Below are 56,995 nucleotides of genomic sequence, written 5' to 3' on the forward strand. Positions count from 1 at the left end.
ACGATTTCGAGACCCCGTCCGGCGCGAGCCGGGCGGGGTTTTCTTTTGTACCGCGACGACGGCTTGGGCGAGGGGCAGGAGGCTGGATGGGAGCGGCCGGTCGGATGGAGCCCGCCTTATCGAGACGGTTGTGTCGATCACTCCGCTCACGATGCAGCGCGGGGCCCCTCTCCCGTGCGGGCTACGATGTTCACACATCGTTGCTGAATCAGGCGGACGGCCAGACGCACGCGCGTGTCCCTCCCCCGCAGAGGGGGGAGGGAAGGCGCGCGGTAGTTCTGGAGTTGCCATACCCGTCGATCGGACGGTGATCCCAAACGCGAAGTGTGAATCTGGTAGCCCGCACGGGAGAGGGGACGCGTCGTGGCCTGCACAAGCTGACAAGTGAACATCGTAGCCCGCGCGGGTGGGGGGCTTCGCTTCGCGAACTCAGCAGCACCGCCAAAGCAATCGTTTGCGCCGCGACCGAGCCTGTTGAGAAGCCGCAAGCCATTGTCGGAAAACATCATTCCGGCCCGGTCCACGCGAAGTCCCGCATCGCGAAACATAATCCCGCCCGCCTCGTGTTGCAGCGCACACCCGGTTCGGCACCGCCGCGCTACATCACGCTCATGGCAATGAAATCCTTCTCGTACCTGATGATCGGTGTGTTCGCCTCCGGTCTCGTCATGACCCTTCTGGGCTCCGTCGGCCTCTTCGCCGGGAGCTGAACCTAGGCGCCGGCGTGACCTCCGTCATGCCGGCGCTGCTGCATCGACCCAGGCGCCACCGTCCCACAGCCGGACCCGGACGGTGGCGCAGCCCTCCGCGATGGTGATGCGGTTGTAGGCGTTGGGCTCGTTGCCCCGCAGCCGCGTCGAGGTCGCCGAGCCGGCCTGGACCGCCAGAAGACGCCCGGGACGAGACCGGATCGAGCCCCGGTCCAGCGTCTCGGGGATTGATCCTTCCGCTTCCGCATAGCGCGCGTAGTGCCGATGCAGGTGGCCGGCGAGCGTCAGGCCGACACCGCACCGGGCAAACGCCGCCAGGGCCCGGTCGGCGCGCCCGACCAGGCGCGCCTCCTCATCCCAGGGCGGCGGCAGGAACGGGTGGTGGCCGACCACGATCTTGAACAGGTGGGCCGGCATCGCCGAGAGCCGCGCCTCGGCCCGCTCGATCTGGCTGCGGCGGATCACGCCGTGCGACCAGTCCGGCTCCGGCGCCCAGCGCCGCACCGTGTTGAGGCAGACGATCCCGATCTCGGCATCCTGGAAGCACGGCTCGGTCTCGGCCGCGATGGCGCGCCGGTAGCGGGTGAACGGGTGCACGAATCGCTGAACTAGCCGGAACGGCGAGATGTCGTGGTTGCCCGGCACGCCGATCCAGGGGGGCGCCAGGCGGTCGAGGAAGGCCCGGGCCTGCGCGAATTCCGAAGGCCGCGCCGCCATGGTGAAATCCCCCGAGGCGACGATCAGGTCCGGCGCATCCGCGTTCAACTCGTGGACCAGGGCCTCCACCACGGCCGGATCGGTGCGGCCGAAATGCAGGTCGGAGATATGGCTGATCCGTCTCACGTGTGCTGGCTCGACCGAGGCACGATCACCGTCAGCGCCTGCCGGTGGATCCGGTAGCGCAGGGGCGCGGGGATCAGCGCCACCTCGCCGTCGTTCATGACCCGCAGCGCCCGGGTCTCCGACGCGATGGTCAGGTTGGCCACCGGCAGCCGCTCGATGTCCGGCAGGCGCCGCCAGTCGCCCAGGGCGAAGCCGAGGGCGAGGCGCAGGGTCCGCCACGGGGAGAGATGCGCCAGGACGTAGAGCGTCAGCTGCCCGGCATCGACCGGCGCCCGCACCAGCATGCGGCCCGGCCGCTCGACATAATCACCGATCACTACCGCCAGCAGCCGGAACCGCCAGGTCCGCGCCGCGCCGTCGATCGTGCCGGTCACGGTCAGGCGCGGATACCGGCCGAGATGGCGCAGCACCCCCAGGATCCAGCGCAGCAGCGTGCGCAGGCCGAGATGCCGGCGATGCGCCTCCCGGTGCCGCGTCACCCGGGCCGGCAGGCCGAGCACGGAGTTGATCAGGAACGTGCGGCCATTGACCTCACCGACATCGATCTGGCGCCGGGCTCCGGAGGCCAGAGTCGCGACCGCGCCGTCGATATCGAGCGGCACGCCGAGATCCCGCGCCAGGAAGTTCATGGTGCCCAGCGGCAGGATGCCGAGGGGCGTGGCCTTGCCGATGAGCGCTGCGGCCGCGCAGGCGATGGTGCCGTCGCCGCCCGCCACCACCAGGGCGTCGATATCGGGCTCCGACGCGGCGGCGGCGATCCGCACCGGCAGGGGCGCCCCCCGGTCGGCCTCGCCCAGGGGCTCGATCCCGGCCGCGACCAGCTTCTCCCGGATCGCCTCCGGCGTCGTGCCCGACGCCACCGCCCCGGAGGCGCCGTTGATGACCAGAGCGATGCGCATGGATTCGGGCATCCATCCCGATGACGAGCCTAGCTCCTCTGCCAAAGCTGCACGTCGATCGCATGTCGGTGGCGAATCGTCCCCGCGATCCCCGCCCGGATCGGCGCCCGCCCCTCGACGTCGCTCCCGCGGCTGACGTAGAAGCCTCGCGGGTTCGGGTGATGCGGTATGGAGCCGGAGATCAAGATGCCGGAAGCGACGCCGTTTCGCCGTATCCTCCTCAAGCTGTCGGGCGAGGCTCTGGCCGCCCCGGACGGCTACTGGCTCCATCCGCCGACCCTGGCGGCGCTCGCCGAGGACATCGCCCGCACCATCGAGTCCGGGGCCGAGATCGCCATCGTGGTCGGCGGCGGCAACATGATCCGCGGCGCCCGCATCTCGGCGGCCGGCTGGATCGACCGCGCCACCGGTGATTCCCTGGGCATGATGGCCACCGTGATGAACTCGCTGGCGATCGAGACCGCGCTCAACGCCGCGGGCGTCCCGGCCAGGACCATGTCGGCGGTGTCGATGCCGACGATCTGCGAGACCTATGCCCGCCAGCCGGCCCTGCACCATCTCGACAAGGGCCAGGTGGTGGTTCTGGCCGGCGGCACCGGCAACCCGTTCTTCACCACCGACACCGCCGCGGTGCTGCGCGCCGCCGAGCTGCGCTGCGACGCCGTGCTCAAGGCCACGCAGGTGGACGGCGTCTATTCGGCCGATCCCAAGACGAATCCGAGCGCCACCCGCTACGACCGGCTGACCCATGACGAGGCGATCGCCCGCGACCTCAAGGTGATGGACACCGCCGCCTTCGCGCTCGCCCGCGAGAGCCGACTGTCGATCGTCGTCGGCTCCCTGCATCAGCCGAGCTCGATCGCCAAGATCCTGTCCGGCGAGGCGCCCTCGACCCTCGTGGCGCCGTAACCGCACGCTGCGCGCGCCTCTCGATTCGCATCGTCTTCTTCCGAAAGCCGGCGGCCACCTTTCGGGACGATGCTCCAGAGGTTTGCGGCACCGGCAAAATTCGGCCATTGAGGCCGCGACTGCCCCTGCCGGGCGAGAAGACAACGTCAGACGTGTCGGGACGACCACCATGGCCACACCGGAATTCGACCTCAACGACATCAAGCGCCGCATGCAGGGCGCGGTCGCGTCGCTCTCCAAGGATCTCGGATCCCTGCGGACCGGGCGGGCCACCCCCTCGCTGGTCGATCCGATCCAGGTCGATGCCTACGGCTCGTCGATGCCGATGGCGCAGGTCGCCACCGTGAGCGTGCCCGAGCCCCGGCTCCTGTCGATCTCGGTCTGGGACCGCAGCATGGTCACCGCCGTCGAGAAGGCGATCCGCGAATCCGATCTCGGCCTCAACCCGCAGACCGAGGGCCAGACCATCCGGCTGCGCATCCCCGAGATGAACGAGCAGCGCCGCAAGGAGATGGTCAAGGTCGCCCACAAGTACACCGAGGAGGCGCGCGTGGCCGTGCGCCACGTCCGCCGGGACGGGCTCGACCACCTCAAGAAGCTCCTCAAGGACAGCGCCATCTCGGAGGACGACGAGAAGCGCCAGGCCGCCGACGTGCAGAAGGCGACCGACCAGTTCATCGCCGAGATCGACGGCGTGCTGGCCTCGAAGGAGAAGGAGATCATGCACGTCTGAGGCACCGGCTGAGACGCGCGTGACCTCCGCTGCCACACCGGCCGCGCGCCCCTCCGGGCGGCGCGAGCTCTGGCTGCGCGTCGCCTCGGGCGTCGTGCTCGCCCCCGCGATCCTCGCGGCCCTGGTCACTGGCGGTTGGCCCTTCGCCGGGATCTGGCTCGCCGCCGGGATCATCGGCTTCGCCGAATGGATGGTGATGAGCCGGACCGAGCCGCGCGAGGTGCTGATCGCGCTGGGCGCGGCGACGCTTGGCGCTCTGCTGCTCTGCCAGCGTGGGGGCGCCCCGGCGCTCGCCTGCCTCGCCGTGCTGCTCCTCGGGGCCGCGGCCTGCGCCACGGTGGCGCGCACCGGCTCCGGCCGGGTGCGGGCATTCGCCGGCGTGCTCGGGGCGGCGGCCATCGCCTCGGTGCCGGTGGCCCTGCGCGACGATCCCGGGATCGGCCTGGTCGGCCCGGCCTGGATGTTCGCCGTGGTCTGGTCCACCGACATCGCTGCCTACTTCGCCGGCCGCAAGATCGGCGGCCCGAAGCTGATGCCCCGGGTCTCGCCCAACAAGACCTGGTCGGGGGCCATCGGCGGCCTGATCGGGGCGGTCGCGGCGGGCTCGCTGGTGGCGGTGGCCGCCGACCTCGCCGGGATGGATCTGCCGAGCGCCGCCTCCCTGCCGGTGGTGGCAGGCGTCAGCGCCCTGGCCTCCGTGCTGAGCCAGGCCGGCGACCTCGTCGAATCCGGCCTGAAGCGCCGCTACGGGGTGAAGGATTCGGGCAAGATCATCCCCGGCCATGGCGGCGTCATGGATCGGCTCGATGGATTTTTCGCGGTGGCCGTGTTGGCCGGGCTCTATCTCGCCCTGCGCGGAAGCGGTCTGATCCCATGACTCTGACCCCATGACGATGAGGGAGTTTCACCCGTGACCCAGATCGTCACCGTCTTCGGCGCCACCGGCTCGATCGGCCGCTCCACCGCCGACCTGCTGGCCCAGCACCCGGACCGCTTCCGCACCGGCGCCGTGGTCGGCGGGCGCGATGCGGTCGCGTTGGCCAAGGTCGCCCGTGAGCTCGGCGCCACCTTCGCGGCGCTCGCCGACGAGACCGCCGGCCCGGCCCTCGCCGAGGCGCTCTCGGGCAGCGGTATCGCCAACGGGGCCGGGGAGGGCGCCGTCATGGAGGCGGTGGCCCGCGACGCCGACATCGTGGTCGCCGCGGTGAGCGGCGCGGCCGGGCTGAAATCCACCCACGCTGCGCTCCGGCTCGGCCGCAGGGTGGCGCTCGCCAACAAGGAGAGCCTGGTTTGCGCCGGCGACGCCTTCATGCGCGACGCCGCCCGCTACGGTGCCACGATCCTGCCAATGGATTCCGAGCACGACGCGCTCAGCCAGGCGCTCGCCGGCCGGCCGCTCGCCGATGTCCGCACCCTGATGATCACGGCCTCGGGCGGCCCGTTCCGGACCTGGACCCGCGAGCGGATCGCCGCCGCCTCCGCGGCCGAGGCCGCAGCCCATCCGACCTGGTCGATGGGCATGAAGATCAACATCGATTCGGCCAGCCTGATGAACAAGGGGCTTGAGCTGATCGAGGCGCACCACCTGTTCGGCATCGAGCCCGAGCGCCTGGACGTGGTCGTGCACCCGCAATCGGTGATCCACGGTCTGGTCTACTGGCTCGACGGCGCCGTGACCGCGGAGCTGGCGCTTCCCGACATGCGCGTGCCGATCTCGCATTGCCTCGGCCTCGGCGACCGCCTGACCATCGCCCGGGGCCGGCCGCTGGACCTGGTGAAGCTCGGTGCGCTGACCTTCGAGGCGGCGGACGAGGAACGCTTCCCGTGCCTGCGGATCGGCCGGGCGGCCCTCGCCGCCGGCGGCGCGGCGCCCACCGTGATGAACGCGGCCAACGAGGTGGCGGTGGCCGCCTTCATCGCCGGCCGCATCGGCTTCTACGGGATCAGCGACCTGGTCGAGCGCGCATGCGAGCACTTCGCCGGACAGTACCGGACCGCCCCGGCTGACGTCGACGAGGCGCTGGCCATCGACGCCCATGTCCGGGTCTGGAGCGCCGAGGCCCTGCCGGAGCTGCGCGCGGCCGGCTGAGGATTCAGCTCTCCGGTCCGTACCCGGCCAAGAACACCCGCACCGCGTTGCCGACCAGATAGCGTATCTCGGCGTCGCTCGCGCCGTCGCCTGCCGCGAACAGCAGGCGCGTCATCTGGCCCGCCTGGCAGAGATGCAGGAAGTGCCGGGCCGCCAGTTCGATGTCGGCGATCCGCAGGCGTCCGCCCTGCACCTGGGCGTCGAGATAGGCCGACAGCCGCGCTACGCCGCTGGCCGGACCGGCCTCGTAGAAGGCCTGCCCGAAGCGCGGAAACTTTTCGCAGGCGCCGATCACCATGCGGACCACCGCGACGTGCTCCGGCCGGCCCATCTCGGTCAGGAAGCGCGTGCCGAGCTGCGTCAGCACCGCCGGCACGTCGAGATCCTCCGCGTCGAGGGTGAACAGGGCCTCGGCCAGCCCGCGCTTCTCCTGAATGATCAGCGCCTCGAACAGATCTTCCTTGCTGTCGAAATAGACGTAGAGCGTGCCCTTGGAGACGCCCGCCGCCCGGGCGATCTCGCCCATGCTGGCCCCGTCGAACCCCGCGGACAGGAACACGGTCCGCGCGCCGTCGAGGATCTGCCGCCGCTTGTCGCCCTCGATCGGCGACGGCTCCCGCTCCAGCACCGCGCCTTGATCCATCACCCGACTCCGCGTCCGAGACGCCGCTTTGCTTGACCGAACCGTTCGGTCAATCTAATCTGAGACCTCTCCCGACGCGCGTCAAGGCGCGTCCCAGCCGTTGACCGAACGGTTCGGTCATTAGGTCAGAGGCGCTGTGATGTCCCTTCGCGAGGATGACGACCGGTCCGCTTCCGGCATCGAACGCAGGGATGAGGAGCGGGCCGAGGGTCCGGCTCCGGCCCCGGTCCAACCGAGTGGCGCCGAGATACCTCCCGCTGCGGTGCCGGAAGCCGGCCCGGCCCGAAAACGCCCGCTCAGGCGGATGCTGCTGCTCGGCTTCCTGGCGACGGCTCTCGGCGGCTGCGTCTATGAGGGCTGGCACTGGTGGAGCGTCGGGCGGTTCTTCGTCTCGACCGACGACGCCTACGTGCAGGCCGACATCTCGATCCTGGCCGCCAAGGTCTCCGGCTACCTGGAATCCGTGCCGGTGGTGAACGGCATCTCGGTCAAGAAGGGCGACGTGATCGCCAAGCTCGACGACGGCGATTACCGCCTCGCGCTCCAGGCCGCGCAGGACAAGCTCGCCACGCAGGAGAGCACGATCGTGCGGATCGCCCGGCAGGTCGAGGCCGCGCAGGCGCAGGTCGCCCAGGCCGCCGCGCAGATCGACGCCGCCCGCGCCGATGCCGTGCGCGCGCAGGCGGATTTCGCCCGGGCGACCCAGATGCAGGCGGATTATGTCGCCAAATCGCGGATCGACCAGGCCCGCGCCGACCGGGACCGCACCGAGGCCTCGGTGAAGGGCATGGAGGCCGGACTCCTGGCGGCCCGCGCCAATGTCGACGTACTCCAGGCCCAGAAGCGCGAGGCCGAGCGCCTCTCGGCCGAGCTGCGCACCGCCGTCGACCGCGCCCGGCGCGACCTCGATTTCACGGTGATCCGCGCGCCCTTCGATGGCGTGATCGGCAACAAGGCGGTCGAGGCCGGGGCCTACGTGGCGCCGGGCACCCGGGTCGCCGCCCTGGTGCCGCTCCAGAGTGTGCGCATCGATGCGAACTTCAAGGAGACGCAGGTCCAGCGCATGCGCCCGGGCCAGCCGGTGCTCGTGACCGTGGACGCCTATCCCGATCGCGAGATCGAGGGCGTCGTCGAATCGTTCTCGCCGGCCTCGGGCTCGGTGTTCAGCCTGCTGCCGCCGGACAACGCCACCGGCAACTTCACCAAGATCGTGCAGCGCCTGCCGGTGCGGGTGCGGGTGCCCGAGGCCGTCGCCCGCGAGGGCCTGCTGCGGCCCGGCCTCTCGGTGGAAGTGCGGGTGGATACCCGGGCGGGCACTGATCGTTCGGTCCTCGACCACGCCGAGGACGGGCGCTTCAACGCCGCGAGCCGCTGAGCCCGCCCGTGGCCGCCACCGCCGCCATCTCGGCCGGAGCCCCGGCCGCCGAGCCGCCGATGGACCGCCGCCGCATGGTGGCGTTCTTCTGCATGGTGTTCGGGATGTTCATGGCGATCCTGGATATCCAGATCGTCTCGGCCTCCCTCAACGAGATCCAGGCCGGCCTCTCGGCCTCCGGGGACGAGATCCCCTGGGTCCAGACCAGCTACCTGATCGCCGAGGTCATCTCGATCCCGCTGTCGGGCACCCTTTCGCGGGTGCTCTCGACCCGCTGGATGTTCGCGATCTCGGCGGGCGGCTTCACGCTGATGAGCGTGATGTGCGCGACCTCCTCGTCGATCTCCGAGATGATCGTCTGGCGGGCCGCGCAGGGTTTTATCGGCGGCGGCATGATCCCGACGGTGTTCGCCGCGGCGTTCACGATCTTCCCGCCATCGAAGCGCACCATCGTGTCGCCGGTGATCGGCCTCGTGGCGACGCTCGCGCCGACCATCGGCCCGACGATCGGCGGCTACCTCACCGACCTGATGTCGTGGCACTGGCTGTTCCTGATCAACGTCGTGCCTGGCATCGCGGTGACGATCTCGACTTGGATCCTGATCGACTTCGACAAGCCCAATTACGACCTGCTGAAGTCGTTCGACTGGGCCGGCCTAGCCTTCATGGCAGGGTTCCTAGGCTGCCTCGAATACGTCCTCGAGGAGGGGCCGAACCACGACTGGCTGCAGGACGAAGCGGTCTTCACCTGCGCGATCATCGGCGGGGTCTCGGGGCTGCTGTTCTTCTGGCGCGTCTTCACGGCGAAGCAGCCGATCGTCGACCTGCGGGCCTTCTCCGACCGCAACTTCGCCAGCGGCTGCGTCGCGAGCTTCGTGCTCGGCATCGGGCTTTACGGCCTGACCTACATCTACCCGGTCTATCTCGCCCGGGTGCGCGGCTACTCGGCGCTGATGATCGGCGAGACCATGTTCGTCTCAGGGTTGTGCATGTTCGCCACCGCCCCGATCGCCGGCCGGCTCTCCGGCAAGGTCGATCCCCGGATCATGATGGGCGTGGGCTTCGTCGGCTTCGCCTGCGGCACCTGGATCGTCACCGGGCTCACCAAGGATTGGGATTTCTGGGAGCTGCTCTGGCCTCAGATCTTGCGCGGCTGCTCGCTGATGCTTTGCATGATCCCGATCAACAACATCGCCCTCGGCACCCTGTCGCCGGCCCGGATGAAGAACGCCTCCGGCCTCTACAACCTCACCCGCAACCTCGGCGGCGCCGTCGGCCTGGCGCTGATCAACACCGTGCTCAACGCCCGCTGGGACCTGCACCTCGCCCGGCTGCACGAGCGCTTCACCTGGGCCAACAGCACCGCGCTCGAACGCCTTGACACGATGCAGCGCGGCTTCGACTCCTACGGCAGCGCCGCTTCCGGCATGGCGCTCAAGGCTATGACCAACACGGTGCGGATCCAGGGGCTGGTCATGGCCTTCGAGGACGTGTTCTTGGCGCTCACCGTGCTGTTCCTGGCGATGGCCTGCGCCGTGCCGCTGATCCGCCGCCCCCGCGCGGCCGCCGGTGGGGGCGGGGGGCACTGACGGTTTCCAGGGTGGTGATGGGCTTCGCAGAGTGAGGATAGCGGGGATCGTTTTTTTAGGGAGCGACAGCCTAAGCTTTAGCTGTGGCGTGCGAGCGGGGAACCCCTCGCCCCGCTTGCGGGGAGAGGGCTCCGGCGACCTTGTCGTCGCCGGAGCAAGGCGGCAGCCGAGGGTGAGGGGGTGGTTCGGGATGAGCCACTTCCTGACCCGCCCCCCTCACCGCCGCTCCGGCTTCGCCTGCGCTTCCCGCACGGACGACGAGGTCCGTGCGGGCCTCTCCCCGCGCGCAGGGAGAGGGGACCCACGCGAACACCCGCGCCAGCCGCGGCGGATTGCGTTGGCGGTAAGCCGCATCGATCTGCTAAACCGGCCCGATGGCCGGCCTGAGAAGCCGGCGCAGAGACGGCCAGGGATCGGCTCATGGACTTCCTCAACGCGATGGGCGGGACCGCCGGCGGCTTCTTCGGGGCCGTGATCCCGTTCCTGTTCGTGCTCACGGTCGTGGTCTTCGTCCACGAGATGGGCCACTTCCTGGTCGGGCGCTGGTGCGGGGTCGGCGTGCACGCCTTCTCCCTCGGCTTCGGCCCGGAGCTGTTCGGCTTCAACGACCGCCGCGGCACCCGCTGGAAGCTCTGCGCCATCCCGCTCGGCGGCTACGTCAAGTTCCACGGCGACGTGAACGGCGCGAGCGTCCCGGATCCTGAGGCGATCGCCCGGATGTCCCCGCAGGAGCGGGCGATCAGCTTCCCGACCCAGCCCGTGGCCAAGCGCGCCGCGATCGTCGCTGCCGGGCCGGTGGCGAACTTCCTGCTGGCGATCCTGCTGTTCGCCGGCGCGATCTGGCTCGCCGGCCGCTACGAGCTGCCGGCCCGGGTCTCCTCGGTGGAGCCCGGCAGCGTCGCCGCCCAGGCCGGCTTCCAGCCGGGCGACGTGATCACCGCCATCGACGGCGAGAAGATCGGCGACTTCAACGCCATGTACCGCACCGTGACCGGCAGCGCCGGCACGCCCCTGACCTTCACGGTGGAGCGGGCTGAGCAGCCGATTACCATTCAGGCGACCCCGGCCACCTACGAGGAGAAGACGCCCTTCGGCCGCCACCGGATCGGCCGGCTCGGCATCCGCTCGCCTGCGGGCTCGGAGGCGCGGCTCGTTCGGTACGGCGCTTTCGACTCCCTCGATCTCGGCGTGCGCGAAACCTATTTCGTGGTCGAGCGGACCTTCTCCTACCTGAGCAAGCTCGCTACGGGGCGCGAATCCGCCGACCAGCTCTCGGGTCCGATCGGCATCGCCCGGGTCTCGGGCGAGGTCGCCAAGAACGGCGGGGTTGGCGGGCTGGTCGGCCTGATCGCGCTGCTCTCGGTCTCGATCGGTCTCTTGAACCTGTTCCCGGTGCCGCTGCTCGATGGCGGGCACCTGCTGTTCTACGCCTTCGAGGTCGTCCGCGGCCGCCCGCTCAGCGAGCGCGCCCAGGAGATCGGCTTCCGCATCGGCCTCGCCCTGGTGCTGATGCTGATGCTGTTCGCCGCCTGGAACGACATCCTCAACCTCGGCGCGTCCTGGCGGAACACCTGATCCCCGGATCCCGCGCGGGTACCGGTTCCGGTCTCCACCGGAATCGGTGCCCCAATCCCGCCGCGATACCGCCAGGAGAGCGCCCAGAAGGCGCCGCGCCGGCGACCCGGCGGAGGCTTAAAACAGGGTTAACGTTCGTATCGACGTTTGCGAAAACAGTCGTGCTCGCAAAGATTTACAAGCCATTCACCACGATTGGCGCTTTGCCGACTCGGTGCCCGTGCCGTTAAGTGGCGCGAAGGCCACGACCCCCCAAAATCCCCTGACGATGGCCTCCCGCGCGTTTGCTTGGCAGGGGAATCCCGCTAAGAGCTACGCTTGGACCTGAAGCCACGCTTGGACCAGGGTGACAGGACGACCGGTCAACGGCCGCCTGTGACGGGCTAACCCCCGCGACCAGAACAGAAACGGGCGATTGCATGATGTCGTTGACGGGGAAGCCCCGACGTAAGTCGGTGCGGAAGACCATCGTCCTAGTCGCTGCCGGTGCGGGCCTGGTCCTGAGCGGTGCCGCCCAGGCGCAGCAGATCGTCGTCCAGGGCAACCAGCGCGTCGATGCCGACACCATCCGCTCCTACGTGACGGGAACCGCCTCCGGCTCCTCCGAGGAGGCCCGGCGCAACCTGCTCGCCAGCGGCATGTTCTCGGACGTGAAGGTCGCCCAGTCCGGCGGCCGCACGGTGGTCACCGTCCGCGAGAACAACCTGATCAACCGGGTCGTCTTCGAGGGCAACAAGAAGATCGAAAAGGCCACGCTCGAGGGCGTGGTCGAGGCGAAGGCCCGCGGCCCCTACAGCGAGGCCATCGTCAACGCCGACCTCGCCCGCATCCGCGACGTCTACAAGCGCTTCGGCCGCGGCACCGCCAAGGTCACCTACCGGACCGTCGACCTGCCGAACGGCCGGGTCGACGTGATCTACCAGGTCGACGAGGGCGACAAGACCGGCATCATCTCGATCAACTTCGTCGGCAACAACGCCTATTCGGAGCGGACCCTGAAGGGGCTGATGAGCTCCTCCGAGATGAACTTCCTGTCGTTCATCAAGACCTCCGACGTTTACGATCCCGACCGCATCACCACCGACCTGGACCAGGTGCGCCGCTACTACCTGAAGAACGGCTACGCTGACTTCCAGGTGGTCAGCGCCGACGCCCGCTACGTCGAGGGCGACAGCTCGGGCTACGTCATCACCGTCACGGTGAACGAGGGCGAGCAGTACAAGGTCGGCGCGGTGGCGGTGGATTCCCGCCTGCCCGGCATCGACACCGCCAAGCTCGACGGCAACATCACTGCCGCGGTGGGCGACGTCTACAACGCCGACGACGTGGAGCGGACGCTCAACAACGTCACCCGCGAGGTCAACCGCGCCGGCTACCCGTTCGCGCAGGTCCGCCCGACCGGCCAGCGTGATCCGGCGACCCACCAGGTCTCCCTGGGCTTCGTGGTCGAGGACGGCCCGCACGTCTACGTCGAGCGCATCAACATCCGCGGCAACACCCGCACCCGCGACTACGTCATCCGCCGCGAGCTCGATATCGCGGAAGGCGACGCCTACAACCGCGTGCTGACCGACCGGGCCGAGCGGCGCCTGAACGGCCTCGGCTTCTTCAAGAAGGTCCGGTTCTCCAACGAGCCCGGTTCAGCGGCCGACCGCGTGGTCATCAACATCGATGTCGAGGATCAGCCCACGGGTTCGTTCTCGGTGGCGGGCGGCTACTCCACCCAGGACGGCATCATCGGCGAGGTCTCGGTCTCCGAGTCGAACTTCCTCGGCCGCGGCCAGTATGTCCGCCTCGCCGGCACCGGCGGCCAGTACTCGCGCGGCGTCGACTTCTCGTTCACCGAGCCGTACTTCCTCGGCTACCGGCTCGCCGCCGGCTTCGACGCCTTCTACAAGTACTCCGACCTGACCCGGTACTCGCGCTACGAGACCACGGTGTATGGCGGCCAGCTGCGCCTCGGCCTGCCGATCACCGAGGAGTTCGGCATCACCCTGCGCTACTCGCTGTACAACACCGAGCTGAAGGTCCCGAACACCCTCAAGCGGCCGTACAACGACTGCTCGACGCCGATCCCGGGCTACACAGCCCGTTACCAGCCCGGAACGATCGATCCGAACAGCGGCCGCGACATCGGTGGCCAGGCGCTCTACCCGAACTGCGCGTATGACGGCGAAGCTTCGATCGCCATCAAGGGCTCGCAGGGCAACACGCTGACCTCGCTGGCCGGCCTGACGCTCGCCTACTCGACCCTCGACGTGGTCGGGGCGCCGCGCAACGGCCTCTACGCCGAGCTGAAGCCCGACGTGGCCGGCCTGGGCGGCGACTCGAAGTTCTTCCGCGTCACCGCGGATGCGCGCTACTACAAGGAGCTGTTCGAGGACGTGATCGGCTTCGTCCGGTTCCAGGGCGGCCACATCAACGCCATCGACGGCAAGCCGCTGCGCGTCACCGACGAGTTCTTCCTCGGCCCGTCGCTGGTCCGCGGCTTCGCGCCCAACGGCATCGGCCCCCGCGACGTCGGCATCGCCGACGCCCGCTCCAACGCCATCGGCGGCTCCACCTATATCGGCGGCACCCTCGAAGTGCAGTTCCCGCTGCCCCTCATCCCACGGGATCTGGGCCTGAAGGGCGCGGTCTTCGCCGATGCCGGTACGCTGTTTGGCTATAACGGCCGGCGGTCGTTCAACGTGAACGGCGACGGCTTCATCAACGGCATCTCGCCGCAGACCGGGAAGTGCAACTTCTCCGCGTTCAACATCGGCGTCGAGCCGGAATGCGTGAACGTCCGCGACACGGCCGCGATCCGCTCCTCGATCGGCGCGTCCATCCTGTGGAACTCGCCGCTCGGCCCGATCCGCTTCGACTACGCCTACGCCCTGACCAAGGACGAGGGCCAGTCGGTCTACGTGCCGCTGCTCGGCAAGGTCGGCCATATCGGCAAGGATCAGACCCAGGCGTTCCGCTTCTCGGGCGGCTCGCGGTTCTGATAAAATCCAGGCGCGCCGGCCGGATTTCTCCGGCCGGCGCGTTGTCACGCATGTCAGATCTCGATTTTTTCGCTGCGACCGGCTCCCTTACCCTGGCCGACGTCGCCGCCGCCGCTGGCGTAGCCCTGCCCGAGGGCGCGGACCCGGAATACCGGCTCACCGGCGCCGCGCCCCTCGAGAGTGCCGGGCCGCACCACCTCGCCTACATGGATAATGCCCGTTACGGCGAGGCGCTGACCCTGACCCGGGCCGGGGCCTGCCTGGTGAGCCCGCGCTTCGCGGCGCGCTGCCCGGCCGGCACCGTCGCGCTGGTGACCCGCGACCCGTACCGGGCCTACGCCGCCCTGCTCGGGCGCCTGCACCCGGATGCCATGCGGCCGGGCTCGCAGTTCGGCGGCCGCAGCATCGCCCCCGGCGCCCATATCCACCCGGATGCGCGGCTGGAGGAGGGGGTCACGGTCGATCCCGGCGCGGTGATCGGCCCCGGCGTCGAGATCGGGTCCGGCAGCGTCATCGGCCCGAACGCGGTGATCGGCCCGGGCGTCCGGATCGGGCGCGACTGCTCCATCGGCGCCGGCACGACCTTGAGCCACGCGCTCGTCGGCAACCGGGTGATCCTGCATCCGGGTGCCCGCCTCGGCCAGGACGGCTTCGGCTTCGCTATGGGCGCGACCCATCTCAAGGTGCCGCAGATCGGCCGGGTGATCGTCCAGGACGATGTCGAGATCGGCGCCAACACGACGATCGACCGGGGTGCCTCGCGCGATACGGTGATCGGCGAGGGCACCAAGATCGATAACCTCGTTCAGATCGCCCACAATGTCGTCATCGGCCGCCATTGCGTGATCGTCTCCGGGGTCGGCATCTCGGGCTCGACCACGCTGGAAGACTACGTGGTGCTCGGCGGCCAGGTCGGCGTGGTCGGCCACCTGCGCATCGGCCGCGGCGCGCAGATCGCCGGCTCGTCCAACGTCAACCGCGACGTCCCGCCGGGCAGCCGCTGGGGCGGCACGCCGGCCAAGCCGGTGCGGGCGTGGTTCCGCGAGCTGACGACGCTGGCGCGGCTGGCCGAGCGCTCAGGCAAGGATCCGGAGAAGGATCCGGCTCCCGACGCCGGGTGATATCGGCCGGCCATCCCGGAAACCCTTGCATCTCCGCCGATTTCTTCCGAAGAGGGCGTCCGCCCGTCATGGGGGGCGGATATCGGTCCGCCCGATGGCGGTGACTCGAGGTACGGGATTCGATGAGCGAGGCGGCACGCGAAACCAACGAGGAACTGGGCACAGCCGACATCCAGACGCTGCTGGAACTGCTGCCGCACCGCTACCCGTTCCTGATGATCGACCGCATCGTCGAGATCGATCGCGATGAATCCTGCGTCGGCATCAAGAACGTCACCGCCAACGAGCCGCAATTCATGGGGCATTTCCCCGGGATGCCGGTCTTCCCCGGGGTGCTGCTGATCGAGGGCATGGCCCAGACCGCCGGCGCGATCTGCTGCCGTCACATCCGGACGGACGAGCTGCGCACCAAGCAGGTGTTCTTCATGACCATCGACAAGTGCAAGTTCCGCAAGCCGGTCACCCCCGGCGACCAGGTGCGCTTCCACATGAAGAAGATGAACCACCGCCGGACCATGTGGTGGTTCCGCGGCGAGGCCCGGGTCGACGGCGTGCTGGTGGCGGAGGCCGAGATCGGCGCCATGCTGGTGACGGAGTGAGCGACGCCCTGATCCACCCGAGCGCCGTGATCGAATCCGGCGCCGCGATCGGCGAGGGCGTGCGGATCGGCCCGTTCTGCCATGTCGGGCCTGAGGTCGTGCTGGGCGAGGGCTGCGAGCTCCTCAGCCACGTGGTCCTGGCTGGCCGCACCACGATCGGCCCCCGCACCCGGATCTTCCCCTTCGCCTCCATCGGCCACCAGCCGCAGGATCTGAAATACCGGGGCGAGGCCTCGACGCTGACGATCGGGTCCGATTGCCTGATCCGCGAGGGCGTGACCATGAACCCCGGCACCAGCGGGGGCGGCCTCGAGACGACGGTCGGCGATCACTGCACCTTCCTGGCGAACTCCCATGTCGGCCACGATTGTCGGGTCGGCGACCACGTCATCTTCTCCAACAACGTGATGCTGGCCGGCCATTGCAGCGTCGGCGATTACGCGATCCTGGGCGGCGGCGCCGCGGTGATCCAGTTCGCCCGGGTCGGGGCGCACGCCTTCGTCGGCGGCCTGTCGGGGCTGGAGAACGACTGCATCCCCTACGGCATGGTGCTCGGCAACCGTGCGTATCTTTCGGGGCTCAACATCATCGGCCTGCAGCGCCGGGGCTTTGCCCGAGAGGACATCCACGCCCTCCGGCGGGCCTACCGCCTGCTGTTCGCCCCCGAGGGCACGCTGATGGAGCGGGTCGAGGACGTGGCCGCGACCTTCGAGTCCCACACCGCCGTGGCCGAGATCCTCGCCTTCATCCGCGCCGGCGGCAAGCGCTCGATCTGCACGCCGCGCGAGCTTCCGGTCCCGATCGGGGCGGCCTGAGCCTGCCCGCATGGCCGAGGCCGCTCCGCTGCCCGAGGGCACGCTCGTCCTGATCGCCGGCGCCGGCCGGCTGCCGGAGCTCGTCGCCGAGTCGCTGACCCGGACGCACCGGCCGTTCCGGCTGATTGCGCTCCGCGGCTTCACCGATCGGTCCCTGCGTGCCCGGGCCGATGCCACCGTCGACCTACTCGACCTCGCCGCGATCCTCAAGCTGCTCCGCGCCTGGGGCCCGGCCGTGATGGTGCCGGCCGGCGGGGTCTCCCGGCCGAGCCCGGCTGCGCTGCTCAATGCCGGCGCGGCTTTGCGCAACCGCGAGACCCTGCGGGCGATCGCCGGCGGCGGCGACGACCGGCTGCTGCGCGCCGCCCTCGCCCTTGTCGAGGAGGAGGGGCATCGGGTGCTGGGCGTCCACGAGGCCGCCCCGGACCTGCTCTGCGCGGAGGGCCGGCTCGGCCGCCTCGGTCCCGATGCGGACGCCGATACATCGATCCGCACCGGGCGCGGGGTGCTCGATGCGCTCTCGCCCTACGATCTCGGGCAGGCGGTGGCGGTCTCGGGGGAGCGGGTGATCGCCGTCGAGGGGCCTGAGGGCACCGACCGCATGCTCGCCCGCGCCCGGGCGCTCGGGCGCAAGCCGTTCGGGCGGGGGCGGGCGCTGCCCGCGACCGTGCTGGTGAAGGCACCGAAGGTCGGCCAGGATCTGCGCATCGACCTGCCGGCCATCGGCCCCCGGACGGTGCGCAACGCCGCCGCCGCGGGCTGCGTCGGCCTGGCGCTGGAGGCCGGCGGCACCCTGGTGATCGATCGCGTCGCCACCGCCACCGAGGCCGATCGCCTGGGGCTGTTTCTGGTCGGCTACGGAGCCGAGCCGTGAGCGCCGCCTCCGTGTCCCCATCCAAGACAATCTGGCTGGTGGCCGGCGAGGATTCTGGGGATCAGCTCGGGGCCAAGCTGATGCGGGCGCTGCGCGCGACCGCGCCCGGGACCGTGTTCGGCGGGGTGGGCGGCGAGGCTATGGCCGAGGAGGGCTTTTCCTCCCTGTTCCCCCTCGATGACGTTGCCGTCATGGGCTACCTGCCGGTGCTCGCCCGTGCCCGGACCCTGCTGCGCCGGATCCGCGAGACCGCCGCTGCCGTGGTGCGCGCCCGGCCCGACGTGCTGGTGATCATCGACAGCCCGGGCTTCACCCACGCCGTGGCTCAGCGGGTCCGGAAGGCGGCGCCCGGCATCCCGATCGTCGATTACGTGTCGCCGAGCGTCTGGGCCTGGCGGCCGTGGCGGGCCAAGGGCATGCGCGGCTTCATCGACCACGTGATGGCGCTGCTGCCGTTCGAGCCGGACGCGCATCTGCGCCTCGGCGGGCCGCCCTGCACCTATGTCGGCCACCCGCTGATCGAGCGCTTTTCGGAGCTGCGGCCCTCCACGGCCGAGAGCCGGCGGCGGGAGGCGGTGCCCTACAGCCTCGTCATCCTGCCGGGCTCGCGCCGGGCCGAGATCGACCGGCTGATGCCGGTGTTCGGGCGGGTGCTGGAGCAGGTCTCCCGAATTCTCGAGGTCGAGGCGGTTCTGCCCGCGGTGACCCGCCACCGGGCGCTGATCGAGCGGATGGCCCTCGACTGGCCCGTGCCGGTGCGGGTGCTCACCGGCGGGGAGTCGAAATACGCCGCCTTCCGGGGCGCCCGGGCGGCGCTCGCGGCCTCCGGCACGGTCACGCTGGAACTGGCGCTCGCCGGGGTCCCGATGGTGGTGGCCTACAAGGTCTCGCGGGCGGAGGAGTTCATCGCTCGGCGGCTGATCCAAGTCCCCAGCATCGTGCTGCCGAACCTGATCCTGGCCGACAACGCCATGCCGGAATTCGTCCAGGCCGAGTGCACCCCCGAGCGTCTCACCCGGGCGCTGCTGCCCCTACTGGTCGGCGGGGCGGAGCGCGACGCGCAATGCGACGCGCTCGCCCGCATCGACGGAGCGATGCGGCTCTCGGGGGACGACACCCCGAGCCGGGCCGCGGCGCGGATTGTTTTGAACGCCGCCGCCGCCGGGGGGCGGATGATCGGGATCGCCTGACGCATCGAGGATGACCGGACCCGAAACAGACGTTCCGGTGAACGGCATGGCGAAGTTCTCACCGTCATTGCGAGCGCAGCGAAGCAACCTAGGGAAACGCCACGGTTTGAGATCGCGCGCTGCTATGGGTTGCTTCGCTCCGCTCGCAATGACGGAGTGGGTATCCTTGATTGAGAAGCCCCGCCGTGGACCCTATGCGCCCCAGTCGCCCCTCACCCCCCGCGCCGGCCACAGCGGATATAGGCCGCGGTGCCGCGCGCGCTCGACCAGGTGAGGCGGTCGCCGGCGACCATGAGGCGGACCTGGGAGGACCAGTGCCGGCCGCGGTCGCTGCATTCGGCGCCCATCACCCAGGCGTTGCCGACCCGCCGGCTGTCGTGGAAATTGCAGATCGTCCGTCCGGCCCGGGCGCGCTCCTGCGTGATCGTGGCCGGGATGAAGCCCCGGCGGCGGGAGCGGGCGCCGCAGGCCTCTGCGGTCGGACCCCAGATCCCGACGAACTCGGCGCTGCCGGAGGTCTGAGGCTTAGCGGAAGCGGCCGCCACCGGGGCGGAGGCGGCCGCCCGCGTGTTCGGCTGCGCCTGGCTTGGGGACGCTTCCGTCGCGGCCTGCAGCGACGCGTCGGGGCGCTGCACGTCTGGGATGGCCTCATCCGGCATGTCGAGCATCACGACCCGGCGGCCGGGGGGCTTCGGCGCCGGCCGGGTCTCGGCCGGCTGGGACCGGAACGGCAGGTCCTCGGTCAGATAGGCGGCGCTGTAGGCGAACAGCCCGGCCCAGCCGAGCACGAGGAGGGCGGGCACGATGAAGCGACGCTTGGAACCGGCTCGGGTTTCCTCACCCGGATCGGCCAGCACGACCGCGCCCATTCGATCCCCCTGGTCCAGGCATCCTGCGCCGATTCGGTCACCGGCTGACCGGTGAAAAGCATGCCCCAACAAGAGTCTGGGTGAAACCGTCGTGGTGCTCAGCGTCCGAAAATCCCTTTCAGGAACTGCGCCGTGCGGTTGCGCTTGCGCTTGCGTTCCAGCTCGGCCGCATCCTTCAGCCAGGCGACCTGCACCACGCGCCGCTCGCCCTCGAACGGCTCGTGGCCGTGCCAGGAATTGTCGGCCCGCAGGAAGGCGAACATCGTGCCCATGGTTGGCGGCACCTCGACCGCGAAGGGCGCGTAGTTGCGGCCGTCGTAGAGCACCCGCAGGCGGCCGGCGGCCGGGGCGTCCCAGGCGTCGTTCATGTAGACCAGCAGCGTCAGCACCTTCGACGGGCCGTCGGTGTGGATCGAGCCGTATTTGAGCTGGCTCTTCCGCATGATCGTGGTCAGCCGCGGGCAGGAGACGAGGTCGATGCCGAACTTCTCGCCGAGGATCTCCGAGAACGCGTCGCTCTCCAGCTCGTCGATCAGCGCCTTGAACCGGCCCTTGAGGGCGACCTCGTCCACCGTCAGGTAGCCGGGCTTGGCGATGTCCGGGAAGTCGCGCCGGATCGCGTCGATCGCGTCCGGGTTCAGGACGTTGGTGCCGAGCGTGTACGGGTAGGGCTCGCGGGCCACCGGGGCGGCGCGCACGGCTGAAACATCGAGGATCGAGAGGGCGGACATCTGCGGGTCCCTGGGCTCCAGCGCACGTCGGCCGGCACGCCGGGCGCCGGAGGCGCGTGCCGGAGGATCAGCCGGGAGGCTCGGGCCGGGGCCGCCCGTCGGGCGTCCGCGGTCGCACAGTTTCGAGCGCTCTCCGTGGTCCGGGAATCCCATAATCCGGTGATTGCGGCGGTCCAACGGCGAAAGCGGCGTGGTGGCGCATTCCGGTGACAGTCTCGGGCCGCTCGGCCGTGCAGGATGGCGCGATGCCCGAGGACTTTCTTCTCGGGTGCGTCGTGTTTCTGGAACCCATTCGCGATGAGGCCGCTGGTCCTCGCCTTGCTGTGCATTCACCTGGTCGCCGCGACGATCGGGGCGGCCGCGCTCGCCCAGCCTTCGCGCTCGCCGCGTCCAGCCGGCACGGTGCGGATGACCTGCGCGGAGGCGATGGCGCTGGTCAAGAACGAGGGCGACGTGGTGATCGCCGGCGGCACGGCGGCGGAGCGCTTCGTCAGCGGCCCCGGCCAGTGCAGCGGCGCCGAGATCGCCGAACTGCGCTTCGTGCCAACCCGCGACAATCCGCAATGCCCGATCGGTTATCGCTGCCGCGAGCCCGGTTTCGAGGAGTGGAACTGGTAGCGCGGAAAGCGGCCTGACGTCGCGATTGCCGGATCCTGACCAAACTTTCACGTGACAGCGCACGCGAAGTGCCACGTTGTCGCCACGACCCAGGGCCAAGGCCGCCGGGTTGCGTACCCTCAAGGGCGCTCACGTTAGGCGGGAGACACGCGTGGCTTCACTCAGGACCGGGCTCGGGATCCAGGCCGTGCTCACGGCCGTGGCCGCGCTGATCCTGCTGGCGCTCCCGGGGATCCCCAGCCCGCCGCTCTACGTCTCGCTCGCCGGCTTCGTGATGGCCGGCATCCTGGTCGCGGCGAACGGCATCTCGGCCTACCTGAAGGTCTTCGTCTCGGTCTACGGCCTGGGCTACCTGCTGCTCGCCGGCATGAAGACCATCGCGGCCATGGGCCTGCTGCCCCCGGTGATCGCCGCCCTGCTGCCGCCGGATTTCGCCGCCACCGGCGCCGTGGTGTTCGGCGCCATCGTGCTCGCCGTCTCGCATCTCGAGCCGATCCGGGCGATCACCGACATCGCCGACCCGTATTTCGCCAACCGCGACAAGCCGACCAAGGAGATCGGCCTGTTCCGCTGGTTCGGCAGCACCGAGGGCCGGATCGGGCGCAACCTCGTCGCCCTGTCGATCTTCGTGAACTTCGCCGACGTGGCGCTGACCCTGCGGTTCAATTTCTTCTACCGCGACATCTACAACTCGCTGCAGGAATACGACGCGGCGGCGTTCTGGTACCAGCTGCTCTGGATCTTCATCCCGCTGGCGACGCTCAACATCGCCATCGGCATGTTCGACCTGTTCGTCGATTCCTCGCTGCACATCCGCTGGCGCACCTGGCTGACCCACAGCCTGTACGAGCGCTGGCTCGGCAAGGGCACCCATTACCGCATCCCGTTCACCGACGAGGAGGCGGACAACCCGGACCAGCGTATCCAGGCCGACGTCAACCTGTTCATCCAGCAGACCGCGAGCCTGTCGATCCGGCTGCTCAGCCAGGCGGCGCAGCTCGTCTCGTTCATCGTGATCCTCTGGACCCTGTCGCGCGACTTCGTCGTGCCGTTCACCGACACGGTGATCCCGGGCTTCCTGGTCTGGCTGGTGATCGCCTACGCGGTGGTCGGCACCTGGCTGACCCACCTGATCGGCCGGCCCCTGATCGGGCTGAACTTCCGGCAGGAGCAGGTCGAGGCCGATTTCCGCTTCTCGCTGGCCCGCAACCGGATCTACTCGGAGCAGATCGCGCTGCTGCGCGGCGAGCGCGCCGAGGCGACCCGGCTGGGCACGCTGTTCCATAGCATCATCGACAATTACGTTGGCATCATCTTCCGCCGGATTAAGCTGATCGCCTTCACGTTCAGCTACCGGCAGGCGAGCGTGATCTTCCCGATGGTGCTCGCCGCGCCGTCGTTCTTCGCCAAGAAGATCACCCTGGGCGCGCTTCAGCAGACCTCGCAGGCCTTCGGGCAGGTGCAGAGCTCCCTGTCGTTCTTCGTGGATTCCTACACCACGCTCGCCTCCTACAAGGCCAACACCATCCGTCTCGGCTCCTTCCGCCGGGCGATGAGCAAGGCCGAGGCGCTGGAATCGGCGGGCTACGGGCTGGTCCGGGGCAACGAGACCGCCAATGGCGTCACCGCCCGCGGGCTGGTGCTCGCTTTGCCGGATGGCCGCGAGATCGTGTCGGCGCCGGAGCTGACCCTGCCCAAGGGCGGCGCGACCCTGGTCACCGGACCCTCGGGCTCCGGCAAGTCGACGCTGTTCCGGGCGATCGCCGGGATCTGGCCGTTCGGCAAGGGCCGGGTCGACGTGCCAGCCGGGCAATCGGCGCTGCTGCTGCCGCAGCGGCCCTACATCCCGCAGGGGACCCTGCGCGGCGCCGTCGTCTACCCGAACACCACCGACCAGTTCTCGGACGACACGATCCGCGAGGCCCTGACGGCGGCGCAGCTGCCGCATCTCATCGACCGCCTCGACGAGACCGATACCTGGGAGCGGCGCCTGTCCGGCGGCGAGCAGCAGCGCCTCGCCATCGCCCGGGCGATCCTGGCCAAGCCCGCCTGGCTCTTCCTCGATGAATCCACCGCTTCGCTCGACGAGCCGTCCGAGGCGAAGATCTACGCGATGCTGCGCGAGCGGCTGCCCGACACCACCATCGTCTCCATCGGCCACCGCTCGACGCTGGACGCGTTCCACGACAGGCGGATCGTCCTGGAGCCGCAAGGCAGTGTCTTCACCCCCCGGGAGCGCCGCGAGCCGCAACCGGCGGAATAAGTGGACTCTGTCACGACATCCCGGGAAAAATGCCCCGCAGAAGTTGCGAGATGGAAATATTAAGGAACCTGGGACTGCGGGGTCCGTTTGTCATGCGCTGAATAAATCGGAGGAACGCATGACCAAGATCAAGACCCTTGCGGGCGCCGGCGCTCTCATCCTGATGTCGACCGCCGCCTTCGCGGCGCCGTGCGCGACCGGGACGACCGTGACGCGCGACAAGGAAGCCAGCAAGGCCTCGAACGTCGATCCGAGCGTGAAGACCCCGACCACCCCCGGCGCCAAGGCCGAGTCCCCCGGCACCGTCGGTGCCATGACCAATGCCGGCACTGCCACCTCGCCGTCGGACGTGCAGGCCCAGTCGCAGGGCAAGCCCACCGCCGCGCAGGCCGGCAAGGGCGGCGACGACTGCTGATCGTCGCCAACCAAGTTATCGGATGATGGAACGCCCGCCCGGCTCAGCCTCGGCGGGCGTTCTCGTTTCCGGGGACGGTCAGGCGGCCTTGCGCAGGCCGGACGCGGCCCGGGCCGCGCGCTCGATGGCTTCGCGGTCCGGTGCGCCGGGCTTCACCACCCAGCTGCCGCCGACGCAGAGCACCGACGGGATGGCGAGCCAATCCGGTGCGGTCGCCTCGGTGATCCCCCCGGTCGGGCAGAACTTCACCTGGCCGAACACGGCGGTGAGGGCCTTGAGCGCCTTGATCCCGCCCGCCGCCTCGGCCGGGAAGAACTTGAACCGGTCGAGCCCGTAATCGAGCCCGCGCATGATGTCGGCCGCCGTGGCGATGCCCGGCAGGTAGGGCACGCCGTTGGCCTTGGCGGCGTCGGTCAGCGGTGCCGTGAGCCCCGGCGAGACGATGAACTCGGCCCCGGCCGCCAGGGCGCCTTCGAGGTCGCCCGGGTTCAGGACCGTGCCGGCCCCGACCACCGCGCCCTCGACCTGGGTCATCTCGCGGATCACGTCCAGGGCGGCCGGCGTGCGCAGGGTGACCTCCAGGGCGGTCAGCCCGCCCGCGACCAGGGCCTCGGCGATCGGCCGGGCCTGGGCGACATCCTCGATCACCAGGACCGGGATGACGGGCACGGAGCGCATCAGCGCGTCGATGCTGGTCAGATCGTTCATGATCGGCTTCTCCCGTTCGACGTTCAGAGGCCGGCGGCCGCGAGCATGGCCGAGGCGCCCCGCTCGGCGGTGTCGGCCCCGTGGCGCATGAAAGCGAACAGCTCCCGCCCGGTTCCCGCCTCAGGCACCGGCTGAACCGCCTCCTCGCGGGCGGCGAGTTCCGCATCGTCGACCAGCACCTCCAGCAGCCCCTCGGCGGCGCTGAGGCGGACGATGTCGCCGTCGCGGATCCGCCCGATGGCACCGCCGCCGAGCGCTTCCGGGCTCAGATGGATCGCCGCCGGCACCTTGCCGGAGGCGCCGGACATGCGCCCATCCGTGACCAGCGCGACCTTGTGGCCGCGGTCCTGCAACACCCCGAGCGGGGGCGTAAGCTTGTGCAACTCGGGCATGCCGTTGGCCCGCGGACCCTGGAACCGCACCACCACGACCACGTCCCGCTCCAGCTCGCCGGCCTTGAAGGCTTTCAGCACGTCATCCTGGTCCGAGAACACCCGGGCCGGAGCCTCAATGGTCCGGCGGCTCTCCTCCACGGCGCTGGTCTTGAACGTCGCCCGGCCGAGATTGCCCGTCACCAGCCGCATGCCGCCATCGGCCTGGAACGGGTTGTCCGGCCGCCGGATCATGGTGTCGTCCAGGCTCTCCGGCACCGCATCCGCGAAGGCGAGCTCGTCGCCGTCGAGCTTCGGGTCGCGGGCGTGGTCGCGCAGGGACTGGCCGGCGACGGTGAGGATGTCGTCGTGCAGCAGCCCGGCATCGAGGAGGGCAGCCATGACGAAGCTCATGCCGCCGGCGGCGTGGAAGTGGTTCACGTCGCCCGCGCCGTTCGGATAGACCCGGGCGATCAACGGCACGGCGTTGGACAGCCGGTCGATATCCTCCCAGTCGATCACGATGCCGGCGGCGCGGGCGATGGCCGGCAGGTGGATCGCGTGGTTGGTCGAACCGCCCGTGGCGAGCAGGCCGACCGCCGCGTTCACGATCGCCTTCTCGTCCACGCACAGGCCGAGGGGCCGGTAATCGTTGCCGGCGGCGCCGATCTCGGTGAGCCGGTGGATCGCCGCCCGGGTCACGGCCTGGCGCAGCTTCGTGCCGGGATTGATGAACGAGGCGCCCGGCATGTGCAGGCCCATCATGTCCATCATCATCTGGTTCGAGTTGGCGGTGCCGTAGAACGTGCAGGTGCCGGCCCCGTGATAGGAGGCGGACTCGGATTCGAGCAGCTCCGCGCGGCCGACCTTGCCCTCGGCGTAGAGCTGGCGGATCCGCTGCTTCTCCTTGTTGGCGAGCCCCGAGGGCATCGGCCCGGCCGGGATCAGGATCGTCGGCAGGTGGCCGAAGCGCAGCGCGCCGATCAGCAGGCCGGGCACGATCTTGTCGCAGATTCCGAGCAGCGCGGCGCCATCGAACATGCCGTGGCTCAGGCCGACCGCGGTGGAGAGTGCGATCGTGTCCCGGGAGAACAGCGACAGCTCCATGCCGCGCTGGCCTTGGGTGACCCCGTCGCACATCGCCGGCGTACCGCCCGCCACCTGGGCGGTGGCGCCGCGCTCCCGGGCGAACACCTTGATCTGGTCGGGATAGCGCCCGTAGGGCTGATGCGCCGACAGCATGTCGTTGTAGGCGGTGACAATCCCGATATTCATCACCGTCCGGCCGTCGCGCAGCGCCGGCTTGTCCTCGCCGGAGGCGGCGAAGCCGTGGGCGAGGTTGCCGCAGGCGAGCGTCGGACGGTGCACGCCCGAATCGCGCTCCCGGGCGATCAGGTCGAGATAGGTCCGCCGGGACTCGCGGGAGCGCGCGACCACGCGCTCGGTGACCGCCGCGACCTCGGGATGAAGCTCGGTCATGCTCGTTCCTCCGTCCAGGATGCCGACGGATCGCCGACTCGGAGCCATGTCCAGCTCCGGCGGCGCAACCGCCTCGCGCGCCGGTATCTAAGGGGTGCGCCGCGGGAAGTAACCCAGTCGCCGCGCGGGGATCTGGAGCGTCGGGCGCACGACCGAGGGTATCGCACGCCTTCGGATCTCCAAATCTTCCCCCTCATCCTGAGGTGCGAGCGTAGCGAGCCTCGAAGGAGGGCTCCAGTGCGCGCGCGGCCGGCTGGAGGGCTCCTTCGAGGGCGACGCGACGCGCCGCCACCTCAGGATGAGGTCGAGGGTTGGAAACGCGAGTCGAAGAAGCTCTCAATACTCCCAAAAAATCCGCTGCAGCTCCTTGGTGTCCTGAGTCTTGGTCAGCGCCACCGCGGCCAGGATCTTGGCCTTGGCCGGGTTCAGGTCGTGGGCGACCACCCAGTCGTAGGTGTCGTCGGGCTGCTCGGCGTTGCGCAGGACGAGACCGTCCGGCACCCGCGAGGAGCGGATGACGATCGTGCCCTTGGAGCGGATGTCCTTGAGCTTGTCCACGAGGTAGCCCGGCACCGAGCCGTTGCCCGTGCCGGCGTTGACGATCGCCTTGGCGCCGGCCTGGACCTCGGCATCGTAGACCCCGGGGATCATGGTGCCCGAACCGTAGACGATGCCGACCAGCGGCAGGCTGTCGATCGTATCGATATCGAACTCGGAGCTGGTGTTGTGGCGCTTCGCCAGGGAGCGGACGAAGTAGGTCTTGCCCTCGATCACCATGCCGAGCGGCCCCCACTGGCTGTAGAAGGCGCTGGGCACCACGTTGGTCCGCTTGTTCACGTCGCGGCCCGACTGGATCGTGTCGTTCATGGTCACGGTGACGCCCTTGCCGATCGCCTCCTTGCTGGCCGCCACCGTCACGGCGTCGAGCAGGTTGAGGGCGCCGTCGGCGGAGATCGCCGTGCCCGGGCGCATCGACCCGACGACCACGATCGGCTTGTCGCTCTTCACCACGAGGTCTAGGAAGAACGAGGTCTCCTCCAGAGTGTCGGTGCCGTGGGTGACGACCACGCCGTCAACATCGTCCTGCTTGAGCAGGGCCGAGACCCGCTTGGCGAGCTGCACCAGCTGCGTGTCTGTGAAGCTCTCCGAGGCGATCTGGAAGACTTGCTCGCCGCGCACATTGGCGATGGTGCTGACCTGCGGCACGGCCGCGAGCAGCTTGTCCACCGGCACCTTGGCGGCTGTGTAGGTCGCGCTGTTGGCCGCGTCGGCGCCAGCGCCCGCGATCGTGCCGCCGGTGGCCAGGATGACGACGTTCGGCTTCTTCACCGCCGCCGCCGTGCTGGCATCGGTCATCTCGCGGGCGCGGAGCGGGGTCGCCCCGAGCGTGCCGGCCAGCACCAGGGCCAGGGTCGCTCCGCGCAGGGCATGGGCCGCGCCGCTTCGGCAGGAAAGCATCGGGGATCCTTGAGATCTAAAAGTGGGTCGCGAGTCGGGCTCGCGGGTGGGGATCGTAGACCCCACTGGGCGCGAGGCAAGTTTCGTGCAGGGACTCCGCTGGCGGGCGGATCCTTTTCGTAAGCTTAGGCGTTACCCTATGTCGCTGTACGTTCGGAGGTAGACCCCCATGCTGCATCTCGCCGGCCTGCTCGACGAACTCGAGCGGAGCGAGCCCGCACGGGCCGCCATGGCGATCCTCGAATCGGCCCTGGCCCGCCGGTCGGTCGACGAGCAGACCGCGTTCTGGCGGGCGGTCGATCTCTACTACGTCTCCCGCAAGGCCCCGCCGGAGGAAACCGCTGCCGGCGTGCTCGGCGCCGCGTCGCAGATGGCTGCGGCCGTTTAGGGGACTGTCGGGTTCAGACAGCGTGTTCTATCGAGATCTTGAGCTTTGTGCGGACGGCTCAAGATCCGCCCTGTCATTTCGCGACGCCGAAGGTGAACCCAGCGTCCAGAACCGCCGACGGTGCAATATCTGGAACTGACAGGGGATCTGGATTCCGGGCTCCGCTGCGCGGCCCCGGAATGACGGGATTGGTAGGCAGGCTTCCCGGCCGTCCGTCACCCTCCACCCATCTCTCGGGTCCCTCAGGATGTCGCGAAGGACTTCACCGCGGTGCCGCCCCGGCCCGCCGCGCGGTCGAACAGGCGGTTGAGGTAGTCCCGCATCGGCCGCTCGATCAGCAGCAGGCTGGCCATGCCGAGCGCGATCGCCGGCAGGACGAGGGCCGCGCTGACCCAGTCGCCCATCGCGTCGTGCAGCACGTAGAACGGCTGCTGCCACAGGTAGATCGCGTAGGACCACGCCCCGAACAGCAGGAGCGGCGTCGACGTCAGGCCGTCGCGCAAGGCGGCCGGTGCCCTCGGGAGTGACGCCACCGCGCCAGCGAGCAGGGCGGTGCCGAAGCTGTACTTGATCGGGTCTGGCACGGCGTTGACGTTCAGCGCCAGGCCGGCCAGCAGCAGGAACGCCGGCTGCCAGGACGGCCTATCGCTTGTCGGGTCGCTGCGGCCGAACTTCAGATGGGCGACAGCTCCGAGCAGGATCGACGCGCTCCGGACATCGCTGCGCCAGTACACCTGCGTGTAAGTGCCGCCGATCAGCGTCGAGACCAACCCGTCCAGGCAGGCCAAGGCCGCCAGCACGGCGAGGACCGAAAGCAGCGGGAAACCGAATCTGTGCCAGAGAAGCGCGATGACGCCCAGCAGGATGTAGCTGTGCTCCTCGACGCAGAGCGACCAGATGTGGTCGACATTGGGTACCTCGTCAAACCACAGGTGGTAGTAGTTGTAGGTCAGCGTCACGGCCGCGAGGCAGCCATAGAGCTGCCGATAATGGCCGGTGACGAGGGCCAGAATGCTCATCGCCAGCACGAAGCAGATCAGCGCCGGATAGATCCGCGACGCCCGGCGGACGAAGAACGTCGTCAGCGGCGTGGCGCGCACGAACAGGATCTCGGCCATCAGGCGGCCGCTCAGGACGAAGAAGAACTCCACCCCGAAGCGGCCGAGATTGATCCCGCGGCTCGTCGCGAAATGACCGACGAGCACGAGCAGGATCGCGCAGCCGCGCCAACCATCGAGCACGGGCAGGTGACGCGAGGGCATGGGGCGCCTCTCGAACTCATTTTTAGTGAGATTCTAGAGAGGCGAGTTCCCTGCGCGGCGCCGAGATGGTCTTAAGCGGTAGGCGGCGCGGACAGCCCAGTCCGACGCCTCGAAAGGCGTAACGGGTCCCGCGCGGTTCGGCTGTCGGTCAAAACACCGAGATCAGCACGATCCCGCCCGCCATCAGCAGGCCGCCGATCAGCCGGCCGATTCCGGCGCGGACGCGCTTCATCCCGAGCCAGCCGAAATGGTCGATGGCGATCGAGGTGAACAGGTTCGCGGTGATCAAGAGGCCGTTGAAGGCGCCGGCGCCGACCTTGTCGACGAACAGCAGGCCGGCAAACACCGCCACCGCCCCGGCGATCCCGCCCAGCGCACCCCACCACGGCACCCGGGCCACGTCCGCCCGGGTCGGCAGCGGCGTCGGGCGGATGAGGAACACGAACAGGAACACCAGGGCCACCGGGATGAACGACACGGTGGCGGCGAGCCAGGGGTTCACCAGGGCGCCGCGCAGCTGCGCGTTGAGCACCACGCCGACCGCCTGGAGCGAGCCGGCGACCAGGATGAACGGGTAGAGCAGCTTGGCCATCAGGCCGCCCTCGCTGCCCTCGGCCTTCTCGTCTTCCGATTTCGGGCCGGTGGCGCGGGCGATGAACACGATGCCGATGACCATCAGCAGGCCGCCGAGCCACGGCATCGGCTTGAAGCCGCCGGCCTTGAGGCCGAACAGGCCGAGGCTGTCGAGCGCCAGCGAGGTCAGGATGTTGGCCGTGATGGTCAGGCCGTTGAACGGACCGGCCCCGACCTTGTCGACGAAGGCGAGGCCGCCGAACACCGCCACCGCGCCGGCGACGCCGCCGAGCGGCGCGTACCAGGGCATCGAGCCCAGGGTCTGCAGCGTCGGCAGCGGCGTCGGCATGGTGAAGAACAGGATCGCGAACACGATCACGATCGGCATGAACGAGTAGGTCGCGGCGAGCCACGGATTGACCAGCGCGTCGCGCAGGCGCGCGTTCATGGAGTTGCCGAGCGCCTGCAGGGCGCCCGCGACCAGGATGAAGGGATACAGCAGGGCGGCGTTCAAGGATGGGGTCTCCGGGCGTGGGAGGGCGAGGCGATCGGGGCAGGCACCGTCCTGGGAACCGGAGACCGGGTTCTCAGACGAGGAGGAGGGCGGCCAGCGCCAGAACCAGGGCGGGTGGCATCACCAGCAGGCCGAGCTTGAGGAACTGCCAGGCCGACACGTCCTCACCCTCCCGGCGGATCGCGGTGAGCCACAGGATCGTGGCGAGCGAGCCGGTGACCGACAGGTTCGGCCCGAGATCGACGCCGATGAGGATCGCGCCCGCGACCTTGTGCGAGACCTCCGCGGCCTGGACCGCGGCACCGGCGAGCAGCCCGGCCGGCAGGTTGTTCACGAGGTTGGTGCCGAAGGCGATCAGCGCGCCGCCGGCCCAGGCGGTGGCGGCGGGGTCGGCCTGCGCGTAGCCCTTCAGCGTGTCGGCCAGCAGGGTGAGCACGCCGGTCTTCTCCAGCGCCTCGACCAGCACGAACAGGCCGGCCACCAGTGGCAGCACCGCCCAGGACACGTCCTTGACCACCTCGACCAGGCCGCCGCGGTTGAGCGCCACCACCAGCAGGGTGGTGGCGAGGCCGGCCACGAAGGTCGGCAGGCCGAGCTCGATGCCGGCGGCCGAGGCCCCGATCAGCGCCCCCGCGGTGGCGATGATGCCGAGCCCCGCGACCTTGCCGCCGAGGCCGAGGCTCACGGTCTCGACGTCGGTCTTGATGGTCTGACCCTTCAGTCGAGCGTTCTGGGTCAGCCGCAGCACCACGTAGGTGGCGACGATCGCCAGCACCGAGGGCAGCGCGAAGGTAGCGAGCCACTGGCCGAGGGGCGGCATGTCGGTGGCGAACACCACCAGGTTGGCCGGGTTCGAGATCGGCAGCACGAAGCTCGCCGCGTTGGCGATGAAGGCGCAGATGAACAGGTAGGGCAGGGGCTCGGCATCGGCGGCCTTGGCGGCGGCGTAGACAGCGGGCGTCAGCACCACCGCGCAGGCGTCGTTGGAGAGGAACACCGTCACCACGGTGCCGACGATGTAGATCAGCAGGAACAGCCGGGTCGGCGAGCCCTTGGCGGCGCGCACGGCGAGGCCCGCCAGCCAGTCGAACAGGCCCTCCTTCCGGGCGATCTCGGCGAGCAGCATCATGCCGACCAGGAACAGGTAGACGTCGGTGCCCTTGGAGACGCCGTCGAGGGCGATCTGCCAGGGCAGCAGGCCGAGCACGACCAGCAGGGCGGCGCCGAGCACCGCCCAGATCGCCTCCGGCCACGAGAACGGGCGCACGATCACGCCCAGGGTGGCGAGGGCGGCGATGCCCCAGGTCGCCAGGTTCGGTGTCAGGGTCAATCCAGCGAACACGTCTAACAATCTCCCCCCGGAGGCTTGGTGAGGATCACCACTTGCGGCCGTAGCGGTTAGGCCCGAGCTGGTCGCCGCGCACGCCCTTTCGGACCCAGGACAGGATCCGGCCCGCGTCGCTACCCGGTTTTTCCGGCATCGCCGGCAAGGCCGCGCTGTCCGAGAAGGCGATCACCGGCTCGATCACGTCGGTGTCGACGTAGTCCGGGCCGTGGCCGGGCCAGCGCCCGTCCACCGCCTCGACTTGGATGCTGCGCCCGGACCCGTCCCAGGGCAGCGCAGCCGTGTAGCAGCGCGAAGCCGGATCCCGCTCCATCAGGAGCCAGGGGCCGGTATCGACCCGGCAATGGACGTAATCCGGCGCCGCATCGGACAGCACCACCGCCCGGACGGCGATCCGCCCCTCGGCGTCGAGATCCATGCCGCAGCTCGGGGGCGTGGTCGGCAGCGTCGCGACCCGCCGGTCCGCCGGACTGGTGATCAGCACGAACGGCGCCGTCCGGTCCAGCGCGCGGAAGCGCCAGCTCGTCACCGGCCCGTCGATGGCCGCGACCGCGTAGCCGACCGAGCCGTCCTCGTTCTGCCCCACCGAGCGGGCGGCGGCGTAGAGGGTCCGGCCGTCGGGGGCGAGCTCGTTGTAATGGGTGTGGCCCATCTCCACGAGGCGGACACGGGTCGCCCAGAACAGGCCGCCGATGTCGAGGCGGTCGTCCGGCTCGCGCAGGTCGTCCGGGTAGGCGTGCATGAACACGGCGCAGGGCTTTTTTTCCGCTGCCGCCTGCGTGAGCTGCTCGCTCAGCCATTGAGTCTGCGGCCGGCCGAGCCGGAAATCGAGCCCGATGCCTTTCCGGCCGAAGCCCGGGCTGACCATGTCGACGAACAGGCAGCGCACGCCCTGGATATCCGCGCTCGTGCAGTAATGCGGGATCGGCCGGACCGGCCAGGTCTCCGGGCAGCCGGAGGGCGGCTGCTCCAGGTCCCAGACCACCGGCTCCGGCAGGCGGTCGCCCAGGCTCGCCGCGAAGGCGTGGAAATCGTCCATCCGGCCGTGCTGGCGGTCGTGGTCGCCGGGGATCAGGCGAACCGGCAAGCCGGGGTGCCGATCCAGCGCATCCTTCAGGATGCGATATTCCGAGGCGTAGCCGTTCTCCGCCAGATCGCCCGGCAGGTACACGAAATCGAACAGGTCCCGCGGGGCGATCGTCGCGATCTGGTCGAGGATCGCGTTCAGGTCGATGGCATTCTGGGCCGCTGCATCCTGCAGGTGCAGGTCGCCGACATGCAGGAAGACGAGCGGATCGCGCCTCGGCACGGAGCCGGGATCGGGGGCGGACATGGGGTGATCCTGCTAGCCGATCAGGCGCTCGCCGGCACGGCCGGGGGCAGGCCGGCGCTGCTATCCGGGGTGCCGCTCGCGGCTTCCCCGTCGCGGGTCTCGGGCATCATCGTCAGGTAGAGGACGAAGCCGAGCCCGGCGATCGCCGCCAGGGCCAGGAACGCGGTCGAATACCCGGCCGACACGATGATCAGCCCGGCCAGCGTCGCGCTCACCGAGGCACCGACCCCTTGGGCGGTGGCCACCGCACCCTGCGCCGCGTTGAATCGCCCGCCGCCCCGGGTCAGGTCGGCGACGACGATCGGGAACAGCGCGCCGTAGACGCCGGCCCCGACCCCGTCGAGGAGCTGGACGCCCACCAGCCAGAACGGGTTGTCCGAGAGGGTGTAGAGCACGCCGCGCAGCGCCAGCACGCCGAACGCCGCCAGAAAGATCGGCTTGCGCCCGATGATGTCGGCCCGGGCGCCGACGAAGATCGCCACCGGCACCATCACGCATTGCGCGGCGACGATGCACACGGCGATCAGCGAGGTCGCGTGATCCTTGCCGGAGAGATGCGTGAGCAACTGTCCGACCGAGGTCAGCATCGCGGCGTTGGACAGGTGGAAGATCGCGCAGAGCACGGCGAACAGCATCAGCGGCTTGTTCTGGAGCAAGGTCGCCAAGCCGGAGGGCTGCTCATCCGCCTTGGCCTCCGCCTCGGTCATGCCCCGGGCGAGGTCGTCGTCGATGGCATCGGCCGGGACCAGCAGCATCGCGCCGATCGACAGGGCGGCCAGCACGCCCATCAGCCAGAACACCACGATCGGCCCAAAGAAATAGGCCAGGCCCCCGGCGATGGCCGCGGACGCCGCGTTACCGGCGTGGTTGAAGCCCTCGTTGCGGCCGATCCGCTTGGCGAACATTTTTGGGCCGACCACCCCGAGGGTGATGGCGGCGAGCGCCGGCGGGAAGATCGTGCCGGCCACGTGGGCGATCGATTGCGTCGCGGTGACGAGGTAAAAGTTCGAGATGAACGGCAGGATCAGGCAGCTCGCCGTTACCGCGATGGCGCCGCCGATCACGACGGCGCGCTTGTGGTTGGTGGCGTCGATCAATGCGCCGGCCGGCGTCTGCGCGATCAGGCCGAGGATGCCGGCGACGGTCATCACCAAACCGGTGGTGGCCTCGTTCCAGCCCTGGTCCGGCCCCCGCACGGCGATCAGGTAGATCGCCAGATACGGCCCGAGGCCGTCGCGCACGTCGGCCAGGAAGAAGTTGAGGGCGTCGAGGCCGCGCAGGGCCTTGGTGGAGGGAGCCCGGACGGTCGCGCCATGCGCCGCCGCTCCGGTATCGGTCCTGTCCATCCTGCCCTAACCCCCGCTCGAATGCCGCCGCGGCCGAGCCCGATCCGGGCCGGCACGTGACGAGCTTGACGCCGGCTTAATCCATCCGTTCCCTGGACTTTTTCAAGAACGCTTGTTCCGGCGCAATACCGAGGCGGATGAGTGGTTTACCCACCCTCTGGATCGACCGATGCGTCGGGATTTACGACATCGACCGTCGCTTCTGCGGACAGATCCGTCCCGGGGACGGCCAAGCCGTAGCGCTCGATCTTGGCGTAGAGGAGCTGGCGCTGGATCCCGAGGCGTCGGGCGGCCCGAGCGCGGTTGCCGTCGGCCTCACGGAGCGCGGCGGCGATCATGGTCCGCTCCAGCCGGGCGACGGCGCCGGGTAGGTCGCCCGCCAACCAATCCACCGGCAGGTCGATCGTGACGCCGCCCTCGTCGAGCCGTGAGGCCGGCCGCTCGGTCGGCAGGTCGATGGCATCGGGCGCGATCACCCCGCAGCGGACCAGCACGGCGGCGCGTTCGACGACGTTGCGCAACTCGCGGACATTGCCGGGCCAGCCATAGGCCAGCAGCCGTGAGGCCGCGCCCGCGCTCAGGCGCTTGCCCGAGGGGCCGAGGAAATGCTCGGCCAAGGGCACGATGTCGGCCAGGCGCTCGCGCAGGGGCGGCAGCAGGATCGGCACGACGTTGAGCCGGTAATACAGGTCGGCGCGAAACAGGCCGCCGGCCACCAGGGCCGGCAGGTCGCGGTGGGTCGCGGCGACCAGGCGGACATCGACCCGGGCCGACCGGCCGCCGAGCGGCGTCACCACGCGGTCCTGGATCACCCGCAGGATCTTCGCCTGCATCGGCGGGGGCATGTCGCCGATCTCGTCGAGGAACAGCGTGCCCCCTTCGGCCTGGTGAAACGCGCCGGCCCGATCGCCGACAGACCCCGTGAAGGCGCCGCGGACATGGCCGAACAGCTCGCTCTCCAGAAGGTCGGGCGGGATCGCCGCGCAGTTGACCGGCACGAACGGCCGCGCCCGGCGGGCGGAATAGGCGTGCAGCGCCCGGGCCACCTCCTCCTTGCCGGTGCCGGTCTCGCCCTGGATCAGCACGGTGGAGTCGGTGTCGGCCACGAGCCCGATGGTCTTCTGGACCCGGCGCATGCCGACGCTCGAGCCGATCAGGCCGCTTTCGGGATCTCGGTCCCCGGGATCCGGCTTCGCGGTCGACAGCATCGCGTCGAGGACCGCGGCGAGGTCGGCGCGGCCGACCGGCTTGGTCAGGTGGTCATGGGCCCCGAGGCGCATCGCCTCGATCGTGTTGGCCGGGCTCGCATAGGCGGTGAGCACCGTCACGGGCGGCCGGTCCGGCAGGGCGCAGATCCGCGCCAGGGTCGCCATGCCGTCGAGGTCGCCGGGCATGCGCAGGTCGAGCAGGACCGCGGCGACCGGGGTCTCGTGCAGGCGCGCCAGGGCCTCCGCCCCGGAGGCGGCCGGCAGTGGCGTATGGCCGAGATCGGCCACGGTCTCGGCCAGCCCCTCGCGCAGGGCGGAATCGTCGTCGACGATCAGGATGGTCGCCATGGCAGGTCCAGTACGAACGTGGTCTCGGGCGCATCGTCGATCAGCCCGACCGTACCGCGATGCGCCAGCGCGATCTCGCGCACAATCGCGAGGCCGAGCCCGGTCCCGTCCGGCCGGCCGGTCACGAACGGCTCGAACAGGCCGGGGCGGACCGCCGGGTCGATCCCGGGGCCGGTGTCGGCCACCTGCAGGTGCAGGCGCACCGCGCCGTCGACGGTCACCCGCGCGGCGCCGAGACGGACCCGGCCCCCCGCTTGCGTGTGCTGGAGGGCGTTGAGCAGCAGGTTGTCGAGGGCCCGGGCGATCTGGGCGCCGTCGATCTGTGGGCGGTCCGCCCCGGGCAGCGCGTCGGCTTCGATCGCGATCCGCACGCCGCGGGCGCTCGCCAGATCCTCGTGCAGGCGCGCGCAATCGGCGAGCAGCGCGGCGATGTCGGTGGGGGTGCGGGTGAGCGTGCGGGCCTGCGTGAGATTGAGGAGGTCGCGCAGCAGGTGATCGACCCGGGCGATCTGGCCGAGCATGCTCTCCAGCGCCACCGTGGCGCGGCCCGGATCGCCGCTGACCAGGGCGTTCTCGGCCTTGAGCCGCATCGCCGCGATCGGGTTGCGGATCTCGTGGGCGATGCTGGCCGCGAGCCGGCCGACGGCGGCCAGGCGCTCGGCGGCCACGACGCGGGCCCGGGCCTCCCGCAGGCGCCCGCCCGCGGCGTTGAGGGCGTCGACCAGGCGGTCGAGTTCGCGCTCCCCGGTCGGGGCGAGGCGGGGCAGGTCCTCGCCATCCGGCCGCGGTGCCGCGAGGGCGGCCTCGACCCGGGCGATCCGGCCCGAGAACCCGTACAGGAACCAGCCCAGGAACGCCGCCGAGCCGAGCACGGTCACGGCCAGGAAGCCGAGGCCCGCCAGGAAGCGGGTATAGGCCGGGCCGTCGTTGACGTGGGCGCGGCCCATGGTCCAGGCGGTCAGCCCGGCTTCCGGACCATGCAGCGGGCAGCCCTGGACCAGCAGCACCTGCGTCCGGCTCGGCCGGCGGACCGCAACGGCGTGGTCGACCCGCAGGGCCTGGGCATTCACCGCGGCGATGCTGTCGCGCTCGGCCTCGGGGAGGTCGGTCTTCGGCCCGGTGCCCTCGTAGGTGGGATAGGCGTAGGCGAGCGGCCCCTCGGCGGCGCTCCAGACCCCGCCCTCGATGCCCGGATAGAGGTCGAGGGCCGCCCCGACGGTGGGGCCGAGCTCGGCTCGTGCGATGCTGCGGGTCCGGCGGGTCAGCGCGGCGTAGCGGTCGATGATCTCCCGGCAGGCGCGCCCGACCGAGACCTCGGCCTGGGCGACCTGGACCGCGGTCGACTGGCTATAGAACCCGAACATCAGGTAGGCGGTGGCCACTGCCGAGGCCAGCAGCAGGACCCACAGGGCGAGCAGCCGGGCGCGCAGGCTGTAGGCCGTCACGGGTCAGGTTCCTCCGGGGGCCGAGCGCCCCGGACTAAGCGGATATCCGGGTGGGCAGGCTGTGGAAACGGTGGCAGAGTCCATCGGGATCGGAATCGGCCGCTGGACCGCGCGGCGATTGCGCGCTTCAGTCGGATCGTTCTGCAAATCCGCTGCCGGAGACGGATGGTGTCACAGTCCCTCGTCGATCGTGCGGCGCTCGACGAACTTGAAGGTGTCATCGGCACCGAGAAGCTCGCCCGCCTGCTCGACCGCTTCACCACCAGCCTCGCCACGGCCTTTGACGGCGCGGACCGGGCGGAGGCCGACTACGCACGGGAGGCGCATACCCTGGTGTCGATGTCGGGCATGCTGGGCTGCGCAGATCTGTCGCAGGCCTGTCGGGACTTCGAACAATCCGCGAAGCTCGGCGGCGACGTCACGGCGCGGCTGGCGGATCTTCGAAGTCTGCGCGACCAGACCGTCGCAGCCCTGCGCGATCTGCGCGAAGACACGCAAGCCGCCCGGTAGACCTCAGCCGGCCGTCACGGCGGCGAGCGGCGCCTCGAAGGTCAGCACCGCACCGGTGGGCGGGTAGTTCAGCTGCGCGGTCCCGCCGAAGCTGTGGGCGAGGCTGCGGGCGATCAGGCGCGTCCCGAACCCGGTGCGGGTCGGCGGGCTGACCGGCGGGCCGCCGATCTCCTCCCAGCGGAACCGCAGGGTGGCGCCGTCGGCGGATTCCGCGACGGTCCAGGTGATCACCACCTGCCCCGAGGGCACCGAGAGCGCGCCGTACTTGGCGGCGTTGGTGCCGAGCTCGTGCAGCATCAGCGCCAGGACCATGCCGTGGCGCGGGCCGAGCGTGAGGTCGGCGCCCTCTACCCGGAACCGACCCGACACCCCGTCGCCGTGGAGCGAGACCGCGCCTTCCACCAGCCCGACCAGGGAGGCCGCCGCGAACGAGCCCTGCAGCAGCACGTCATGGGCCTGGGCCAGCGCCAGCAGCCGGGCGGCGAGCGCCTCGCCGGCGGCCTCCAGCGAGCCGGCGTTGCGCAGGGTCTGCGCGGCCACCGCCTGGACCATGGCCAGGGTGTTCTTCATCCGATGGGACAGTTCCTGCATCAGCAGGGTCTGGCGGGCCTCGGTGAGCTTCAGCTCGGTGATGTCCCGGGACGCCGCCAGGATCCGCTCGGGATGGCCGTGCCGGCCGCCGACCGGCGTCACCGCGATATCCCACCACGTCACCGACCGGCCGGTCTCGATCTTGGCCTGGAAGCGACTCGCCCCGCCCAGCCGCGCCTTGCCGAGCGCTGCTGCGACCGCATCCCGGTCCTCTGCGCGGGTCCAGACGTCGATCCACGGGCGCCCGATCGTGTCCGCGGGGTTCCGGCCGCTGAGGCTGGCCGGGCCGTTCTCGCCCGCGGTGATCAGATGTCCGTCGCGATCGAGCACCTCCAGCACGTCGGCGGCGACCTGAAGCATTCCTGGCGCGGTCAGCTCACCGGCCCAGGACGGCGCGGACCACGTCTCGACGCGGCCCGATTCGTGCCGATCCAGCGCGTGCGGTCCCGTCGCTTGAAAGGGCTCGCGGCCGAGGCGCCCGGCCTCCACGCGGCTCGCGGCCTCGATGATGCGACCGAGCCGTCGGCTGCGCTGCCGTTCCGAATCCGCCTGACCGGTCGCCTGCATCAGCAGGGCCCGCAGCCGTATGTTCTCCGCTTCGAGCGCGACGAGGCGTCGGTCCGTCCCGTCCGCGCGCGGCAACACGAGGTCCGCATCCATCGCTCGCCCCCCTCCTCACCGTCCACATTCCGCACCGCTCGCCCCAGGCGCGCAGTGCGGAAGACCCACCGTAGACGCGGTGCGGCGACGTGATGTCGAAGCGCGAAGACGCCGGCGGATCGAACCGCTTCTGGTGGCGCCCCCGCGCTCGCGACCGCGCGAATCGAAGGGTTCCCGAAGCTAACATGATCGCGGCGATAATCAAACGAAGTGTGTATTCGTCACCGCTTCGCAACTAGAGGTGCGGGTCGCCCCGGTGCCGAAACCGGTTACTTGTTCCGCATCAGCAGCACCAGCCACCCGACGCCGAGGATGAAGATCACCAGGCCGATCGAGACGAAGACCGGCGTGCCGAGATCGATCAGGCGGGGCGCCAGCTGGGTGGCGAAGGCCGCCACCACCAGGGCGACCGCGACCCGGGCGGCGGCCCGCTCGATGCCGCGGGTGACCTTGTCGAGGCCCTTGATCTCGATCTCGACGGTGACGCGGCCCTGCTTGAGCCGCACCAGCATCAGGTGGATCAGGGTCGGCAGCTCGGAGGCGGCGCCGTAGAGGCCGACGCCCAAAGCCTCGGCCTTCTGCTTGAGGGCGCCCAGCGAGAACTGCGTCTGCATGCTCGCCTTGACCGTGGGGCCGGCCGCCGCGAACAGGTCGAAATCCGGATCGAGGTGGCGCATCACGCCGTCGGCGGTGACCAAGCCCTTGAACAGGATCGCCAGGTCGGTGGGCATCGCGAGGTCGTTCTCGCGGGCCATGTTCATGAAGTCGGTGAGCACCAGCCCGAGATTCAGCGGGATCGAGGAATGGCTCTCCACGAAGGACGTGGCCGAGACCTGAAGCTTGGTCAGGTCCGGGTTGCTGGTGCCGGTCCAGTCGAGCAGCACGGCCATCAGGCCGTCCGCATCCTGCTTGAGCATGGCGCCGATCAGCACCAGCAGCTGCGAGCGCCGCCGCTGCGACAGCCGGCCGATGATGCCGAAATCGATGAAGCCGATCTTGTTGCCCGGGAGCGCCAGCATGTTGCCCGGGTGCGGATCGGCGTGGAACACGCCCTCGATCAGCGCCATCTGCAGGAAGGCGTCGGTGCCCTTCTGGGCGAGCAGCTTCTTGTCGAGCCCGGCCGCGCGCAGCGCCGCCTCGTCGTTCGGCGGGATGCCGTGGATGAAGTCCTGCACCAGCACCCGCTCGGAGCAGTATTCCCAGTGGATCTTCGGGAACACGATGTCGTCGCGGTCCTCGAAGATCTGCGCCAGCAGCTCGCAGTTGCGCGCCTCGTTGAGCAGGTCGAGCTCGCCGTTCAGGCCATCGGCCAAGTGGCGCATCTGCTCCCGCGGCTGGTAGCGGGCCATGTCCGGCCACTCGTTCTCGACGATGCGGGCGCCGTGCGCCATCAGGCGCAGATCCGCCTCGATGATCTTGCGCAGGTTCGGCCGCAGCACCTTGACGATGACGTCCTCGCCGGAGTGCAGCCGCGCCCGGTAGACCTGCGCGATCGACGCGGAGGCGATCGGGTTCATGTCGAATTCGGCGAACACCTGGTTGGGCGGGGCGCCGATATCCTCTTCCAATTGCGGGCCGATCTGCTCCCACGGCACCGGGACGACCTGGCTGTGGAGCTTCTGCAGCTCCTCGGTCCAGGTCGGCGACAGCAGGTCCGGCCGGCTCGCGAGCACCTGCCCGAACTTGATGAAGGTCGGGCCCAGAGCCTCGATCGCCCGGCGCAGGCGCTCGGGCTCGGACAGCCGGGTGACGTCGACCCGGGGACGGCGGCGCGGCAGCAGCGGCAGGTAGCGCAGCCCGAGGCGGTCCACGACGCGCGTCACGCCGAAGCCGATCAGGATCGACGCGATCTCCGACAGCCTCTGACGGTCGCGGGCGGCAACGAAGGCTGTCTTCAGCATGAAGGGGGCGATCCGTTCGGACACGATTGGGCGTCCGGACAGCACGAGCATAAGGACTTTTTTGCGGTCGCGAAGCCCACGACACCCGCGACGGCGACAATAGGGCCGCCGAGGGCGTCAGCGTACGGATGTTACGTTCGCGGCGCCGCCGCCGGCAGGGTCGCGACGACCGCCGGCCGCCGCGCGTCGCCGAAGCGGGCATTGACCACCAGCAGCGTCACCACCACGGCCGAGAGCGCGAGCGCGGCCAGGAAGTACAGGCCGGCCTCGAAGCTGCCGGTGGTCTCGCGGATCCAGCCGACCATCGAGGGGGCGACGAAGCCGCCGAGATTGCCGATGCAGTTGATCAGCGCGATCCCGCCCGCCGCCGCGCTCCCGCTCAGGAACACCGAGGGCAGCGCCCAGAACGGCGCCTTGGCGCCGTAGAGGCCGGCGGCGGCGAGCGCCATGAACGCCACGGCCCAGAGCGAGCCGGTGGCGAGACCCGCGAGCGCCAGCCCGGTCGCGGTGAGGCCGAGGGCGGTCGCCAGGGTGATCCGGCGGTCGTCGTAGCGATCGGAGATCCAGCCGACCGTGAGGCCGCCGACCACGCCGAAGACGTAGGGCACGGCGGTCATCAGGCCGGTCTGCATGTCCGACAGGCCGGTGCTCTTCAGGATCTGCGGCAGGAAGAACGCCAGGCCGAGATTGGCGCCGGTGTTGGCGAAGTAGATGAACGACAGGGCGATCAGCCGCGGATCCGAGAGGGCCGCCCGCAAGCTGGTCCCGTGGGCGCCGGCGACGCTGCTCTGCTCGGAATCGATCAGGGTCTGCAGGGCGGTGCGGTCGGCCGGGGCGAGCCAGAGGGCGTCCTTGGGCCGGTCCGGGATCAGCGCCAGGAACACGAAGCCGAAGAGGGTGGTCGGAATCCCCTCCAGCAGGAACAGCCATTGCCAGCCCTTGAGGCCCAAGGTGCCGTCGAGCTGCATGATCGTGGTCGAGAGCGGGGCGCCGATCGCGAGCGAGACCGGGATGCCCACCGCGAAGGCGCCGAAGATGCGGGCGCGATACGCCTTGGGGAACCAGTAGGTCAGGTACAGGATCACCCCCGGGTAGAACCCGGCCTCGGCCGCACCGAGCAGAAAGCGCAGGATCAGGAAGCTGGTCGCGCCCTGGACGAACATCATGGCGGCCGAGAGCAGGCCCCAGGTGATCATGATCCGGGCGATCCAGCGCCGGGCGCCGACCTTCTCCAGGATCAGGTTGCTCGGCACCTCGAAGATGAAATAGCCGATGAAGAAGATCCCGGCGCCGAGCCCGAACACGGCCGGGCCGATCCCGAGATCCGCATTCATCCGCAGGGCGGCGAAACCGACGTTGATCCGGTCGATATAGGCCATGACGTAGCCGACGAAGAGCAGCGGCATCAGCCTGAAGAACACCTGCCGGACGATCCGGTCCTGTTCGCTGGCGATCATGGTGTCCTCGTTGTTTTTTGGGTTGTTTTTTCTGGCCGTCATTGCCAGCGGGGCGACCCGGTGCAGCGCGCGATCCCCGAACGATGCGTGTCCCGGGTTTGCTTCGCTGCGCTCGCAATGACGGTGGAGGCGTCTCGCGCCCTTTTTAGAAAGCCGGCTCAAGACCGCTGGCGCGGTAGGCCTCCGCCGCCTCCGGCGTGGTCAGCCCGGCGAGGAAGCGCAGGGCGCCGTCCCGGTCGGTGGCGCCGCGCAGGATCGCGGCCGAGAAGGTCGTGACCTCCTGCACTGGCTCCGGGAACGGCCCGACCACCGCGATGCCCGGCACGACCATCAGCTCGCTGATCTGCTGGACCGCGATATCGGCCTCGCCCGACACCAGCTTCTCCGCCGTAAAACCCTGCGGGATGATCGTCGCCCGGGCGTTCACCGCATCGGCCAAACCGAGCCGCGGCAGCAGTCCGGCGAAGTAGATGCCGCTGGCGCCGGTGCGCGAATAGGCGACGGAGCGCGCCTCGACGAGCGTGCGCTTGAGCGCCTCGACGCTGCCGATATCCGGATGCGCCGCCCCGGCCTTCACGGCGATGCCGTAGCGGGAGCGCACCGCGTCGACCCGGCTCTCCGGCTCGACCTTTCCGGCGGCGATCAGCCGGTCCATGGCGTCGGAGAGCACGAACACCGCGTCGGCGGTCTCGCCGGCCTCCAGCGCTTTCATGATCACCGCGGTGGGCGCCCAGTCGATCGCCGCCTTGCCGCCCGCCGCCTCGAAGGCGGGGACGACATGGGCGTCGAAGGCGCCCCGCACCACCAGGGCGCATTTCAGCCGCGTCGCTCGCTGGTCGTCCGCCATGCCGGTTCCCATCGTCTCGGGTTCTGTGCTCACCGGGCCGGCGGCTCGGCACGGGAATAGTCGAGGGCGGTGAAGCCGCCGCCCTGGTAGCGCTCGATCACCGGGTTGCCGCTGGTCTTGGATTCGAGCGCCAGCTCGTAGGAATCGGCGCTGTCCTGCGGCGCCCAGCCGATTACGTCGCGGCCGTCCCGGCGCCACCAGGTCATGCGGCTGTTGTTCGAGGCGCCCCAGATCACCACCGATCCCTTCGGCCCGAGGCTCGGGGCCAGGGTGGCGCGGGTGATCAGCCGGGTCAGGTCGGCGTAGGACAGCCAGGTCGCCAGCATTCGGGCGTCGATGGGCTCCGGGAAGCAGGAGCCGATACGCAGGAACACGCTCTCGACCCCGTGCTTGTCCCGGTACAGGCCGCCCATCAGCTCGCCATAGGCCTTGGACAGGCCGTAATAGCCGTCGGGCGCGAGGGCGCAGTCGTCGTCCAGCACCTCGCTGCGTTCGTGGAAGCCGATCGCGTGGTTCGAGGAGGCGAACACCATCCGGGCGCCTTCGCGGCGGGCCGCCTCGTAGGCGTGGTAGAGCCCGCGGATGTTCGGGCCGATCACGGTCTCGAACGGGTGCTCCACCGAGATCCCGCCGAAATGCAGGATCGTGCCGCAGCCCTCCGCCAGCCGCAGGATCGCCGGGCCGTCCTCCAGGTCGGCAAGCTGGAAGCGCGCGCCCTCGGGCAGCGGATCGGGGAAGGGCACCCGGTCGGTCAGGCGCAGCGCCCAGCCCTGCGCACCCAGCGCCTTCGTCAGCACCCGCCCGAGGGCGCCGGAGGCCCCGGTGAGCAGGACGGGTTTTTGCGGGATCGTGTCGGTGGGTTGGCTCATCGGATTCGCTCCTGGATCAGGCGGTTTTCACCGCGTTGAGGGGCGGGGCCGCCTGCGGGCTGTGCGGGCGCCTGACGAAGATCGCCATCGCGATGACGCCGGCGGCCGCGATCACGGCGGCGATGACGAAGGCGCTGGCGTAGCCGCCGAGATACTGCACGGCGAATCCCGTGGCGGTCGGCCCGATAATGCCCGAAATGTTGCTCAGCAGGTGGATGAAGCCGCTGACGCCACCGACCCGCGCCTCCGGCACCAGCTCGTGGATGGTGGCCCAGCAGGATTGCACCGAGCTCGTCAGCATCAGCACCGCCAGCGCGATCAGCGAGACCGCCACCGCGGCGTTCGGCGCGGCGTTGACGGTGATCAGCGCGACGCCCGCGATGGCGAGCGGCACGATCGTGGTGATCTTCCGCGCCGCCAGCTTGTCGTCCATGCGCTTGTACAGCAGGTCGGCGACGATGCCGCCGCCGACATAGCCGACGAAGCCGCAGGCCCAGGGGATCGACGCCACGAACGCCATCTGCTGCACCGGCATGTGCAGGGCGTCGGTGAGGTAGCTCGGGAGCCAGGAGAGGAAGATGTACAGCGTGTAGTTCACCGCGAACATGCCGAGCCCGAGCGACAGCGTGCTCGGCAGGAACAGGTAGCCGCGCAACGACCGCTCGTGGTCGGAGGCCGCGAGGTGGGACACGGCCCGGCTGCGCTCGACGAGATCGATCTCCTCCGCGGAGACCCGGGGATTGTCCCGGGGCCGGTCGGTCATGAGCATTCGCCACGCCACCACCCAGAGCAGGCCGACGGCCCCGATGGCGACGAAGGCCACCCGCCAGCCGTACTGGATCGCCAGCAGGCCGACGACGGGCGCCGCGATGGCGCTGCCCACGGTCTGGCCCGAGAAGGTGAAGCCGATGGTCCGCGCCGTCTCCTCGCGGGGAAACCACGTGGTTATGGTCCGGTTCGTGGTCGAGTTCATCGGCCCCTCGGCGAAGCCGAACAGGGCGCGGACCACGAACATCTGGGCGAAGCCGGTCACCGCGCCGGTGAGCATGCACAGGACCGACCAGGCAGTCGCCGCCCAGGTGTAGACGCTGCGCGGGCCGTAGCGGTCGGCGAGCTGGCCGCCCACGAAGGCGAACAGGGCGTAGCCGAAGAAGAACGTGCTGAAGATCACCCCCAGCTCGGAGGGCGACAGGTTGAGGTCCTGCTTGACGAAGGGCGCTGCCACGCCGAGCGCGGCGCGGTCCATGTAGTTGATGATCCCGGCGATGAAGAGCAGCGTCGCGATCAGGAACCTGTATCGTTTGGCGAACATGGGGCTTCCTCCGGGATCGTCATGTTTTTGTTGTGTATTTTTATAGGAACGCGATCGTGCAGGGGCTCGGGCTCTGGCGTGAGCCCGTCGGCGTGAGGTCGCCGCTGCCCGGGTCGATGGCGAACGCGGCCAGGCTGTCGCCCTGCTCGTTGGCGACCAGCAGGTGGCCTCCGTCCGGAGTCAGCGTCATGAAGCGCGGGTCCCGGCCGCCCGACGGCGTCCAGCCGGCCGGTTCAAGGTGGGCGCCGTCCACCCGGAAGCGCGCGATCCCGTCCTGGCCGCGATTCGAGGCATAGACGAAGCGCCCGCAGGGCGTGACCACGATCGCCGCCGCGGTGCTGGCGCCGAAGAAGTCCGGCGGCAGCGTCGGGGCGAGGTGCAGCGGTGTGAGCGTCCCGGATCCCGCATCCCAACGGCAGGTCGCGACGGTGGAATCCAGCTCGTTGACGAGGAAGGCGAGGGCGCCGCCGGGGTGGAACGCGATGTGGCGCGGGCCGGCGCCCGGACGCAGCACGGCCTCGGAGACAATCTTAAGGTGGTCGCCGTCGAACTTCAGGACGAAGACCCGGTCGAGACCCTTGTCGGGCACGAGCACGTGGCCTCGGTCCGGCGAGAGGACGACGTGGTGCGGATGGGCGCTCGCCTGCTCGGTCCGGTGAGGGCCTGGCTCGCCCGGCATCGGCAGGACCTGCGCGGCCGGTTCCAGCCCGCCATCGGGGCGCAGCGGCATCAGCGCGACCGAGCCGCTGGCGTAGTTGGCGACGATCAGGAACCGCCCGCCCGGGTCGAGCGCTTGGTGGACGCTGTTGGTGCCGCCGGTCCCGGCGCTGCCGAGGCTCCGCAGGGTGCCGTCGGGCGCGGCCGCGAAGGCGGTGGCCGACGTGCCGTCGCCCTGGACGGTGTAGAGCACCGAGCGGGCCGGATCGGCGACCAGGAAGGACGGGTTCTCCAGCCCGTCGACCCGGCCGAGATGGGTCCAGTCGTCGAGCCCGGCCCCGACGCGGTAGATGTCGATGCCCCGGCCCCGCGCCCGGCGGCGCGCGGTGGTGAAGCAGCCGACGAAGGCGAGGCCGAGGGGCGGGTGGGGCGCGTCGTCGGTCATGCCGGTCTCCGGGTCAGCTCCGCCGCGGGACGCGGCGCAGGAAATCCGGGTTGAGCTCGGACAGGCGGTTGACCCCGATCAGCGCCATGTCGCGGTTGAGCTCCTCCTTGAGGATCCGCATGGCGTGCTCGACGCCCGCCGCCCCGCCGAGCGCGGCGCCGAACATGAACGGCCGGCCGAGCAGGACGAAGTCGGCGCCGAGCGCCAGCGCCTTCATCACGTCGGTGCCGCGGCGGATGCCGCTGTCGACGATGATCTTCAGGCTGCCTTTCTTGGCGGCGATCTCCGGCAGCACGTCGAGGGGCGCGATGGCGTGGTCGAGCTGGCGGCCGCCATGGGTCGACAGGATGACGCCGTCGGCGCCGCAGCCTTTCGCGATCTCGACATCCTCCGGGGCGAGAAGACCCTTCACCACCAGGTTGCCGGACCAGCGCTTGCGGATCGCCTCCAGGTTCTTCCACGAGAGCTGGTCCCGGGCGATGGTGTTGCGCACCGCGCCTTGCGACATCATCGGCGGGCCGCGCTCGGCCTCAGTGTTCTCGAAATGCGGGGCGCCGTGCTTGAGGAAGGTCCGGGCGACGGTGCCCAGCAGCCAGCGCGGGTGGGTCGCACTCTGCCACGCGACCTTGGGCGTGACCTTGATCGGCATCGAGAAGCCGCTGCGGGTGTTGTGCTCGCGGTTGCCGAGTGTCGGGGTGTCGGCGGTCACCACGAAGGTCCGGTAGCCGGTGGCCGCGACCCGGCCCAGCAGGCGGTCGATCCGGGTCTGGTCGCCGGGCAGATAGCCCTGGAACCAGGCCTGCGGGTTCTGGGCGTAGACATCCTCCAGCTTGATCAGCGACGAAGCGCTGAGGATCATCGGCAGGTTCATCCGCCGCGCCGCCTCGGCGAGCACGATGTCGCCCCGATAGGCGATAAACGCCGCCCCACCGAGGGGCCCGATCCCGAAGGGCGCCGCGTAGGTGTGGCCGAACAGCTCGGTGGCGGTGTCGCGCCCCGCGGTGTCGCGCATCAGACGCGGCACCAGCGCGTAATCGGCATAGGCGCCGCGGCTATGGGCGAGCGCCGCCCCGGTCTCGGCGCCGCCGGCCACGTACTGGAAGATCATGTGCGGCAGCAGCCGGCGGGCGTGGCGCTCGAAATCGTCGAGCGCCAGCAGATCGCGGAACCGGTAGGGCGTGACCGCGTCGCTGCGCTTGAGACTGGTGACGAGAGCCTGCGGGCCGGCGATGCCGGGCGCCTCGGCATCGGCCTGGTCCACAATGGCCGAGTCACGCTCCGTCGCCTCCGGGCCGGAGGCCGGCTGGTCGAACGTCGCCATCCGTTCCTCCCTAAATTCCGCCGAGCCCGGATCCCCCCGGGCTGGACACCTTTCTGAAAGCGCTTTCAGATAGTCAGCCTCGCCCGGCGGTGTCAATATACTGCCGGTCCGCGCCGCGCACAGCGATGCGGGCGGGGTTCGCCAGGAGAGTCGAATTTCAGTGTTGGACCTGCCGGGAGAGATTTTGGAACCGCTCGCGCGCAGCCCGGTGGCGCGGGACGTGGCCCATCGCGCCGGGGTCTCCACCGCGACGGTATCCCGGGTCTTGAACGGCTCGGCCGGGGTCCGTGCCGACAAGCGCGAGGCCGTGATGCGGGCCGCACAGGATCTCGGCTTCGTCGCCAACGGCGCCGCCCGGGCGCTCTCGACCCGCCGGTTCATGGCGGTGGGCGCGGTGGTGCCCAACATCGAGAACGAGGCGTTCGTGCGCGTCCTGTCGAGCTTTCAGGAGCGGCTGCGCCAGGCGGGCTACACCCTGGTCGCGGCCAATGCCGGCTACGACCTCGAGGACGAGCTGCGCGAGGCGACTTTCCTGCTGGAGCGCGGCGTCGACGGGTTGATGCTGGTCGGCGACATTCACCATCCGGATCTCCATACCCGCATCGCCCGGCACGGCATCCCGATGGTGCAGACCTTCAGCCTCTCGCGGGAGCGCCCCTGCGTCGGCTTCGACAACGCCGCCTCCGCGGCCCGGGCGGCGAATTACCTGATCGATCTCGGCCATCGCCGCATCGGGGTGATCTCCGGTCTGCGCAAGGACAACGACCGCGGCGGCGCCCGCGTCACCGGCATCGCCCAGGCGCTGGCGGCGCGCGGCCTGACGCTCGCCCCCGAGCACGACATCGAGATCTCCTACGGCATCGGCGGCGGCCGCGACGGCTTCCGCCAGATGCTGGCCGGCGGCCCGCCGCCCACCGCGATCATCTGCGGCACCGATCAGATCGCGTTCGGCGCCATGATCGAGGCCCGGGCCCGGGGGCTCGACGTGCCCGGGGACCTCTCGGTGATCGGCCACAACGATTCCGACTTCGCACCTTTCCTCGATCCGGCGCTGACCACGATCCGGATCCATTCCGCCGAGATCGGCCACGCCGCCGGCGACCATCTCATCGCCCGGATGCAGGGTCGGCCGGTGGTGCGGCTCACCCAGATCGACGCCGAGCTGATCCTGCGCGCCAGCACGGCGCCGCCGCGAAGATAGGCCCGTGACCGAAGCGGATCGGCGATATCTTGCCACCGCTTTGAAATCGCTTACAAGACGCTGAACGGCGACCGGACGTCGAACCGCGCCACATCCCGGGAGACAGCATGGCCCCCCGCATCGTCCTCCTGCACGCGACGCCGGTCGCGATGGCTCCGATCCAATCGGCCTTCGCCGAGCGCTGGCCCGAGGCCGAGATGGTCAATCTGCTGGATGACGGTCTGTCCCTCGACCGGGCCAAGGAGCCGGGCGAAATCTCCGAGGGCATGATCGACCGATTCGTCCGGTTCGGGCGCTACGGCCACGACATGGGCGCCGACGGCATCCTGATCACCTGCTCGGCCTTCGGGCCGGCCATCGACCGGCTGATCGAGACCGTGCCGGTGCCGGTGCTCAAGCCGAACGAGGCGATGTTCCGCGCCGCCATTGCCCAAGGGCAGCGCATCGGCATGCTGGCGACCTTCGGCCCCTCGATCGGCACCATGACCGACGAGTTCGAGGAGTTCGTCGGCCAGTCTGGCCGGCCCGCGACCCTGCGCACGATCCTCGTCGACGACGCCATGGCGCGCCTGCGTGCCGGCGACGCCGAGACCCACAACCGGCTCATCGCCGAGCGGGCGCCCGAACTGGCCGATTGCGACGCGATCATGCTGGCGCATTTCTCCACCTCCCGGGCGGCCGAGGCGGTGCGCGCCGCCGTCGCTATCCCGGTCCTGACCGCGCCCCATGCGGCGGTGGACCGGATGCGCGCCATGATCGAGACGGCTGAGGGGGTCTGATCCATGAAGCTCGGTGCCTTCTCCGACCGCCTGAGCGGCCATTGCGGCTTCCTGTTCACGGAGCTGCCCCTGCCCGAGCGGTTCGCCGCCGCGGCCAAGGCCGGGTTCCGGGCCGTGGAGCATCCGAACCTGTTCGCGACGCCGGCGGCAGAGGTCGCGGGCTGGCTCGAACGGGCCGGCGTGCCCCTGGTCCAGACCGGCTTTCCGGCGGGCGACGCCTCCAAGGGCGAGAAGGGCTTTGCCGCCCTGCCGGACAAGGTCGCCTATTACCGCTCCACCATCGAGCCGACTCTGGATTACGTGGAGCAGCTCGGCTGCCGCATGGTCCATCCGATGGCCGGCGTCCGCCCAGCCGGGGCCGAGCCCGCGCGGCTCTGGGAGACCTATCTCGACAACCTCGCCTTCGCGGCCGACGCCGCCAAGGCCCGCGGCATGACCGTGATCGTCGAGCCGATCGGCCCGGGTTCCATCGCCGATTACGTGATCGACGACCCGCTCAAGGCCGTGGAGGCGATCCGGGCGATCGGCCGGGACAACGTCAAGCTGCTGTTCGACGCCTATCACTGCGTCTGCCTCGGCCACGACCCGGCGGCGCTGATCCGGGCGCACGCGCCCCTGATCGCCCATGTTCAGATCGCCGACAATCCGGGCCGGCACGAGCCCGGCACCGGCACGATCGCGTTCGACCCGATTGTCGAGGCCCTGGAGGCGGTGGGCTATGCCGGCTTCATCGGCTGCGAATATCACCCGGCCGCCGGCACCGAGGCCGGCCTCGCCTGGATGCGGGCGGCCTCGGCATAGGGCTGGCGGCCCTCAGAATCGCGCCGCGACGCCGCCCAGGATGGTGCGCGGCTGGCCCGGGGTGGCGTAGCGGTTCTGGAAGGCGCGGTCGTAGTAGGTCTCGTCGAGCAAATTATCGACGTTGAGGTAGACCCGGACATCCGGTGTGATCTGATAATACGAGATCAGGTTCACCACCGTGTAGGCGGGCATCGTGAAGGTCGACAGGGCCGTCCCGGCGGCACGTTGGCCGACGACGTTCAGCCCGCCCCCGAAGCCGAGCCCCTTCAGGGCGCCGCCCTGGATCTCGTAGACCGCCTGCAGGGCGAGGCTGTTGGCCGGGACGTTGGCGAGCCGGGTCCCGACCGGGATCGTGTTGTCCCGCGCCACCGCCGCATCGACATGGGTGTAGGTGCCGATGAGCCGCAGGCCCGGCGCCAGCTCGCCCGCCACGGTGAGATCGAAGCCGCGGCTCTGCACCACGCCGGCGGCGACGCTGAAGGCGGAATCGAGCGGGTCCGTGGTCGGGACGTTGGTGCGCCGGATGTCGAACACGGCCGCGGTGGCGTTCAGGCGCCCGTCGAGCAGGCCGACCTTCACGCCGGCCTCGTAGCCCTCGCCGCCCTCGAAGGCGAGGGGCTGGCCGCGCCGGTCCAATGTGGTGCTGGGCTTGAACGAGCGCGCGTAGTTTCCGTAGACCGAGACCGCGTCGGACAGGTCGTAGACCAAGCCGAAGCGCGGCAGCGCCTCCGTGCCGCGCAGGTTGGTGGTGCGGTTGGTGAGATAGGATGTCGAGTCCTGGCCGACATCCTCGACCCGGACCCCGACCAGGGCGTGCAGCTGAGGCGTGATGTCGATCTGGTCCTGGACGTAGCCGGCGAAGCTCTCGGTGTGCTGCAGGAAGTTGGTGATGGTGGGCAGGCTGCGCGGCAGCGCCTGTCCGTAGCGCGGCGCCAGCAGGTCGAGCAGGAACGGGTAGGGCGCGGCGTTCGAGCGGTCGAAGACCTCCCGGTAGCGGTAGCGGTCGTATTCGAGGCCGAGCAGCAGCGTGTGGTGCAGGAAGCCGGTGTCGAACTTGCCGGCCAGGTTGACCTGCAGATCGGTGTCGGACCAGGTCAGGTCGCGCCATTCCAGGTTCCGGCGCAGGGTGCGGCCGTCCGGCAGGAAGCCGTTGGCGGCGGCGCCGACGCCCCAGCTCTTCAGGGATCCGCCGAGCACCTGGGCCCCGGCGGTGAGCACCCAATCCTGGTCGAACCGGTGCTCGATCCGCAGCTGGCCGAGGGCATCCTGGACCACGCTCTGCGGCAGGCCGGGCTCACTGAGGAAGCGGGAACGCGGCACGTTGCGCAGCCGGCCCTGGAGGGGGACGATATCGCGGTCGAAGGTCGTGCCGGTGCTGACGAAGGCGCCTTCCAGGGTGACCGTCGTGTCCGCGCTGGGCTTCCACGCGATCACGGGCGCGACGTGGTAGCGGTCGCCGCTGACGAAGTCGCGAAAACTGCCGTTGTCCTCGACCGCGCCGGTGATGCGGGCGAGCACCTGACCGTCCGCGTCGAGCGCCCCGGTGGCGTCGAAGGTGCTGCGCTTGGCGCCGTAGCTGCCGTATTGCGTCCCGATCGCCAGCGACCGTTCGGCCAGGGGCTGCTTGGTCACGATGTTGAAGGTGCCGCCGGGATCGCCCCGGCCGTACAGGAACGCGGAAGGCCCCTTGAGCACCTCGATGCGCTCGATCGCCACGACATCGGGCGTGTTCGGGTAGCCGCGATTGATCGGGAAGCCGTTGCGATAGTAATCGAACACGGAGAAGCCGCGGATCGTGACTTCGGTCAGGCCCAGGCCACCGAAATTGTTGGAGCGGCCGACGCCGGCCAGGTCGAGGGCGGTGTCGATCCGCGTGGCGGCGGCGTCTTCCAGCACCTGCCGGGGCACCGGCACCACCGTCTGCGGGACATCACGCAGCGGCGTGTCGGTGCGGGTGGCGCTGACGCTCCGTGACGGGGCGTAGCCCTCCGGGGCCCGGGAGGCGCTACCCTGGCCGGTGACGGAGAGCTCCTCCAGAATGACTTCCTGATTCGGATCGGATGCAGGTTTCGCCCAGGCGCAGTCCCAGTTCAGGAGTGCGCCATGTCCGACAAAAAAGGCCAAGACGGCAACCGCGAGTATCGAATAGGAAGTATTCGATCCGGATTGAGAAGAATTTTTCGCCACGTTCTCAGGCCACGCTACATCGAGGCCGCCGAGATGGTGGAGTGGGACCGGTAGGGTCAAGCTTGCCGAGCGAAGCTCGCGCGGCGCAAAACTTGGAATGATTTCGACCTGGCTGCGGATTAGCTTACGAAGACTCGAAGCTGCTCCACGACATCTTCGACCTGTTGCCGCCCGGCAACATTCTTGCCGGCTGGTTCAGACGGGTCTCGCGGATGTGGCTCCGCTACGCAGTGCCGAGCAGCCGCGCCCGGCGCTCCAGCACCGCCGGCCAGACCTCCGGGTTGACGAGACGCGGCGGGGTCTCGCCCCGCAGGAGGCCGATGATCTGCTCGGCGCCCCAGGACGCCACGTTGCGGCGCGCCTCATGGGTGACGCCGGCGGTGTGGTAGGTCGCCACCACAGTGTCGAGCGTAAGCAGCGCCGAATCCAGGGGCGGCGGTTCCGGCGCCCAGACATCGAGGCCGGCCCCCGCGAGATGGCCGGAGGCCAGGGCTTCGGCGAGCGCCCCCTCGTCGTGCACGCCGCCGCGCGCCGTGGTGATGAACAGCGCGCCGGGCTTCATCGCCGCGAAGGTTTTGGCGTCGAAGCTGCCGCGGGTCGTGTCGTCGAGCGGGCAGTGCAGGGAGACGATGTCGGCCTCCGCAAGCAGCCGCGCCCGGTCCACCGGCTCGGCGCCCCGCGCCCGAATCTCGTCGGCCGAGAGCAGCGGGTCATAGGCCAGGACCTGCATGTCGAAGCCGCGGGCGAGCTTGGCGACCTCCCGGCCGGTATGGCCGATGCCGATGAGACCCAGCGTCGCGCCGCCGATCTCGTGGCCCATCAGCGATTCCCGCGAGAAGCCGCGCGCGGTCCGCAGTAGCCGGTCCGAGACGCAGATCTTGCGGGAAACAGCGAGCATCAGGCCGATCGCCAGCTCCGCCACTGAGCGGGCATTGCCGCCGACCTGGTTGACCACGGCGATGCCGGCCCGGGTGCAGGCGGCCGCGTCCACCGTGTCGAAGCCCGCCCCGCCCGAGGAGACCGCGAGCAAGTTCGGGCAGCCGGCCAGCAGTTCGTCGGTCACGTGCCAGCGGCGGGGCAACTCGTCCCGGGCCGGGGAGACGTGGAAGACGTGAGCCTGCGCCAGCAGGGCTTCGAGCGTTTCCGCCGGGCCCTGCAGGTCGCCGACCTGCAGGTCGATGTCGGGTTCGGCCCTCAGCCGCGCGTCGAAGACCGGGTTGATCCAGAGATTGAACCGGCAGACGCGCTTGAGGGCCGCCATCGGGTCAGCCTTTCACGACGGCGTCGATCGCATCGACCACGTGGTCGATGTTGTGGGTGTTGACCGCCGCCACGCAGATCCGGCCGGTCTCCAGGGCGTAGACCTCGTGTTCCTCGCGCAGGCGCGTGGCTTCCGCGGGGGTCAGGCCCGTGTAGGAGAACATGCCCTTCTGCGCCTTGATCGCGTCGAAGCCGCGTTCGGGATGGCGCTGCTGCAGGCTGTCGGCCATGCGCACCCGCATGGCGCGGATCCGCTCGCGCATCTCAGCCAATTCCCGCTCCCAGTCGGCCCGCAGCTCCGGATCGGTCAGCACCATCTCGACGATGGCGGCGCCATGGGTCAGCGGGTTCGAGTAGCTCGCCCGCACCAGACGCTTGGCCAGGGACTCGACCTTGGTCTTCATCGCCGAGGTCTCGGCGACGATCGTCAGCGCGCCGACGCGCTCGCCGTAGAGCGAGAACGACTTCGAGAACGAGGAGGCGACCAGGAATTCCTGGCCCGTTTCGGCGAACAGCCGCACCGGCGCGGCATCCGCGTCGAGGCCGTCGCCAAAACCCTGGTAGGCGATGTCGAGGAACGGGATCAGGCCGCGCTCGGCCAGCAGGGGCGCGAGGTCGCGCCACTCGTCGGGCGTCAGGTCGGCGCCGGTCGGATTGTGGCAGCAGGCGTGCAGCACCACGATCGAGCCCTTCGGCAGCTCTTGCAGATAGGCGCGCATCGCCGGGTAATCGGCACAGCCGGTCTCGGCCGAGAAATACGGATAGTCGACGACCGTGAAGCCGGCCTGGGTGAACAGCGCCTTGTGGTTCTCCCAGCTCGGGTTGCTCACCGCCACGGTGGCGCCGGGCTTCAGCCGGGCGAGCACGTCCGCGCCGGTCTTGAGCGCGCCGGTGCCGCCGATGCTCTGGAGCGTCGCGGTGCGGTTCTGCTTGAGGATCGGGGCGCCCTCGCCGAACAGCAGGGCCTGAACCGCGTCGCGGAACGGCTTGGTGCCCTCGATCGGCCGGTAGGTCTTCGGCAGGCCCTTCTCGATCCAGCGCTTCTCGGCGGTCTGCACGGCGCGCAGGCGCGGCACCTTGCCGTCGGCATCCGTGTAGACGCCGACCACGAGGTTGAGCTTTTTCGTGCTCGTGTCGGCGTTGAAGGCCTCGAACAGGCGCATGATCGGGTCGAGCGGCGCGTCCTGGATGCCGGCGAACAGCGAGGTCATGATCGTCAATCGTCCCAGAGGGTCTTCGATGCGGCGCGAGCGGGCGGTTCTGTCCAAAGTCGCGGGCCGGCCGACGCCCTTATTTCCCACATCGCGTCCGCCCGCCAGCGCTTCCGCGCGCGGCAGCATCCCGATCCGCTCAACGATCAACGGGTTCTGAAACCGCGGCCGCGTCCGCGAAGACGCCGATGCGCGCTTTCCGCCCGGCCCGACCGACCCTAACGTGTGCGGATGAAGCACAGTCTCGCCCCGATCGTTGCCGGCCTCCTGTTCGCGGCACCGGCCGCCGCGCAGGCGCCGGTGCGGATCGGCCTGTCGGCGCCGCTCTCGGGGCCGGATGCCGCCTACGGGCCGGGGCTTCGTCAAGGCGCCGAGCAGGCGGTGGCCGATCTCAACCGGGCCGGCGGCGGGCGGCCGAAATTCGCCCTCGTGCCGGTGGACGATGCCGGCGAGGCCAGGCAGGCCGTCGCCACGGCAAAGAAATTCACGGCCGACGGCGTGCGCTTCGTGATCGGACCGTTCGAATCCGGGGCGGTCGCCGCGGCGGCGCCCGTCTACGAAGAGGCCGGCGCCGTGATGATCGCGCCGGGCGCCACCTACGCGCCCCTGACCGGCCGCGGCTTCGGGACCCTGTTCCGGCTGGCTCCGAGCGATGCCCAGCAGGGGCGGGCGGCGGGGAGCTATCTGGCCAAGGCGTTCGCCGGGCGGCGGGTCGCCATCCTCAACGACCGCTCGACCTACGGGCGCGGCCTCGCCGAGGCAGTGGCGGCGCAATTCAAGGAGGCCGGCACCCCGGAGGTGTTGTTCGACGGCTTTCCGCGCGGCACCCGCGACCTCTCCGATCTCCTCGGACGGCTGAAGGCGGCCCGAGTGGAGGCGGTGTATTTCGGCGGCCTCGCCCCGGAGGCCGCCACGCTCGTCCGCGCCCTGCGCGAGGCCGGCATCGCCGCCCCGCTGGTGGCGAGCGACGGCATCCTCGATCCCGCCTTCGCGGCCATCGCCGGTCCGGCCGGGGAGGGGACCGTGATGACCCTGCCGCCCGATCCGCCGCGCCTGCCCGAGCCGAAGGGCGGCAAGGCACCGGCGCGCAGTGCCGAGGCCGAGAGCGTGGCGGCCTCGGGCTACGCGGCGGTGGAGATTCTGGCCCAGGCGCTGGAGCGCGCCCGCGCGGCGGATCCGAAGGCCGGGCGCATCCCGGACGGCCGCAAGGTGGCCGAGGCGCTGCACGGCACCCAGCCGGTGCGCACGATCCTCGGGCTGGTCGGCTTCGACGAGCGCGGCGACCGGGCGCCCGGCGCCGTCACGGTGCGGGTCTGGCGCCGCACACCCGACGGGCGCCTCGATTACGCCGGCAACGA

The 56,995-nt window shown here is 70.0% G+C and carries 49 protein-coding genes (1 of these 49 cut by a window edge); 23 read left to right on the forward strand and 26 right to left on the reverse strand.

The genetic code is table 11. The features are described from left to right. The first annotated feature begins 326 nt into the window (after window positions 1-326). Window positions 327-710 (forward strand): hypothetical protein, encoded by a 384-nt coding sequence (locus MKL20_RS18000; protein WP_244037816.1) that lies wholly within the window; start codon window positions 327-329, stop codon window positions 708-710. Between the two features lie 24 nt (window positions 711-734). Here the strand turns inward: MKL20_RS18000 and MKL20_RS18005 are convergent, their stop codons facing one another. Continuing rightward, window positions 735-1,553 carry a metallophosphoesterase family protein gene (locus tag MKL20_RS18005; RefSeq protein ID WP_244037817.1) on the reverse strand — a complete coding sequence of 273 codons (819 nt, stop codon included), beginning with the start codon at window positions 1,551-1,553 and terminating at the stop codon, window positions 735-737. After that, a complete protein-coding gene (locus MKL20_RS18010; RefSeq protein WP_244037818.1) occupies window positions 1,550-2,452 on the reverse strand; it encodes a diacylglycerol/lipid kinase family protein in 903 nt (300 codons plus the stop codon). The genes MKL20_RS18005 and MKL20_RS18010 overlap by 4 nt, the downstream gene beginning before the upstream one ends. A 186-nt stretch (window positions 2,453-2,638) precedes the next feature. Between MKL20_RS18010 and pyrH the strand changes: the two genes are divergently transcribed. The 4 genes from pyrH to dxr all read left to right on the forward strand — a co-directional run bounded on the left by pyrH (window position 2,639) and on the right by dxr (window position 6,183). Then, entirely contained in the window at window positions 2,639-3,361 is a 723-nt protein-coding gene (gene pyrH / locus MKL20_RS18015) for a UMP kinase (RefSeq protein ID WP_244037819.1), read from the forward strand. A gap of 169 nt (window positions 3,362-3,530) precedes the next feature. Next, window positions 3,531-4,094 carry a ribosome recycling factor gene (gene frr / locus MKL20_RS18020; protein ID WP_244037820.1) on the forward strand — a complete coding sequence of 188 codons (564 nt, stop codon included), beginning with the start codon at window positions 3,531-3,533 and terminating at the stop codon, window positions 4,092-4,094. Window positions 4,095-4,113: 19 nt separating this feature from the next. Continuing rightward, window positions 4,114-4,971: a phosphatidate cytidylyltransferase gene (locus tag MKL20_RS18025; protein WP_244037821.1), complete on the forward strand. Its 858-nt coding sequence runs from the start codon at window positions 4,114-4,116 to the stop codon at window positions 4,969-4,971. A 33-nt stretch (window positions 4,972-5,004) separates the two neighbouring features. Next, complete coding sequence (gene dxr, locus MKL20_RS18030; protein ID WP_244037822.1) at window positions 5,005-6,183, forward strand: 1-deoxy-D-xylulose-5-phosphate reductoisomerase; 1,179 nt, start codon at window positions 5,005-5,007, stop codon at window positions 6,181-6,183. A 4-nt stretch (window positions 6,184-6,187) separates the two neighbouring features. Here the strand turns inward: dxr and MKL20_RS18035 are convergent, their stop codons facing one another. Then, window positions 6,188-6,826 carry a TetR/AcrR family transcriptional regulator gene (locus MKL20_RS18035; RefSeq protein ID WP_244037823.1) on the reverse strand — a complete coding sequence of 213 codons (639 nt, stop codon included), beginning with the start codon at window positions 6,824-6,826 and terminating at the stop codon, window positions 6,188-6,190. Between the two features lie 139 nt (window positions 6,827-6,965). Here MKL20_RS18035 and MKL20_RS18040 point away from each other — a divergent pair, with 139 nt between their 5' ends. From MKL20_RS18040 to lpxB, 9 genes are all read left to right on the forward strand, one after another. After that, the gene (locus tag MKL20_RS18040; protein WP_244037824.1) at window positions 6,966-8,201 is read left to right on the forward strand and encodes an HlyD family secretion protein; all 1,236 of its coding nucleotides are present in this window, start codon (window positions 6,966-6,968) and stop codon (window positions 8,199-8,201) included. A gap of 59 nt (window positions 8,202-8,260) precedes the next feature. After that, a complete protein-coding gene (locus MKL20_RS18045) occupies window positions 8,261-9,790 on the forward strand; it encodes a DHA2 family efflux MFS transporter permease subunit (protein WP_279594841.1) in 1,530 nt (509 codons plus the stop codon). Window positions 9,791-10,210: 420 nt separating this feature from the next. Then, window positions 10,211-11,365 (forward strand): M50 family metallopeptidase, encoded by a 1,155-nt coding sequence (locus MKL20_RS18050; RefSeq protein WP_243967157.1) that lies wholly within the window; start codon window positions 10,211-10,213, stop codon window positions 11,363-11,365. A gap of 419 nt (window positions 11,366-11,784) precedes the next feature. Then, window positions 11,785-14,355 (forward strand): outer membrane protein assembly factor BamA, encoded by a 2,571-nt coding sequence (gene bamA, locus MKL20_RS18055; RefSeq protein ID WP_244037826.1) that lies wholly within the window; start codon window positions 11,785-11,787, stop codon window positions 14,353-14,355. A 50-nt stretch (window positions 14,356-14,405) separates the two neighbouring features. Next, window positions 14,406-15,476: a UDP-3-O-(3-hydroxymyristoyl)glucosamine N-acyltransferase gene (gene lpxD / locus MKL20_RS18060; protein ID WP_244037827.1), complete on the forward strand. Its 1,071-nt coding sequence runs from the start codon at window positions 14,406-14,408 to the stop codon at window positions 15,474-15,476. A 122-nt stretch (window positions 15,477-15,598) separates the two neighbouring features. Further along, a complete protein-coding gene (gene fabZ, locus MKL20_RS18065) occupies window positions 15,599-16,075 on the forward strand; it encodes a 3-hydroxyacyl-ACP dehydratase FabZ (protein ID WP_244037828.1) in 477 nt (158 codons plus the stop codon). Then, on the forward strand, window positions 16,072-16,890 hold the full coding sequence (lpxA, locus tag MKL20_RS18070; RefSeq protein WP_244037829.1) for an acyl-ACP--UDP-N-acetylglucosamine O-acyltransferase: 819 nt from the start codon (window positions 16,072-16,074) through the stop codon (window positions 16,888-16,890). Before fabZ ends, lpxA begins: the two co-directional genes overlap by 4 nt. A gap of 10 nt (window positions 16,891-16,900) precedes the next feature. Beyond that, the gene (locus tag MKL20_RS18075; protein WP_244037830.1) at window positions 16,901-17,764 is read left to right on the forward strand and encodes an LpxI family protein; all 864 of its coding nucleotides are present in this window, start codon (window positions 16,901-16,903) and stop codon (window positions 17,762-17,764) included. Between the two features lie 11 nt (window positions 17,765-17,775). Then, window positions 17,776-18,954 (forward strand): lipid-A-disaccharide synthase, encoded by a 1,179-nt coding sequence (gene lpxB / locus MKL20_RS18080; protein WP_313902730.1) that lies wholly within the window; start codon window positions 17,776-17,778, stop codon window positions 18,952-18,954. 212 nt (window positions 18,955-19,166) lie between these two features. On the opposite strand, the gene MKL20_RS18085 is transcribed toward lpxB, so the two are convergent. Together MKL20_RS18085 and MKL20_RS18090 are read right to left on the reverse strand one after the other, a co-directional pair. Further along, on the reverse strand, window positions 19,167-19,823 hold the full coding sequence (locus MKL20_RS18085) for a peptidase inhibitor family I36 protein (RefSeq protein ID WP_244037831.1): 657 nt from the start codon (window positions 19,821-19,823) through the stop codon (window positions 19,167-19,169). A 98-nt stretch (window positions 19,824-19,921) separates the two neighbouring features. Beyond that, entirely contained in the window at window positions 19,922-20,554 is a 633-nt protein-coding gene (locus MKL20_RS18090; RefSeq protein ID WP_243967090.1) for a 2OG-Fe(II) oxygenase, read from the reverse strand. Between the two features lie 297 nt (window positions 20,555-20,851). Between MKL20_RS18090 and MKL20_RS18095 the strand changes: the two genes are divergently transcribed. The 3 genes from MKL20_RS18095 (at window position 20,852) to MKL20_RS18105 (ending at window position 23,850) form a co-directional block, all read left to right on the forward strand. Continuing rightward, entirely contained in the window at window positions 20,852-21,172 is a 321-nt protein-coding gene (locus tag MKL20_RS18095; RefSeq protein ID WP_244037832.1) for a hypothetical protein, read from the forward strand. Between the two features lie 151 nt (window positions 21,173-21,323). Next, complete coding sequence (locus MKL20_RS18100; protein WP_244037833.1) at window positions 21,324-23,435, forward strand: ABC transporter ATP-binding protein/permease; 2,112 nt, start codon at window positions 21,324-21,326, stop codon at window positions 23,433-23,435. A 118-nt stretch (window positions 23,436-23,553) separates the two neighbouring features. Continuing rightward, window positions 23,554-23,850 (forward strand): hypothetical protein, encoded by a 297-nt coding sequence (locus MKL20_RS18105; protein ID WP_243967070.1) that lies wholly within the window; start codon window positions 23,554-23,556, stop codon window positions 23,848-23,850. Window positions 23,851-23,928: 78 nt separating this feature from the next. Here the strand turns inward: MKL20_RS18105 and eda are convergent, their stop codons facing one another. The 3 genes from eda to MKL20_RS18120 form a co-directional block, all read right to left on the reverse strand. Then, window positions 23,929-24,558, reverse strand: a complete 630-nt coding sequence (eda, locus tag MKL20_RS18110; protein WP_279594836.1) for a bifunctional 4-hydroxy-2-oxoglutarate aldolase/2-dehydro-3-deoxy-phosphogluconate aldolase — start codon at window positions 24,556-24,558, stop codon at window positions 23,929-23,931. 23 nt (window positions 24,559-24,581) lie between these two features. Then, a complete protein-coding gene (edd, locus tag MKL20_RS18115) occupies window positions 24,582-26,408 on the reverse strand; it encodes a phosphogluconate dehydratase (RefSeq protein ID WP_244037834.1) in 1,827 nt (608 codons plus the stop codon). A gap of 336 nt (window positions 26,409-26,744) precedes the next feature. Next, entirely contained in the window at window positions 26,745-27,866 is a 1,122-nt protein-coding gene (locus MKL20_RS18120; protein WP_243967059.1) for a type II asparaginase, read from the reverse strand. Window positions 27,867-28,035: 169 nt separating this feature from the next. Here MKL20_RS18120 and MKL20_RS18125 point away from each other — a divergent pair, with 169 nt between their 5' ends. Continuing rightward, on the forward strand, window positions 28,036-28,254 hold the full coding sequence (locus MKL20_RS18125; RefSeq protein ID WP_244037835.1) for a hypothetical protein: 219 nt from the start codon (window positions 28,036-28,038) through the stop codon (window positions 28,252-28,254). A gap of 242 nt (window positions 28,255-28,496) precedes the next feature. Here MKL20_RS18125 and MKL20_RS18130 read toward each other — a convergent pair whose 3' ends face one another. From MKL20_RS18130 to MKL20_RS18160, 7 genes are all read right to left on the reverse strand, one after another. Further along, entirely contained in the window at window positions 28,497-29,516 is a 1,020-nt protein-coding gene (locus MKL20_RS18130; protein WP_244037836.1) for an acyltransferase family protein, read from the reverse strand. 148 nt (window positions 29,517-29,664) lie between these two features. Next, on the reverse strand, window positions 29,665-30,603 hold the full coding sequence (locus MKL20_RS18135; protein ID WP_244037837.1) for a DMT family transporter: 939 nt from the start codon (window positions 30,601-30,603) through the stop codon (window positions 29,665-29,667). Between the two features lie 73 nt (window positions 30,604-30,676). Beyond that, a complete protein-coding gene (locus MKL20_RS18140) occupies window positions 30,677-31,945 on the reverse strand; it encodes an arsenic transporter (protein WP_244037838.1) in 1,269 nt (422 codons plus the stop codon). Window positions 31,946-31,979: 34 nt separating this feature from the next. After that, window positions 31,980-33,281 carry a metallophosphoesterase family protein gene (locus MKL20_RS18145; RefSeq protein ID WP_244037839.1) on the reverse strand — a complete coding sequence of 434 codons (1,302 nt, stop codon included), beginning with the start codon at window positions 33,279-33,281 and terminating at the stop codon, window positions 31,980-31,982. 20 nt (window positions 33,282-33,301) lie between these two features. Then, on the reverse strand, window positions 33,302-34,627 hold the full coding sequence (locus tag MKL20_RS18150) for an MFS transporter (protein WP_243967009.1): 1,326 nt from the start codon (window positions 34,625-34,627) through the stop codon (window positions 33,302-33,304). A gap of 146 nt (window positions 34,628-34,773) precedes the next feature. Continuing rightward, complete coding sequence (locus MKL20_RS18155; RefSeq protein ID WP_244037840.1) at window positions 34,774-36,183, reverse strand: sigma-54-dependent transcriptional regulator; 1,410 nt, start codon at window positions 36,181-36,183, stop codon at window positions 34,774-34,776. Then, entirely contained in the window at window positions 36,168-37,628 is a 1,461-nt protein-coding gene (locus tag MKL20_RS18160) for a sensor histidine kinase (protein WP_244037841.1), read from the reverse strand. Before MKL20_RS18160 ends, MKL20_RS18155 begins: the two co-directional genes overlap by 16 nt. A gap of 165 nt (window positions 37,629-37,793) precedes the next feature. On the opposite strand from MKL20_RS18160, the gene MKL20_RS18165 reads away from it, so the two are divergent. Then, window positions 37,794-38,138, forward strand: coding sequence for an Hpt domain-containing protein (locus MKL20_RS18165; protein ID WP_243966973.1), 345 nt, complete (start codon window positions 37,794-37,796; stop codon window positions 38,136-38,138). Window positions 38,139-38,141: 3 nt separating this feature from the next. On the opposite strand, the gene MKL20_RS18170 is transcribed toward MKL20_RS18165, so the two are convergent. The 8 genes from MKL20_RS18170 to MKL20_RS18205 all read right to left on the reverse strand — a co-directional run bounded on the left by MKL20_RS18170 (window position 38,142) and on the right by MKL20_RS18205 (window position 48,198). Beyond that, the gene (locus tag MKL20_RS18170; protein WP_244037842.1) at window positions 38,142-39,389 is read right to left on the reverse strand and encodes a sensor histidine kinase; all 1,248 of its coding nucleotides are present in this window, start codon (window positions 39,387-39,389) and stop codon (window positions 38,142-38,144) included. Window positions 39,390-39,658: 269 nt separating this feature from the next. Next, complete coding sequence (locus MKL20_RS18175) at window positions 39,659-41,290, reverse strand: ABC1 kinase family protein (RefSeq protein ID WP_243966946.1); 1,632 nt, start codon at window positions 41,288-41,290, stop codon at window positions 39,659-39,661. 131 nt (window positions 41,291-41,421) lie between these two features. Continuing rightward, window positions 41,422-42,747 (reverse strand): MFS transporter, encoded by a 1,326-nt coding sequence (locus MKL20_RS18180; protein WP_244037843.1) that lies wholly within the window; start codon window positions 42,745-42,747, stop codon window positions 41,422-41,424. Between the two features lie 145 nt (window positions 42,748-42,892). After that, the gene (locus tag MKL20_RS18185) at window positions 42,893-43,594 is read right to left on the reverse strand and encodes a molybdate ABC transporter substrate-binding protein (RefSeq protein ID WP_409568167.1); all 702 of its coding nucleotides are present in this window, start codon (window positions 43,592-43,594) and stop codon (window positions 42,893-42,895) included. A gap of 29 nt (window positions 43,595-43,623) precedes the next feature. Continuing rightward, a complete protein-coding gene (locus MKL20_RS18190; protein ID WP_244037845.1) occupies window positions 43,624-44,463 on the reverse strand; it encodes an NAD-dependent epimerase/dehydratase family protein in 840 nt (279 codons plus the stop codon). A gap of 16 nt (window positions 44,464-44,479) precedes the next feature. Further along, window positions 44,480-45,775 (reverse strand): MFS transporter, encoded by a 1,296-nt coding sequence (locus MKL20_RS18195; protein ID WP_244037846.1) that lies wholly within the window; start codon window positions 45,773-45,775, stop codon window positions 44,480-44,482. 40 nt (window positions 45,776-45,815) lie between these two features. Beyond that, entirely contained in the window at window positions 45,816-46,877 is a 1,062-nt protein-coding gene (locus MKL20_RS18200) for a lactonase family protein (RefSeq protein WP_244037847.1), read from the reverse strand. Between the two features lie 13 nt (window positions 46,878-46,890). Continuing rightward, window positions 46,891-48,198, reverse strand: a complete 1,308-nt coding sequence (locus MKL20_RS18205; RefSeq protein WP_244037848.1) for an alpha-hydroxy acid oxidase — start codon at window positions 48,196-48,198, stop codon at window positions 46,891-46,893. 184 nt (window positions 48,199-48,382) lie between these two features. Between MKL20_RS18205 and MKL20_RS18210 the strand changes: the two genes are divergently transcribed. The 3 genes from MKL20_RS18210 (at window position 48,383) to MKL20_RS18220 (ending at window position 50,979) form a co-directional block, all read left to right on the forward strand. Next, the gene (locus MKL20_RS18210) at window positions 48,383-49,399 is read left to right on the forward strand and encodes a LacI family DNA-binding transcriptional regulator (protein WP_244037849.1); all 1,017 of its coding nucleotides are present in this window, start codon (window positions 48,383-48,385) and stop codon (window positions 49,397-49,399) included. A gap of 107 nt (window positions 49,400-49,506) precedes the next feature. Further along, window positions 49,507-50,178: an aspartate/glutamate racemase family protein gene (locus MKL20_RS18215; RefSeq protein ID WP_244037850.1), complete on the forward strand. Its 672-nt coding sequence runs from the start codon at window positions 49,507-49,509 to the stop codon at window positions 50,176-50,178. 3 nt (window positions 50,179-50,181) lie between these two features. Next, window positions 50,182-50,979: a hydroxypyruvate isomerase family protein gene (locus MKL20_RS18220; protein ID WP_244037851.1), complete on the forward strand. Its 798-nt coding sequence runs from the start codon at window positions 50,182-50,184 to the stop codon at window positions 50,977-50,979. 12 nt (window positions 50,980-50,991) lie between these two features. Here MKL20_RS18220 and MKL20_RS18225 read toward each other — a convergent pair whose 3' ends face one another. The 3 genes from MKL20_RS18225 to MKL20_RS18235 form a co-directional block, all read right to left on the reverse strand. Next, window positions 50,992-53,103: a TonB-dependent siderophore receptor gene (locus MKL20_RS18225; RefSeq protein ID WP_244037852.1), complete on the reverse strand. Its 2,112-nt coding sequence runs from the start codon at window positions 53,101-53,103 to the stop codon at window positions 50,992-50,994. A gap of 286 nt (window positions 53,104-53,389) precedes the next feature. Beyond that, window positions 53,390-54,427 (reverse strand): hydroxyacid dehydrogenase, encoded by a 1,038-nt coding sequence (locus tag MKL20_RS18230; protein WP_244037853.1) that lies wholly within the window; start codon window positions 54,425-54,427, stop codon window positions 53,390-53,392. A gap of 4 nt (window positions 54,428-54,431) precedes the next feature. Continuing rightward, the gene (locus tag MKL20_RS18235) at window positions 54,432-55,637 is read right to left on the reverse strand and encodes an amino acid aminotransferase (protein WP_244037854.1); all 1,206 of its coding nucleotides are present in this window, start codon (window positions 55,635-55,637) and stop codon (window positions 54,432-54,434) included. Between the two features lie 231 nt (window positions 55,638-55,868). Here MKL20_RS18235 and MKL20_RS18240 point away from each other — a divergent pair, with 231 nt between their 5' ends. Then, on the forward strand, window positions 55,869-56,995 hold the 5' portion of the coding sequence (locus MKL20_RS18240) for a branched-chain amino acid ABC transporter substrate-binding protein (RefSeq protein WP_244037855.1). The gene runs 16 nt beyond the window's last position; only the first 1,127 of its 1,143 coding nucleotides appear in the window; it begins with the start codon at window positions 55,869-55,871; its stop codon lies beyond the right edge, outside the window.

Origin of the sequence: Methylobacterium sp. E-066 (assembly GCF_022829635.1) — a bacterium.
Taxonomy (GTDB): domain Bacteria; phylum Pseudomonadota; class Alphaproteobacteria; order Rhizobiales; family Beijerinckiaceae; genus Methylobacterium.

Excerpts from the sequence above, each read along its gene's own strand:
- MKL20_RS18190 (WP_244037845.1), bottom strand. The coding sequence starts at position 44,463 with ATGAGCCAACCCACCGACACGATCCCGCAAAAACCCGTCCTGCTCACC.
- pyrH (WP_244037819.1), top strand. The coding sequence starts at position 2,639 with ATGCCGGAAGCGACGCCGTTTCGCCGTATCCTCCTCAAGCTGTCGGGC.
- MKL20_RS18235 (WP_244037854.1), bottom strand. The coding sequence starts at position 55,637 with ATGACCTCGCTGTTCGCCGGCATCCAGGACGCGCCGCTCGACCCGATC.
- MKL20_RS18220 (WP_244037851.1), top strand. The coding sequence starts at position 50,182 with ATGAAGCTCGGTGCCTTCTCCGACCGCCTGAGCGGCCATTGCGGCTTC.
- MKL20_RS18215 (WP_244037850.1), top strand. The coding sequence starts at position 49,507 with ATGGCCCCCCGCATCGTCCTCCTGCACGCGACGCCGGTCGCGATGGCT.
- MKL20_RS18040 (WP_244037824.1), top strand. The coding sequence starts at position 6,966 with ATGTCCCTTCGCGAGGATGACGACCGGTCCGCTTCCGGCATCGAACGC.
- MKL20_RS18150 (WP_243967009.1), bottom strand. The coding sequence starts at position 34,627 with ATGGACAGGACCGATACCGGAGCGGCGGCGCATGGCGCGACCGTCCGG.
- frr (WP_244037820.1), top strand. The coding sequence starts at position 3,531 with ATGGCCACACCGGAATTCGACCTCAACGACATCAAGCGCCGCATGCAG.
- MKL20_RS18035 (WP_244037823.1), bottom strand. The coding sequence starts at position 6,826 with ATGGATCAAGGCGCGGTGCTGGAGCGGGAGCCGTCGCCGATCGAGGGC.
- MKL20_RS18205 (WP_244037848.1), bottom strand. The coding sequence starts at position 48,198 with ATGGCGACGTTCGACCAGCCGGCCTCCGGCCCGGAGGCGACGGAGCGT.
- MKL20_RS18085 (WP_244037831.1), bottom strand. The coding sequence starts at position 19,823 with ATGGGCGCGGTCGTGCTGGCCGATCCGGGTGAGGAAACCCGAGCCGGT.
- MKL20_RS18200 (WP_244037847.1), bottom strand. The coding sequence starts at position 46,877 with ATGACCGACGACGCGCCCCACCCGCCCCTCGGCCTCGCCTTCGTCGGC.
- MKL20_RS18095 (WP_244037832.1), top strand. The coding sequence starts at position 20,852 with ATGAGGCCGCTGGTCCTCGCCTTGCTGTGCATTCACCTGGTCGCCGCG.
- MKL20_RS18045 (WP_279594841.1), top strand. The coding sequence starts at position 8,261 with ATGGACCGCCGCCGCATGGTGGCGTTCTTCTGCATGGTGTTCGGGATG.
- MKL20_RS18185 (WP_409568167.1), bottom strand. The coding sequence starts at position 43,594 with ATGGCGGACGACCAGCGAGCGACGCGGCTGAAATGCGCCCTGGTGGTG.
- MKL20_RS18230 (WP_244037853.1), bottom strand. The coding sequence starts at position 54,427 with ATGGCGGCCCTCAAGCGCGTCTGCCGGTTCAATCTCTGGATCAACCCG.
- MKL20_RS18170 (WP_244037842.1), bottom strand. The coding sequence starts at position 39,389 with ATGGATGCGGACCTCGTGTTGCCGCGCGCGGACGGGACGGACCGACGC.
- MKL20_RS18155 (WP_244037840.1), bottom strand. The coding sequence starts at position 36,183 with ATGGCGACCATCCTGATCGTCGACGACGATTCCGCCCTGCGCGAGGGG.
- MKL20_RS18090 (WP_243967090.1), bottom strand. The coding sequence starts at position 20,554 with ATGTCCGCCCTCTCGATCCTCGATGTTTCAGCCGTGCGCGCCGCCCCG.
- fabZ (WP_244037828.1), top strand. The coding sequence starts at position 15,599 with ATGAGCGAGGCGGCACGCGAAACCAACGAGGAACTGGGCACAGCCGAC.
- MKL20_RS18120 (WP_243967059.1), bottom strand. The coding sequence starts at position 27,866 with ATGCTTTCCTGCCGAAGCGGCGCGGCCCATGCCCTGCGCGGAGCGACC.
- eda (WP_279594836.1), bottom strand. The coding sequence starts at position 24,558 with ATGAACGATCTGACCAGCATCGACGCGCTGATGCGCTCCGTGCCCGTC.
- MKL20_RS18175 (WP_243966946.1), bottom strand. The coding sequence starts at position 41,290 with ATGCTGAAGACAGCCTTCGTTGCCGCCCGCGACCGTCAGAGGCTGTCG.
- MKL20_RS18010 (WP_244037818.1), bottom strand. The coding sequence starts at position 2,452 with ATGCGCATCGCTCTGGTCATCAACGGCGCCTCCGGGGCGGTGGCGTCG.
- MKL20_RS18105 (WP_243967070.1), top strand. The coding sequence starts at position 23,554 with ATGACCAAGATCAAGACCCTTGCGGGCGCCGGCGCTCTCATCCTGATG.
- MKL20_RS18130 (WP_244037836.1), bottom strand. The coding sequence starts at position 29,516 with ATGCCCTCGCGTCACCTGCCCGTGCTCGATGGTTGGCGCGGCTGCGCG.
- MKL20_RS18195 (WP_244037846.1), bottom strand. The coding sequence starts at position 45,775 with ATGTTCGCCAAACGATACAGGTTCCTGATCGCGACGCTGCTCTTCATC.
- MKL20_RS18180 (WP_244037843.1), bottom strand. The coding sequence starts at position 42,747 with ATGATCGCCAGCGAACAGGACCGGATCGTCCGGCAGGTGTTCTTCAGG.
- MKL20_RS18125 (WP_244037835.1), top strand. The coding sequence starts at position 28,036 with ATGCTGCATCTCGCCGGCCTGCTCGACGAACTCGAGCGGAGCGAGCCC.
- MKL20_RS18145 (WP_244037839.1), bottom strand. The coding sequence starts at position 33,281 with ATGTCCGCCCCCGATCCCGGCTCCGTGCCGAGGCGCGATCCGCTCGTC.
- MKL20_RS18165 (WP_243966973.1), top strand. The coding sequence starts at position 37,794 with ATGGTGTCACAGTCCCTCGTCGATCGTGCGGCGCTCGACGAACTTGAA.
- edd (WP_244037834.1), bottom strand. The coding sequence starts at position 26,408 with ATGACCGAGCTTCATCCCGAGGTCGCGGCGGTCACCGAGCGCGTGGTC.
- MKL20_RS18075 (WP_244037830.1), top strand. The coding sequence starts at position 16,901 with ATGGCCGAGGCCGCTCCGCTGCCCGAGGGCACGCTCGTCCTGATCGCC.
- lpxD (WP_244037827.1), top strand. The coding sequence starts at position 14,406 with ATGTCAGATCTCGATTTTTTCGCTGCGACCGGCTCCCTTACCCTGGCC.
- MKL20_RS18050 (WP_243967157.1), top strand. The coding sequence starts at position 10,211 with ATGGACTTCCTCAACGCGATGGGCGGGACCGCCGGCGGCTTCTTCGGG.
- bamA (WP_244037826.1), top strand. The coding sequence starts at position 11,785 with ATGATGTCGTTGACGGGGAAGCCCCGACGTAAGTCGGTGCGGAAGACC.